General features: G+C 68.9%; 51 protein-coding genes and 3 pseudogenes (1 of these 54 cut by a window edge). 15 read left to right on the top strand and 39 right to left on the bottom strand.

The genetic code is table 11. The features are described from left to right. The 3 genes in view from AC1D2E_RS08470 to AC1D2E_RS08460 are tightly spaced (at most 10 nt apart) and all read right to left on the bottom strand, a layout consistent with a single transcriptional unit that may run on beyond the window. Positions 1–747 carry the 5' portion of a putative 2-aminoethylphosphonate ABC transporter permease subunit gene (locus tag AC1D2E_RS08470; protein WP_478196979.1) on the bottom strand. It extends 918 nt beyond the left edge of the window, so only the first 747 of its 1,665 coding nucleotides appear in the window; the start codon lies at positions 745–747; the stop codon falls past the left edge of the window. After that, entirely contained in the window at positions 744–1,811 is a 1,068-nt protein-coding gene (locus AC1D2E_RS08465) for a putative 2-aminoethylphosphonate ABC transporter ATP-binding protein (RefSeq protein ID WP_478196978.1), read from the bottom strand. The genes AC1D2E_RS08470 and AC1D2E_RS08465 overlap by 4 nt, the downstream gene beginning before the upstream one ends. 10 nt (positions 1,812–1,821) lie before the next feature. Then, positions 1,822–2,859: a putative 2-aminoethylphosphonate ABC transporter substrate-binding protein gene (locus AC1D2E_RS08460; protein WP_478196977.1), complete on the bottom strand. Its 1,038-nt coding sequence runs from the start codon at positions 2,857–2,859 to the stop codon at positions 1,822–1,824. A gap of 194 nt (positions 2,860–3,053) precedes the next feature. On the opposite strand from AC1D2E_RS08460, the gene AC1D2E_RS08455 reads away from it, so the two are divergent. Further along, the gene (locus AC1D2E_RS08455) at positions 3,054–4,820 is read left to right on the top strand and encodes an ABC transporter ATP-binding protein/permease (RefSeq protein ID WP_478196976.1); all 1,767 of its coding nucleotides are present in this window, start codon (positions 3,054–3,056) and stop codon (positions 4,818–4,820) included. Here AC1D2E_RS08455 and queC read toward each other — a convergent pair. The 3 genes from queC to AC1D2E_RS08440 all read right to left on the bottom strand — a co-directional run bounded on the left by queC (position 4,799) and on the right by AC1D2E_RS08440 (position 8,364). Beyond that, positions 4,799–5,500 (bottom strand): 7-cyano-7-deazaguanine synthase QueC, encoded by a 702-nt coding sequence (gene queC, locus AC1D2E_RS08450; protein ID WP_478196975.1) that lies wholly within the window; start codon positions 5,498–5,500, stop codon positions 4,799–4,801. The genes AC1D2E_RS08455 and queC overlap by 22 nt on opposite strands. Before the next feature lie 126 nt (positions 5,501–5,626). Continuing rightward, positions 5,627–6,088 carry a cyanophycin metabolism-associated DUF1854 family protein gene (locus AC1D2E_RS08445; protein WP_478196974.1) on the bottom strand — a complete coding sequence of 154 codons (462 nt, stop codon included), beginning with the start codon at positions 6,086–6,088 and terminating at the stop codon, positions 5,627–5,629. Further along, the gene (locus tag AC1D2E_RS08440) at positions 6,088–8,364 is read right to left on the bottom strand and encodes a cyanophycin metabolism-associated ABC transporter (protein WP_478196973.1); all 2,277 of its coding nucleotides are present in this window, start codon (positions 8,362–8,364) and stop codon (positions 6,088–6,090) included. Before AC1D2E_RS08440 ends, AC1D2E_RS08445 begins: the two co-directional genes overlap by 1 nt. A 127-nt stretch (positions 8,365–8,491) precedes the next feature. On the opposite strand from AC1D2E_RS08440, the gene AC1D2E_RS08435 reads away from it, so the two are divergent. From AC1D2E_RS08435 to AC1D2E_RS08415, 5 genes are all read left to right on the top strand, one after another. Continuing rightward, positions 8,492–10,732: a cyanophycin synthetase gene (locus AC1D2E_RS08435; RefSeq protein ID WP_478196972.1), complete on the top strand. Its 2,241-nt coding sequence runs from the start codon at positions 8,492–8,494 to the stop codon at positions 10,730–10,732. A 36-nt stretch (positions 10,733–10,768) separates the two neighbouring features. Beyond that, positions 10,769–13,336, top strand: coding sequence for a cyanophycin synthetase (gene cphA / locus AC1D2E_RS08430; RefSeq protein ID WP_478196971.1), 2,568 nt, complete (start codon positions 10,769–10,771; stop codon positions 13,334–13,336). 153 nt (positions 13,337–13,489) lie between these two features. After that, on the top strand, positions 13,490–13,849 hold the full coding sequence (locus tag AC1D2E_RS08425; RefSeq protein ID WP_478196970.1) for a hypothetical protein: 360 nt from the start codon (positions 13,490–13,492) through the stop codon (positions 13,847–13,849). 107 nt (positions 13,850–13,956) lie between these two features. Beyond that, positions 13,957–14,208: a hypothetical protein gene (locus tag AC1D2E_RS08420; RefSeq protein WP_478174476.1), complete on the top strand. Its 252-nt coding sequence runs from the start codon at positions 13,957–13,959 to the stop codon at positions 14,206–14,208. A gap of 38 nt (positions 14,209–14,246) precedes the next feature. Next, complete coding sequence (locus AC1D2E_RS08415) at positions 14,247–15,746, top strand: CYTH and CHAD domain-containing protein (RefSeq protein ID WP_478196969.1); 1,500 nt, start codon at positions 14,247–14,249, stop codon at positions 15,744–15,746. Between the two features lie 9 nt (positions 15,747–15,755). Here AC1D2E_RS08415 and AC1D2E_RS08410 read toward each other — a convergent pair whose 3' ends face one another. From AC1D2E_RS08410 to AC1D2E_RS08365, 10 genes are all read right to left on the bottom strand, one after another. Further along, positions 15,756–16,682, bottom strand: a complete 927-nt coding sequence (locus tag AC1D2E_RS08410; RefSeq protein WP_478196968.1) for a dihydrodipicolinate synthase family protein — start codon at positions 16,680–16,682, stop codon at positions 15,756–15,758. Between the two features lie 136 nt (positions 16,683–16,818). Next, positions 16,819–18,558, bottom strand: a complete 1,740-nt coding sequence (locus tag AC1D2E_RS08405) for an IlvD/Edd family dehydratase (protein ID WP_478196967.1) — start codon at positions 18,556–18,558, stop codon at positions 16,819–16,821. 9 nt (positions 18,559–18,567) lie between these two features. Beyond that, positions 18,568–19,605, bottom strand: a complete 1,038-nt coding sequence (gene yjfF / locus AC1D2E_RS08400) for a galactofuranose ABC transporter, permease protein YjfF (protein ID WP_478196966.1) — start codon at positions 19,603–19,605, stop codon at positions 18,568–18,570. 58 nt (positions 19,606–19,663) lie between these two features. Then, entirely contained in the window at positions 19,664–20,719 is a 1,056-nt protein-coding gene (locus tag AC1D2E_RS08395) for an ABC transporter permease (protein WP_478196965.1), read from the bottom strand. Next, a complete protein-coding gene (locus tag AC1D2E_RS08390; RefSeq protein WP_478196964.1) occupies positions 20,716–22,245 on the bottom strand; it encodes a sugar ABC transporter ATP-binding protein in 1,530 nt (509 codons plus the stop codon). Before AC1D2E_RS08390 ends, AC1D2E_RS08395 begins: the two co-directional genes overlap by 4 nt. Further along, a complete protein-coding gene (gene mmsB, locus AC1D2E_RS08385) occupies positions 22,242–23,453 on the bottom strand; it encodes a multiple monosaccharide ABC transporter permease (protein ID WP_478196963.1) in 1,212 nt (403 codons plus the stop codon). Before mmsB ends, AC1D2E_RS08390 begins: the two co-directional genes overlap by 4 nt. Beyond that, a complete protein-coding gene (gene mmsA, locus AC1D2E_RS08380) occupies positions 23,443–24,966 on the bottom strand; it encodes a multiple monosaccharide ABC transporter ATP-binding protein (protein WP_478196993.1) in 1,524 nt (507 codons plus the stop codon). Before mmsA ends, mmsB begins: the two co-directional genes overlap by 11 nt. A 49-nt stretch (positions 24,967–25,015) precedes the next feature. After that, entirely contained in the window at positions 25,016–26,089 is a 1,074-nt protein-coding gene (gene chvE / locus AC1D2E_RS08375) for a multiple monosaccharide ABC transporter substrate-binding protein (RefSeq protein WP_478196962.1), read from the bottom strand. Positions 26,090–26,240: 151 nt separating this feature from the next. Further along, positions 26,241–27,206 (bottom strand): ABC transporter substrate-binding protein, encoded by a 966-nt coding sequence (locus tag AC1D2E_RS08370; RefSeq protein WP_478196961.1) that lies wholly within the window; start codon positions 27,204–27,206, stop codon positions 26,241–26,243. Positions 27,207–27,311: 105 nt separating this feature from the next. Next, on the bottom strand, positions 27,312–28,763 hold the full coding sequence (locus AC1D2E_RS08365) for an aldehyde dehydrogenase family protein (RefSeq protein WP_478196960.1): 1,452 nt from the start codon (positions 28,761–28,763) through the stop codon (positions 27,312–27,314). 88 nt (positions 28,764–28,851) lie between these two features. Between AC1D2E_RS08365 and AC1D2E_RS08360 the strand changes: the two genes are divergently transcribed. The 5 genes from AC1D2E_RS08360 to AC1D2E_RS08340 all read left to right on the top strand — a co-directional run bounded on the left by AC1D2E_RS08360 (position 28,852) and on the right by AC1D2E_RS08340 (position 33,207). After that, positions 28,852–29,808, top strand: coding sequence for a LysR family transcriptional regulator (locus tag AC1D2E_RS08360; RefSeq protein WP_478196959.1), 957 nt, complete (start codon positions 28,852–28,854; stop codon positions 29,806–29,808). Positions 29,809–29,908: 100 nt separating this feature from the next. Next, positions 29,909–30,829 carry an SMP-30/gluconolactonase/LRE family protein gene (locus tag AC1D2E_RS08355; protein WP_478196958.1) on the top strand — a complete coding sequence of 307 codons (921 nt, stop codon included), beginning with the start codon at positions 29,909–29,911 and terminating at the stop codon, positions 30,827–30,829. Between the two features lie 144 nt (positions 30,830–30,973). Further along, positions 30,974–31,324, top strand: coding sequence for an alpha/beta hydrolase (locus AC1D2E_RS08350; RefSeq protein WP_478196957.1), 351 nt, complete (start codon positions 30,974–30,976; stop codon positions 31,322–31,324). Positions 31,325–31,570: 246 nt separating this feature from the next. Then, positions 31,571–32,236: a response regulator transcription factor gene (locus AC1D2E_RS08345; RefSeq protein ID WP_478196956.1), complete on the top strand. Its 666-nt coding sequence runs from the start codon at positions 31,571–31,573 to the stop codon at positions 32,234–32,236. 8 nt (positions 32,237–32,244) lie between these two features. After that, positions 32,245–33,207, top strand: a complete 963-nt coding sequence (locus AC1D2E_RS08340) for a formylglycine-generating enzyme family protein (RefSeq protein ID WP_478196955.1) — start codon at positions 32,245–32,247, stop codon at positions 33,205–33,207. Positions 33,208–33,261: 54 nt separating this feature from the next. Here AC1D2E_RS08340 and AC1D2E_RS08335 read toward each other — a convergent pair whose 3' ends face one another. The 4 genes from AC1D2E_RS08335 to AC1D2E_RS08320 are packed head-to-tail and all read right to left on the bottom strand — an operon-like array spanning position 33,262 to position 34,988. Further along, positions 33,262–33,705, bottom strand: a complete 444-nt coding sequence (locus AC1D2E_RS08335; protein ID WP_478196954.1) for an outer membrane lipoprotein — start codon at positions 33,703–33,705, stop codon at positions 33,262–33,264. A 20-nt stretch (positions 33,706–33,725) separates the two neighbouring features. Next, on the bottom strand, positions 33,726–34,271 hold the full coding sequence (locus tag AC1D2E_RS08330) for a hypothetical protein (protein ID WP_478196953.1): 546 nt from the start codon (positions 34,269–34,271) through the stop codon (positions 33,726–33,728). A 38-nt stretch (positions 34,272–34,309) separates the two neighbouring features. After that, positions 34,310–34,705 (bottom strand): hypothetical protein, encoded by a 396-nt coding sequence (locus AC1D2E_RS08325; RefSeq protein ID WP_478174493.1) that lies wholly within the window; start codon positions 34,703–34,705, stop codon positions 34,310–34,312. 10 nt (positions 34,706–34,715) lie between these two features. Further along, positions 34,716–34,988, bottom strand: coding sequence for a hypothetical protein (locus AC1D2E_RS08320; RefSeq protein WP_478196952.1), 273 nt, complete (start codon positions 34,986–34,988; stop codon positions 34,716–34,718). On the opposite strand from AC1D2E_RS08320, the gene AC1D2E_RS08315 reads away from it, so the two are divergent. Next, entirely contained in the window at positions 34,975–35,484 is a 510-nt protein-coding gene (locus AC1D2E_RS08315) for a hypothetical protein (RefSeq protein WP_478196951.1), read from the top strand. The genes AC1D2E_RS08320 and AC1D2E_RS08315 overlap by 14 nt on opposite strands. A gap of 64 nt (positions 35,485–35,548) precedes the next feature. Here AC1D2E_RS08315 and AC1D2E_RS08310 read toward each other — a convergent pair whose 3' ends face one another. The 4 genes from AC1D2E_RS08310 to AC1D2E_RS08295 all read right to left on the bottom strand — a co-directional run bounded on the left by AC1D2E_RS08310 (position 35,549) and on the right by AC1D2E_RS08295 (position 39,154). After that, positions 35,549–35,884, bottom strand: a complete 336-nt coding sequence (locus AC1D2E_RS08310) for a hypothetical protein (protein ID WP_478174496.1) — start codon at positions 35,882–35,884, stop codon at positions 35,549–35,551. 73 nt (positions 35,885–35,957) lie between these two features. After that, positions 35,958–36,833 (bottom strand): hypothetical protein, encoded by an 876-nt coding sequence (locus AC1D2E_RS08305; RefSeq protein WP_478196950.1) that lies wholly within the window; start codon positions 36,831–36,833, stop codon positions 35,958–35,960. A 202-nt stretch (positions 36,834–37,035) separates the two neighbouring features. Further along, on the bottom strand, positions 37,036–38,481 hold the full coding sequence (locus tag AC1D2E_RS08300) for an NAD-dependent succinate-semialdehyde dehydrogenase (protein WP_478174498.1): 1,446 nt from the start codon (positions 38,479–38,481) through the stop codon (positions 37,036–37,038). Between the two features lie 55 nt (positions 38,482–38,536). After that, on the bottom strand, positions 38,537–39,154 hold the full coding sequence (locus tag AC1D2E_RS08295; RefSeq protein WP_478196949.1) for a hypothetical protein: 618 nt from the start codon (positions 39,152–39,154) through the stop codon (positions 38,537–38,539). Positions 39,155–39,425: 271 nt separating this feature from the next. On the opposite strand from AC1D2E_RS08295, the gene AC1D2E_RS08290 reads away from it, so the two are divergent. After that, complete coding sequence (locus tag AC1D2E_RS08290; RefSeq protein WP_478196948.1) at positions 39,426–39,869, top strand: outer membrane lipoprotein; 444 nt, start codon at positions 39,426–39,428, stop codon at positions 39,867–39,869. A 286-nt stretch (positions 39,870–40,155) separates the two neighbouring features. Here the strand turns inward: AC1D2E_RS08290 and AC1D2E_RS08285 are convergent, their stop codons facing one another. From AC1D2E_RS08285 to AC1D2E_RS08220, 14 genes and pseudogenes are all read right to left on the bottom strand, one after another. Beyond that, complete coding sequence (locus AC1D2E_RS08285; protein ID WP_478196947.1) at positions 40,156–41,202, bottom strand: AI-2E family transporter; 1,047 nt, start codon at positions 41,200–41,202, stop codon at positions 40,156–40,158. 11 nt (positions 41,203–41,213) lie between these two features. Next, positions 41,214–42,665 carry an efflux transporter outer membrane subunit gene (locus AC1D2E_RS08280; protein ID WP_478196946.1) on the bottom strand — a complete coding sequence of 484 codons (1,452 nt, stop codon included), beginning with the start codon at positions 42,663–42,665 and terminating at the stop codon, positions 41,214–41,216. An 11-nt stretch (positions 42,666–42,676) separates the two neighbouring features. Beyond that, entirely contained in the window at positions 42,677–44,341 is a 1,665-nt protein-coding gene (locus tag AC1D2E_RS08275; protein ID WP_478196945.1) for a proton-conducting transporter transmembrane domain-containing protein, read from the bottom strand. Further along, positions 44,338–45,849 carry a complex I subunit 5 family protein gene (locus AC1D2E_RS08270; RefSeq protein ID WP_478196944.1) on the bottom strand — a complete coding sequence of 504 codons (1,512 nt, stop codon included), beginning with the start codon at positions 45,847–45,849 and terminating at the stop codon, positions 44,338–44,340. Before AC1D2E_RS08270 ends, AC1D2E_RS08275 begins: the two co-directional genes overlap by 4 nt. Positions 45,850–45,867: 18 nt before the next feature. Then, positions 45,868–46,212 (bottom strand): NADH-quinone oxidoreductase subunit K, encoded by a 345-nt coding sequence (locus tag AC1D2E_RS08265; RefSeq protein ID WP_478174505.1) that lies wholly within the window; start codon positions 46,210–46,212, stop codon positions 45,868–45,870. Continuing rightward, a complete protein-coding gene (locus AC1D2E_RS08260) occupies positions 46,209–47,153 on the bottom strand; it encodes a hydrogenase subunit MbhD domain-containing protein (RefSeq protein ID WP_478196943.1) in 945 nt (314 codons plus the stop codon). The genes AC1D2E_RS08265 and AC1D2E_RS08260 overlap by 4 nt, the downstream gene beginning before the upstream one ends. Positions 47,154–47,211: 58 nt before the next feature. Continuing rightward, positions 47,212–47,505, bottom strand: a complete 294-nt coding sequence (locus AC1D2E_RS08255) for a cation:proton antiporter (RefSeq protein ID WP_478196942.1) — start codon at positions 47,503–47,505, stop codon at positions 47,212–47,214. Continuing rightward, positions 47,502–47,789, bottom strand: a complete 288-nt coding sequence (locus tag AC1D2E_RS08250; protein ID WP_478196941.1) for an MrpF/PhaF family protein — start codon at positions 47,787–47,789, stop codon at positions 47,502–47,504. Before AC1D2E_RS08250 ends, AC1D2E_RS08255 begins: the two co-directional genes overlap by 4 nt. Beyond that, positions 47,782–48,294: a Na+/H+ antiporter subunit E gene (locus tag AC1D2E_RS08245; RefSeq protein WP_478196940.1), complete on the bottom strand. Its 513-nt coding sequence runs from the start codon at positions 48,292–48,294 to the stop codon at positions 47,782–47,784. The genes AC1D2E_RS08250 and AC1D2E_RS08245 overlap by 8 nt, the downstream gene beginning before the upstream one ends. A gap of 29 nt (positions 48,295–48,323) precedes the next feature. Beyond that, a complete protein-coding gene (locus AC1D2E_RS08240) occupies positions 48,324–51,389 on the bottom strand; it encodes an efflux RND transporter permease subunit (RefSeq protein WP_478196939.1) in 3,066 nt (1,021 codons plus the stop codon). Further along, on the bottom strand, positions 51,386–52,498 hold the full coding sequence (locus tag AC1D2E_RS08235; RefSeq protein ID WP_478196938.1) for an efflux RND transporter periplasmic adaptor subunit: 1,113 nt from the start codon (positions 52,496–52,498) through the stop codon (positions 51,386–51,388). The genes AC1D2E_RS08240 and AC1D2E_RS08235 overlap by 4 nt, the downstream gene beginning before the upstream one ends. 25 nt (positions 52,499–52,523) lie before the next feature. Further along, positions 52,524–52,697: pseudogene (locus AC1D2E_RS08230) on the bottom strand (arginine deiminase family protein); the annotation flags it as partial. Then, positions 52,667–53,090: pseudogene (locus AC1D2E_RS08225) on the bottom strand (amino acid permease); the annotation flags it as partial. The pseudogenes AC1D2E_RS08230 and AC1D2E_RS08225, both read right to left, overlap by 31 nt. A 121-nt stretch (positions 53,091–53,211) precedes the next feature. Beyond that, the gene (locus AC1D2E_RS08220) at positions 53,212–54,411 is read right to left on the bottom strand and encodes a surface lipoprotein assembly modifier (RefSeq protein ID WP_478196937.1); all 1,200 of its coding nucleotides are present in this window, start codon (positions 54,409–54,411) and stop codon (positions 53,212–53,214) included. Between the two features lie 288 nt (positions 54,412–54,699). Between AC1D2E_RS08220 and AC1D2E_RS08215 the strand changes: the two genes are divergently transcribed. Continuing rightward, positions 54,700–55,896, top strand: a complete 1,197-nt coding sequence (locus AC1D2E_RS08215; protein WP_478196992.1) for an amino acid aminotransferase — start codon at positions 54,700–54,702, stop codon at positions 55,894–55,896. After that, positions 55,893–56,267: a RidA family protein gene (locus AC1D2E_RS08210; protein WP_478196936.1), complete on the top strand. Its 375-nt coding sequence runs from the start codon at positions 55,893–55,895 to the stop codon at positions 56,265–56,267. The genes AC1D2E_RS08215 and AC1D2E_RS08210 overlap by 4 nt, the downstream gene beginning before the upstream one ends. Here AC1D2E_RS08210 and AC1D2E_RS08205 read toward each other — a convergent pair. After that, positions 56,249–56,443: pseudogene (locus AC1D2E_RS08205) on the bottom strand (hypothetical protein); the annotation flags it as partial. The gene AC1D2E_RS08210 and the pseudogene AC1D2E_RS08205 sit on opposite strands and share 19 nt — an antisense overlap.

Genomic DNA, 56,443 nt, shown 5'->3' with positions numbered 1-56,443 from the left:
CACGAAGCCGACCACGGCGCCGATCTGGAAGTTCTGCTGGCCGACCACCTGCTTGTAGATATCGGTGGCCAGGACGCCGGTCTGGCCGCCCACCACCTTGGGCACGCCGAAGTCGGTGACGACCAGCACGAAGACCACCATGCAGGCCACGATGAGTCCGTAGCGCGAGGCCGGCAGGGTCACGGTGCGGAAGATGCGCCAGCGCGAAGCACCGAGCGTCTGGGCCGCCTCGTACAACCGGCCGTCCGAAGTTGCCATCGCGGTGGTCAGGATCAGCAGCGCATGCGGCAAGGTCCAGAAGACCGAGCCCAGCACGATGCCCAGCGGCCCGTAGATCGAGACGCCCCCGAGCCAGTCCTTGAACACGCCCTGGTTGCCGAACAGGTAGATCAGGCTGATCGCCGGCAGCAGTGAAGGCGCCAGCAGCGGCAGCAGCGCAATGGCGCGCAGCAGGCCCTTGCCGCGCATGCACGAGAGCGTGAGCCCGTAGGCGTAGACATAGGCGACGGCGGTGCAGATCACGGCGCTCAGCGCGGCCAGCCAGACGCTGTTGAAGGCCGACTGCACCAGTGCCGGATTGTCGAGATAGCGCGCGAAGTTGGCCAGCCCGACGAAGGCGCCGGCGCGGTCGAAGAAGCTCTGTCCCACCAGCGCCGCCACCGGCAGCGCGACGATCACGAGCAGCGTCGCGAGCGCCAGCCAGACGCCGGCCCCGGTCAGCCAGCGTTCGCGGTCGAGGCCCTTCAACGCGCCAGCACCGACAGCGCGTGCTGCGGCAGCTCGATGTGCACCATGCTGCTGGGCGCCAGTGCTTCGGCGACCCGGTGCTCGGGCGGCAGTTCGGCCTCGATCTCGATGCCGAGCGGCTCGCAGGCCAGCCGTGCGGCCGTGCGGTGGCCGAGGAACTCGGTGTCGAGCAGGCGGGCGGCGAAGCTGTTGGCACCCACCGCGTCGCCGAAGCGCCGCACGACCACCTGCTCGGGCCGGATGCCGACCGTCGCTTGCGCGCCCACCTGCAGCGCACCGGGCGCGCAATGCAGCTCGCTGTCGCGCACCCGCACCCGGTCGCCCGCCAGCACGGTGGCCGGCAGCATGTTCATGCGGCCGACAAAGCCGGCGACGAAGCGGGTGCGCGGCCGGTGGTAGAGCTCGCCGGGCGTGCCGGCCTGCTCGATGCGGCCGTCGTGCATCAGCACCACGCGGTCGGCCATCGACAGCGCTTCCTCCTGGTCGTGCGTGACCATGATCGTCACGATGCCGAGCCGCTTCTGCAGCGCACGGATTTCGCTGCGCAGGCTGGCGCGCACCTGCGCGTCGAGCGCGGACAGGGGCTCGTCGAGCAGCAGGAGGCGCGGATTGGGCGCCAGCGCGCGGGCCAGTGCCACGCGCTGCTGCTGGCCGCCCGACAGCTGCACCGGGTACTTGTCGGCATGGGCGGCGAGGCCGACCAGGTCGAGCATCTCGCGCGAACGCCTGGCCATCTCGCGCGCCAGCGCACCCGTGGGATGCAAACCGTAGGCGATGTTCTGCGCCGCCGTGAGATTCGGGAACAAGGCATAGGACTGGAACACCACGCCGAAGCCGCGCGCAGCGGGCGGCAGGCCCGCGATGTCCTGGCCGTTCAGCAGCAGCCGGCCGCGGTCCGCACGCTCGATGCCGCAGACGATGCGCAGCAGCGTCGTCTTGCCGCAGCCCGAGGGTCCGAGCAGGCAGACGAACTCGCCGGCCTCGACGTCGAGGTCGATGCCGTCGAGCACGCGGCTGGCACCGAAGGACTTGCCGATGCCGCGCAGGGAGAGGTAGGCGGTCATGCGGGAGGCCTTACTGCGGCGGCGCCTTCTTTTCCGACTTCGATTCGTAGCGCTTCGACCATTCGGCCAGGATGCGGTCGCGGTTGGCGGCGGCCCAGTCGAAGTCGTTCTTGGCCAGCAGCTTCTCGACGTCGCCCGGCACGAATTCCAGCTTCTCCTGGATGCCCGGCAGCGCGAGCACCGCGAAGTTCTTCGCGTAGAGCTCGTTGGCCTGTTTCGTCACGGCCCAGTCGGCCAGCGCCTTCGCGGCGTCGGGCTTCCTGGTCGTCTTCATGATGCCGGTGGCCTCCATGTCCCAGCCCAGGCCTTCCGTGGGCAGCACGATGTCGATCGGCGCGCCGTCGCGCTTGGTCTTGTTGGCGCGGTATTCGAAGGACATGCCGAGCGCGAACTCGCCAGCGCCGGCCTGGCGGCAGGGCTTGCTGCCCGACTGGCTGTAGATGCCGATGTTCTGGTGCAGCGCGTCCATGTACTGCCACGCCTTGGGCTCGCCCATCATCTGGATCCAGCCCGAGACCATGAGGTAGCCGGTGCCCGAAGCGGCCGGGTTCGGCATCGTGATCTGGCCTTTGTAGACGGGGTTCGTCAGATCGGCCCAGCGCGTGGGCTTCGGCAGATTCTTCTTCTGCGCCTCGACGGTGTTGAAGCAGATGGCGGACGACCAGACGTCCATTCCGACCCACTTGGGCGGATTGGCGCTGTCGCGCATGGTCGGCTTGACGGCTTCGAGGCCCTTGGGCGCGTAGGGCTGGAGCATGCCCTCCTTGTCGAGCAGCATCAGCGAGGTGGCGGCCAGGCCCCAGACGACGTCGGCCTGCGGATTGGCCTTCTCGGCCAGCAGCTTGGCGGTGACGATGCCGGTCGAGTCGCGCACGAACTTGAGTTCGATCGAGGGGTTGTCCTTCTCGAAGGCGGCCTTGTAGGCCTGCACCTGGTCGGCCTCCAGCGCGGTGTAGACCAGCAGTTCGGTGCGGCCCTGCGCGATGGCGCCGGCGCCGAGGCCCAGCAGGACGGCAGGCAGAAGGGTTTGGAAGGTGCGACGCAACATGGGATTTCCTCGAGCGGGACGGACAGATGCAAGGCGGCGCGCGCCGATGCACGAAAGCCGTGAATCATCGGCAGCCGATGTGACAGGCGTTTGTCAGCCGGCCCCGGATTTCAGCGCCGCTTAAGAAAGCGCGCCCGAGTGGGTTTAGGATGAAAGCAACGCGCCGCCCCCAGGCGTGAACCCACTCCCACGCCATGACTGCAAGCACCGGTTCCAAGAGCATGCTGACCACCCTGCGCCGCATCGGCGCGCTGGCGGCGCCCTATTTCAATTCCGAGGAGAAATGGAAGGCCCGCGGCCTGCTGGCGGCGATCGTGGCGCTCAACCTCGGCGTGGTCTACATGCTGGTGCTCAACAACCAGTGGTACGCGCGCTTCTACGACGCGCTGCAGAACAAGGACCAGGCGGTCTTCTGGCGCGAGATCGTCTATTTCTGCTGGATCGCGGCCGGCTTCATCGCGATCGCGATCCTCAAGTTCTACCTGACCCAGCTGCTGCAGCTGCGCTGGCGCGCCTGGATGACCCGCAGCTACCTGCAGCGCTGGATGGCCGACCGCACCTTCTACCGCCTCGAGCTCGCGCGCTACGGCCAGCAGGACGGCCTGTCGCCGGACAACCCCGACCAGCGCATCCAGGAAGACATGCAGCTCTTCACCGACTACACGATGACGCTGTCGATGGGGCTGCTCAATGCGGTGGTCACGCTGGTGAGCTTCATCGGCATCCTGTGGGGCCTCAGCGGCGTGGCGGACTTCACGCTCCTCGGCCACAGCTTCTCGGTGCCCGGCTCGATGGTCTGGATCGCGCTGGTCTACTGCGCGGCCGGCACGGTCATCACCCACTACATCGGCCGCCCGCTGATCGGCCTGAACTTCCAGCAACAGCGCTACGAGGCCGACTTCCGCCATCACCTGGTGCGGGTGCGCGAGTACAGCGAAGCCATCGCGCTCGACCGCGGCGAGCAGGTCGAGCACGGCCAGCTGCAGCTGCGCTTCGGCGCCGTGCTCATGAACTACCTGCAGCTGATCAGGAAGCAGAAGAACCTGGTGGCCTTCACGGCCTCGTTCGGCCAGGCCTCGGTGATCTTCGCCTTCATCGTGCAGGCGCCGCGCTTCTTCAGCGGCGCGATCCAGCTCGGCCAGCTGATGCAGGTCAACTCGGCCTTCGGCCGGGTGCAGGACTCGCTGAGCTGGTTCGTCGACAACTACGACCGCGTGGCCGTCTGGCGCGCCACCGCCGACCGGCTGAGCTCCTTCGAGGCCGCGATGCGGGCCAATGCCGGCGCCACCAGCGCGCTCGAGCGCGCACCGGCGGACAACGCCAAGGGGCTGCGCGCCGATGGCTTCGGCGTCACCCTGCCCGATGGCGCGCGCCTCATCGACGGGGCCGCGCTCGCCGTCCATCCCGGCGACACCGTGATGCTGCAAGGCCCCTCGGGCAGCGGCAAGTCGACCCTCTTCAGGGCCTTCGCCGGCATCTGGCCGTTTGCGAAGGGCCGGGTCTCGATGCCCGACAACACCATGTTCATCCCGCAGCGGCCCTATGTGCCGGACGGCCGGCTGCGCGATGCGCTGGCCTATCCGCAACCGGCCGGGAAGTTCACCGACGCGCAGCTGGTGCAGGCTCTGAACGATGCACTGCTGCCCGACCTTGCGGCTCGGCTCGACGACCGCGATGCCTGGAGCCAGAAGCTCTCGGGCGGCGAACAGCAGCGCCTGGCGATCGCCCGCGTGCTGCTGCGCAAGCCGGCCTGGCTGTTCGCCGACGAGGCCACCAGCGCGCTCGATGCCGACAGCGAGAACACGCTCTACAAGCGGCTGGCCGCGATGGTCCATGCCGCGGGCGGGGCGATGGTGTCGATCGCGCACCGGCCCTCGGTCGGCGACCACCACCAGCGCCGCTGGACGCTGGTTCCGCAAGCCGAAGGCGCGGACGCGCGCTACAGGGTCGAGGCCACGTAGCGCTCCCAGCCCCGCGCCCGCAATTCGCAGGCCGGGCAGCTGCCGCAGCCGTAGCCCCAGGCGTGGCGCTGCGTGCGGTCGCCCAGGTAGCAGGTGTGGGTGTCCTCCACGATCAAGTCGACCAGGGCAGCGCCGCCGAGCCGGTGCGCAAGGGCCCAGGTCGCGGCCTTGTCGATCCACATCAGCGGCGTCTCGATCACGAAGCGCCGGTCCATGCCCAGCGTGAGCGCGACCTGCATGGCTTTCATGGTGTCGTCGCGGCAATCGGGATAGCCCGAGAAGTCGGTCTCGCAGACGCCGGTGACGATCACCTCCAGGCCGCGCCGGTAGGCGAGCGCGCCGGCCAGCGTCAGGAACATCAGGTTGCGGCCCGGCACGAAGGTGTTGGGCAAGCCGTTGGCCTGCATCTCGAAGGCGATGTCCTGCGTCAGCGAGGAGGCGCTGACCTGGCCCAGCACGTCGACCGACAGCAGGTGGTCGTCGCCCAGCCGCGGCGCCCATTGCGGGAAGCGCTCGCGCAGGCGCGCCAGCACCGCGAGCCGCGCGTCGAGCTCGACCCGGTGGCGCTGGCCGTAGTCGAAGCCGATGGTTTCGACGCGCTCGTACTTGGCGAGGGCATCGGCGAGGCAGGTGGTGGAGTCCTGGCCACCGGAGAAGAGGACGAGTGCGGTGCGGTGCATGAGCTGGATATCGGATTCAGTCGCCGAGTAGATGCTTGACCCGGGCAGATGTCACGCTCGGCGTCCCTGGCTTCGCCCCTGTGGAAATCGCCGGCACGGCGTGCCCCTTGACTGGGCCGTTGCGCTTCACAGGAAGCGCTCCAGCAGCTTGCGCGAGCCGCGGTCCAGCGCCTTCACGTCCGGAATGCGGAACTGCACCCCATGCGCGCTGGCGATCAGCAGCGCACCGCCGTCGAGCCGGCGGATGTCCTCCTCGGCCTTCAGCACGAAGTGGGTCTCGCCGCGGTCGGTGGCGATACTCCACGTGCTCGGCACGCCGAAGCTCGACACCTTGTGCAGCTTCAAGAGCGTCGGCGCGAAGTCGCGTGCCGCGAGTTCTTGCGCCAGCAGCGCACGCGCGGATTCCGGCAGGGCGTCGACACGGTCGACCCAAACCAGTTCGCGCCCGTCGCTGCCGACCAGCGACAGGCCGTCGTCGGGTGCGCTGAGCGGAAAGGCGCGCACCGGCAGCACGCCGACGTGGCGCGTGCCTTCGCCGTCGATCAGCACCAGCCGCCCGAAGGCATCGCGTTCGAGTCGAAATCCCATCATGCATTCCCCGCCGGATGTGCGGCATGGCTGCCCAGCACCAAGGCCACCGAGGCGCGTTCGGCCAGCGCGCCCGCACTCTCGTCGTCGGTCTGCCGCAACTGGGCCTGGTAGAGCCGCCAGTAGGCACCCTGCTTCTCCATCAGCGCGTCGTGCGGCCCGACCTCGACGATCTCGCCGCGATCCATCACGACCAGCCGGTCGGCCTTGCGCAGGGTCGACAGCCGGTGCGCGATGGCGATCGTGGTGCGTCCCTGCACCAGGTTGTCGAGCGCCTTCTGGATCTCCTTCTCGGTCTCGGTGTCGACCGCCGAGGTGGCCTCGTCGAGGATCAGGATGCGCGGATCGATCAGCAGCGCGCGCGCGATGCTGATGCGCTGCCGCTCGCCGCCCGACAGCCCCTGGCCGCGCTCGCCGACCAGCGAGTCGTAGCCGTGCGCGAGCCGCAGGATGAAGTCGTGCGCGTGCGCCGCGCGCGCCGCGGCGACGATCTCCTCGCGCGTGGCATCGGGCTTGCCGTAGGCGATGTTCTGCGCGATGGTGCCGAAGAACAGGAAGGGCTCCTGCAGCACCAGCCCGACGTGGCGCCGGTAGTCGGCCACCGCGAAGCGGCGGATGTCGCAGCCGTCGACCTTGATGGCGCCGTCGGTGACGTCGTAGAAGCGGCAGATCAGGTTCACCAGCGTGCTCTTGCCGGAGCCGCTGTGGCCCACGAGGCCGATCATCTCGCCCGGCTCGATCACCAGGTCGAGGTCGCGGATCACGGCCCGGCTGCCGTAGCGGAAGCCGACATCCGCCATCTCGATGCGCCCCTGCACGCGCTCCACCTTCACCGGGTTGGCCGGCTCGGGCACGTTGCTCACGTGGTCGAGGATGTCGAAGATCCGCTTGGCCCCGGCGGCCGCCTTCTGCGTCACCGAGACGATCCGGCTCATCGAGTCGAGCCGCGTGTAGAAGCGCCCGATGTAGGCGATGAAGGCGGTCAGCACGCCGACCGTGATGCGCCCGCGCGCCACCTGCCAGATGCCGAAGCCCCAGACCACCAGCAAGCCGATCTCGGTCAGCAGCGACACGCTGGGCGTGAACAGCGACCAGGTCTTGTTGAGCTTGTCGTTGACCTGCAGGTTGTAGGCGTTGGCGGCGTGGAAGCGCTTCGCCTCGCGCTGCTCCTGCGCGAAGGCCTTCACCACCCGGATCCCGGGAATGGTGTCGGCCAGCACGTTGGTGACCTCGCTCCAGACCCGGTCGATCTTCTCGAAGCCGGTGCGCAGCCGATCGCGCACCACGTGGATCATCCAGGCGATGAAGGGCAGCGGCACCAGCGTGACCACCGCCAGCAGCGGATTGATCGAGAACAGGATCACCGCGGTCATGGCGATCATCAGCACGTCGGTCAGGAAGTCGAGCGCATGCAGCGACAGGAAGACGTTGATGCGGTCGGTCTCGGAACCGATGCGCGCCATCAGGTCGCCGGTGCGCTTGCCGCCGAAGTAATCGAGCGGCAAGGTCAGCAAGTGCTCGTAAGTGGTGGTGCGCAGGTCGGCGCCGATGCGCTCCGAGACCAGCGCCAGCAGGTAGGTGCGGGCCCAGCCCAGCGCCCAGCCGACCAGCGCCGCGGCCAGCAGCGCGCCGAGGAACATGACGACCTTGGCGACCGCAATCTGCTGCCCGTTCTGGAACGGGATCAGGATGTCGTCCATCAGCGGGATGGTCAGGTAGGGCGGCACCAGGGTCGCGGCGGTCGATGCCAGCGTCAGTAGAAACCCGGCGATCAGCTGCTTGCGATAGGGCTTGGCGAAACGGCCCAGGCGCAGCAGCACCCAGGTCGACGGCGGAGTCTGCAGTTCGGGCTCGACGAAGGGGGCGTCATCGGGTTCGGCGCCGGAGGCTGTCGCCTGCGCGACAGCCTCGGCCTGCAGATCGAACAGCTTCTGCAGCCGCAAGGCCGCCGGCTGCTGGGCCAGCGTGAAACGCCAGCGCCCGAGCCGGCCCTCGGCGCCCAGCAGGTCGAGCGTGCCGATGCCGGCATGGTCGCTGAGCTGCATTTCCAGGCCCGGCGCCGGAATCCGCCATTCGGTCCATTGGCCGTCCGGTTCCCGCGCCAGCAGGCGCTGGTCGGTCAGGGCCAGCAGCCCGGACCTGAATCGAAAGTCCTCGTCAAGGTCAACCGGGAGGGTCGCCAGAACGTTTTCCGCGACTGAGAGCCGTCTTTTCAGAGCGTCTGAAGCGGCTTCCCCTTCGCCCCCCGGGGTTCCGACTGGATCGTGATGTTGCATTGTGTTTCTGTATCTCTGGCCCGCCGACGGACCCTTCATGGCGCTCCTCGCGCGCCGATTCTGACCGATGGCCATGGGCGCGCTTGAGGGCGCATCCGTGCTCGGCCAAAGCACATCGAACGTTTTCATGACCCGTTTCGACGACATCCAACTGCTGCGCATCAACTATTTGCGCGGACCGAACCTCTGGACCTACCGGCCCGTGCTGGAGGTCTGGCTCGACCTCGGCGCCCTGGAGGACCATCCGTCGAACATGATTCCGGGCTTCACGGACCGCCTGACCACCCTGCTGCCGGCGCTGATCGAGCACCACTGCGGCGTCGGCGAGCGCGGCGGCTTCATCCAGCGCCTGACCGAAGGCACCTGGGCCGGCCATGTGATGGAGCACGTGGTGATCGAGCTGCTCAACCTGGCCGGCATGCCGACCGGCTTCGGCCAGACCCGCAGCACTTCGCAGCATGGCGTCTACCGCATGGTCTTCCGCGCCCGTGACGAGCAGGTCGCCCGCGTCGCGCTGGCCGAGGGCCACCGCCTGCTGATGGCCGCGATCAACAACGACCCCTTCGGCACCGCCGACGTGCAGCGCGCGGTCGACGCGGTCAAGGCCAAGGTCGAGGACTGCTACCTCGGCCCGAGCACCGCCTGCATCGTGGGCGCCGCCACCGACCGCGGCATTCCGCACCTGCGGCTCAACAGCGGCAACCTGGTCCAGCTCGGCTACGGCGCCAACCAGCAGCGCATCTGGACCGCCGAGACCGACTACACCAGCGCCATCGGCGAATCGATCGCCAGCGACAAGGAACTCACCAAGTCGCTGCTCGCCAGCTGCGGCGTGCCGGTGCCCGAAGGCCAGGTGGTCGCCAATGCCGAGGAAGCCTGGGAAGCCGCCGAGGACATCGGCCTGCCGGTGGCGGTCAAGCCCTCGGACGCCAACCATGGGCGCGGCGTGTCGCTCGAACTCCACACCCGCGACGAAGTCATGGCCGCCTTCGCGGTCGCCGAGCCCGAAGGCAGCGACGTGATGGTCGAGCGCTTCATCCGCGGTCACGAGCACCGCCTGCTGGTGGTGGGCGGCCAGGTGGTGGCCGCTGCCCGCGGCGAGATCATCACGGTCACCGGCGACGGCGAGTCGACCGTGGCCCAGTTGATCGACAGCCAGCTCAACAGCGACCCCCGCCGCGGTGCCGAGGAAGAATATCCGCTCGACTTGATCGTGGTCGACTCCGATGCCAAGCTGCAGCTCGAGCTCAAGCGCCAGGACCTGGACGCCGCGGCCGTGCCCGCCGCCGGCCGCGTGGTGACGATCCAGCGCAACGGCAACATGGCGATCGACTGCACCGACCAGGTGCATCCGGAGGTCGCCCACGCGGCCGTGCTGGCCGCCCGCGTGGTCGGCCTGGACATCGCCGGCGTCGATCTGGTGGCCGAGGACATCTCGCGCCCGCTGTCGGCCCAGGGCGGCGCGATCGTCGAGGTCAACGCCGGCCCCGGCCTGCTGATGCACCTGAAACCGGCCGTTGGCTCGCCGCGGCCGGTGGGCCGCGCGATCTGCGACCACCTGTTCCCGGACGACGCGCCCGGCCGCATCCCCGTGGTCGGCGTCGCCGGCTCGCGGGACACCGCCGTGCTGTCGCGCCTGGTGGCCTGGCTGATCGGCCTCGGCGGCCGCCACACCGGGCTGGCCTGCCGCGACGGCCTGTTCCTCGAACGGCGGCGGGTCGATGCCCGCGACAGCGCCCACTGGGAAGCCGGCCACCGGCTGCTCGTGAACCGCGCGGTTCAGGCGGTGGTGATCGAGAACGGCGCCGAGACCATCCTGCGCGACGGCCTGGCCTACGACCGCTGCGAAGTCGGCATCGTGACCGACCTCGAAGGCGCCGAGGCACTGGGCGAATTCGACATCACCGAGAGCGACCAGATGGTCAAGGTGCTGCGCACCCAGGTCGACGTCGTGCTGTCCGAAGGCACCGCCGTGCTGAACGGCGGCGACCCGCGCGTGGCCGGCCTGGCGCCGCTGTGCGACGGCGACGTGATCCTCTACGCCGCCGACCCGCAGGCCGAGGCGCTGGCCAAGCACCGCGACGCCGGCGGCAAGACGGTGCTGGTGCGCCAGGACCGCGTGGTGCTGGCCACCGGCAGCAGCGAATCCTTCCTGCCCGGCCTCGGCCGGCTGACCATCTGGCGCGCCACCCATGCGGGGGTCGGCCTCGAGAGCCTGCTCGCCGCGGTCGCCACCGGCTGGGCGCTGGGCATTCCGCTGAACCTGATCGGGGCCGGCGTCGAAGCCTTCGAAGCCGACCTGCAGGCGGCGCTGGCCTCGCTGCAGCTGTCRCAGACCCTCGTTTCACCCGAACCACAATTTGCCTGACCGGCTGGACCGCGGGTCCACCGGCGCCTGAACACCATGGAAGTCACTCGAATCCGCGCCCTGCGCGGGCCCAACTTGTGGAACCGCCACACCTGCATCGAGGCGATCGTCTCGTGCACGCCCGACGAATCCGCGATCGAGCGCCTGCCGGGCTTCGAGAACCGCCTGCGCGCGCTGTTCCCGACCATCGGCGAGCTGCACCCGATCGTGCTGGGCCAGCCACTGGCACTGGCGCATGTGCTCGAGAACGCCGCCATCGCCCTGCAGGCACAGGCCGGCTGCCCGGTGAACTTCGGCCACACCTCGCGGACCCTCGAGGAAGGCGTCTTCCAGGTGGCCTTCCAGTACAGCGAGGAAGCTGTCGGACGGCGCGCGCTCGAGCTGGCCAAGGGGCTGATCGACGCCGCCCACGGCGGCACCGAATTCGACGCCCATGCGGCGATCACCGAACTGCGGGATCTCGACGAATCCGAGCGCCTGGGCCCGAGCACCGGCTCGATCGTCGACGCGGCGGTGGCGCGCGGCATCCCGTTCCGCCGCCTGACCCGCGGCAGCCTGGTGCAGTTCGGCTGGGGCTCCAAGCAGCGCCGCATCCAGGCCGCCGAAGTCGACAGCACCAGCGGCGTGGCCGAGGCCATCGCGCAGGACAAGGAACTCACCAAGCAGTTGCTCAACGCCGCCGGCGTGCCGGTGCCGCTGGGCCGCCCGGTGAGCGATGCCCAGGACGGTTGGGCCGCGGCCCAGGAGGTCGGCCTGCCGGTGGTGGTCAAGCCGCAGGACGGCAACCAGGGCAAGGGCGTCACGGTCAACATCACCAGCCGCGAGCAGCTGCTGGCCGCCTACGACTCGGCCGCGGCTTACGGCGAGGTGATGGTCGAGAAGTTCCTGCCCGGCTTCGACTTCCGCCTGCTGGTGGTCGGCGACCGGCTGGTGGCCGCCGCCCGCCGCGATCCGCCGCAGGTGATCGGCGATGGCGTGAAATCGATCCGCCAGCTGGTCGACGGGGTCAACCAGGACCCGCGCCGCGGCGAGGGCCACGCCACCTCGCTGACCAAGATCCGGCTCGACGACATCGCCATCGGCCGCCTCGAGTCGCAGGGCCTCGGGCCCGACAACGTGCCGACGCTCGGCCAGCGCGTGGTGCTGCGCAACAACGCCAACCTGTCGACCGGCGGCACCGCCACCGACGTCACCGACACGGTGCACCCCGAAGTCGCGGCGCGCGCGATCGATGCGGCCCAGATGGTCGGCCTGCACATCTGCGGCGTCGACATGGTCTGCGAGAACGTGCTGCGCCCGCTCGAGGAGCAGCACGGCGGCGTGGTCGAGGTCAATGCCGCGCCGGGCCTGCGGATGCACATCTCGCCCTCCTTCGGCCGCGGCCGCGCGGTCGGCGAGGCGGTGATGGACACCCTGTTCGCGCACGGCGACGACGGCCGGATTCCCGTGGTGGCGGTCACCGGCACCAACGGCAAGACCACCACCGCCCGGCTCATCAACCACCTGCTGGCCGGCAGCGGCCTGCGCACCGGGATGACCAACACCGATGGCGTCTACGTCGATGGCCGCCAGACCGACAGCGGCGACTGCAGCGGTCCGAAGAGCGCGCGCAACGTGCTGCTGCACCCCGACGTCGATGCGGCCGTGTTCGAAGTGGCGCGCGGCGGAATCTTGCGCGAAGGCCTCGGCTTCGACCGCTGCCAGGTGGCGGTGGTGACCAACATCGGCAGCGGCGACCACCTCGGCCTCAACTACATCACCACCGTCGAAGACCTCGCGGTGCTCAAGCGCGTGATCGTGCGCAACGTGGCGCCCGGCGGCTACGCAGTGCTGAACGCGGCCGACCCCAACGTCGCCGCGATGGCGGGCACCTGCCCCGGCAGCGTGATCTTCTTCTCCGCCGACCGCACCCACCCGGTGATGGCCACGCACCGCGCCCAGGGCAAGCGCACGGTCTATGTCGACCAGGACGCGCTGGTGGCGGCCGAAGGCTCCTGGCGCGAGCGCATCCCGCTGCGCGACGTGCAGATCACGCGCAACGGCAGCATCGGCTTCCAGGTCGACAACGTGATGGCCTCGGTGGCCGCGGCCTGGGCCGTGGGCCTCGACTGGGACAGCATCCGCAGCGGCCTCGCGAGCTTCAAGAACGACGCCGCCGGCGTGCCGGGCCGGTTCAACGTGATGGACTACCGCGGTGCCACCGTGATCGCCGACTACGGCCACAACACCGACGCCATGCGCGCGCTGGTCGCCGCGGTCGACACCATGCCGGCCAGGAAGCGCTCGGTCGTGATCAGCGGCGCCGGCGACCGCCGGGACTGCGACATCCGCGACCAGACCGCCATCCTCGGCGAGGCCTTCGACGACGTCATCCTCTACCAGGACGCGGCGCAGCGCGGCCGCGCCGACGGCGAAGTCATGGCCTTGCTGCGGCAGGGGCTCCAGGGCGCCGGCCGCACCAGCTTCATCGACGAGATCCGCGGCGAGTTCATCGCCATCGACAGCGCGCTGGCGCGGCTGCAGCCCGGCGACCTGTCGCTGATCCTGGTCGACCAGGTCGACGAAGCGCTGGCCCACCTGGCCAAGCGGATCGCCGCCGGCTGACCGGGGCGAGCGCGCGGCCTCGTCCGACAAGAATGCGAGCCTGCGACGGCTCGCGCGCGGCGCCGACCTCTCTCACACTGCTTGAAGCCCGACCGCCCGTTGACACGGTCGGACCGGCGCGATGGCGCGCCGCCAAGACTCAAGGAGTGACCGATGAAAGACGTTTTGCGTTCCTGTTCCGCCGCCCTGCTGGCCGCCGGCAGCCTGTTGGGCGCCTCGGCGGCTTTCGCGGCCGGCCTGTCCCCCGGCTCCCTGCCCTGCGATGGCGTGATGCAGGACCAGAATGCCTGCCTGCGCGAACGCGGCGCAGCGGCCGAGATGGCGCGCCGTGGCGCCTTCCCGGCGCCGGATGCCGCCACCCTGCAGCAGAATGCGCTGGCGCGCTGCGACCGCCAGCCGGCCAGCGACCGCGAAGCCTGCGAAGCCAGGGTCGTGGGGGGCGCTTCGACCACCGTCACCGGCAGCGTGCTGGGCGGCGGCGTGATTCGGCAGGCCGAGACACCGGTCCGCTGAACCGTGCGGGACGGCCGGGAAAGCCCCGGCCTGTCATCCGACTGTCACAAATGGCATGGAGGCGCTGGCTATAGTCAGGGGAATGTACTAACAAGGGAGCTTCCCCCATGAACGCCATCAAGGTCGCCCGCCGACTCATCGAGACGGACCCGACCCACGCGTCCGCCAAGATCCTGGCCCAGCTGGTCCTGGCACTCGAATCCGAGGCCAGTTTCGAGCTGGTCACGCTCTACGAACTCGACTACAAGAGCTTCCAGCTGGCGATGGACATCCTGAAGGAATGGCGGCTCGACCGCTACTACGCCAGCAAGTCGAAACTGTACGATCTGTCGCTGCAAGTCAGCGAACTGAAGGAGTGAAACCGGGGCCCGTCGCGTTCGGGTCATCGAGTGGCCCAGTGATCGAATTCGAGCTCAAGTTCCAGGTCGATTCCGCGCACCAGGCGGCGGTGGAAGCGGCGGTCGGGCGCGGGCGCTCGCACCGTGCGCGGCTGCGGGCGCGCTATTACGACACGGCGGACGGCGCCTTGGCTGCGCTGCACATCGTGCTGCGGGTCCGCAAGGAAAACGGCGCCTGGGTGCAGACCGCCAAGGCACCCGGGCGCAGCCTCGTCGAGCGCCTCGAGCACAACGTCGAGCTGCCGCCCGCGCAGGCCAGGGAGGTCCCGCTGCCCGACGTCGGGCGGCACGAAGGAACGCCGGTCGGCGAACGGATCGCCGAGGCCTTGCGCCGGGCCGGCCACGACCCGGCCGGGGCCGAGCTGGTGCCGCTCTACGGCACCGACGTCTGGCGCATCACGCGCGAGATGCGCAGCGGCGATGCGCTGGTCGAACTCGCCTTCGATGTCGGTACCGTGCGCGCCGGTGAGCGCACGCAGCCGCTGCGCGAACTCGAGATCGAGCTCAAGCACGGCAGTCCTTCGTCGCTGCTCGAGCTCGCCGGCCGCTGGCGCGCCCGCTACGGACTCTGGCTCGACACCGTGTCGAAATCGGAGCGCGGCGAGCGGCTGGCGCGCGGCGTGGTGCACGGCCCGCCGATCAAGGCTGCGGCGCCCCGGCTGAAGGCCGGTGCCAGTGGCGCCCAGGTCTTTCGCGCGGTGCTCGACAGCTGCCTGGCACAGATCCTTCCGAACGCCAGCGAGGTCGCGGCAGGCAGTCCCGATCCCGAGCACGTTCATCAGCTGCGTGTCGGCATCCGGCGCCTTCGCACTGCCCTGCGCGAATTGGCCGCCTTTGCGCCGGCGTTCGACCCGGCGTGGGAGCCGGCGCTGGCCGAGGCCTTCGTTGCGCTGGGCCAGCAGCGCGACCGCGACTACGTGCTGCGCAGCGTGCAGCCGCAACTCCTGGCCCACGGTGCGCCGCCTTTCGCCGTCGACCGGGCCGCAGACGACATCCAGTCCGCAGAGACCGTGGTGCGTGCAGCCGCCTTCCAGGCGGTGCTGATGCACCTGATCGCCGCGGCGCTGCCCGATGGCGGCACCGGGGCCGGGCCCGAGCAACCGTCCAGCGCGGCCCGCAAGGCGATGCGGGCCCGGCTCTCGACGCTGCATCGGCAAGTGCTGCGCGATGGCAAGCGATTCGAAAGCCTCGAGCCGACGCAGCAGCATCGCGTCCGCAAGCGCCTCAAGCGGCTGCGCTATCTGGGCGAGTTCGTGGCGCCGCTGTTCGGCCGGCGCGCGGCCGAGCGTTTCCTGGCGCACCTGGGGCCGGCGCAGGACGCGCTGGGCGCACACAACGACGCCGCGATGGCGATGGCCGCCTACCGCGCGCAGGCCGCGACCGACGGCGCCGCCTGGTTCGCCGTCGGCTGGCTGGCGGCGAACCAACCGGCCAGCGCCACGCAGTGCTGCAAGGCGCTCGCCAAGGTGGCCGAGCTGCGTCCGTTCTGGAAGGCCTGAACCGAAAGCTCAGCGCCCCCAGCGCAACACCAGCGGATCGAGGCCGCGCGCGATCTCGATCAGACCGGCGCGGGTCTCCGGGTGCATCGACGGCCAGGGATGGCGCGGCGCCTCGCAGTCGATCACGCCGCCCTCCTTCATGAGCGCCTTGCAGGCCAGCAGGCCGGCCTGCCGGTTCTCGTAGTTGATCAGCGGCAGCCACTGCCGGTAGCGCTCGAACGCCTGCTCGCGGCGGCCGGCGAGGTGGTCGATGATGATCGGCCGGATGCCGTCGGGGTAGCCGCCGCCGGTCATCGATCCGGTGGCGCCGGCATCCAGGTCGGGCAGCAGCGTGATCGCCTCCTCGCCGTCCCAGGGACCTTCGACGGCGTCGCCGCCGAGGCGGATCAGCTCGCGCAGCTTCGATGCCGCGCCCGCGGTCTCGATCTTGAAGTAGCACACCTGCTCGATCTCCCTCGCCATGCGCGCCAGGAAGGCCGGCGACAGCGGCGTGCCGGCGGCCGGGGCGTCCTGGATCATGACCGGGATGCGCACGGCGTCGGACAGCCGGGCATAGAACTCGAAGATCTGCGGCTCGGGCACGCGGAAGGTGGCGCCGTGGTAGGGCGGCATCACCATCAGCATCGCCGCGCCCATGTCCTGCGCCCGGCGGCTGCGCTCGGCGCACACCCGGGTGCTGAAGTGCGTGGTGGTGACGATGACCGGCACGCGGCCCGCGACGTGCTCGAGGATCGTGCGCGTGAGCAGTTCGCGCTCGTCGTCGGCCAGCAGGAACTGCTCGGAGAAGTTGGCCAGGATGCACAGGCCGTCGGAGCCGGCGTCGATCATGAAATCGACGCAGCGCTTCTGGCTCGCGAGGTCGAGTTCGCCGCTCTCGGTGAAGGTCRTGGGAACGACCGGGAAGATGCCCTGGTAGCGGGGTTTCGAATGCGTCATGGTGCGGGTCCTTCTAGTCAGTTGAGGACAGAGCAAAAACCGCTGCGCAGTTTCTTGGTCTGTCCCGCAAGGTCTCAGCAGGTCGAGGACAGAGCAAAAACCGCTGCGCAGTTTCTTGGTCTGTCCCGCAAGGTCTTCAATGGGAGTGCCGGGGCACGGCGGCGCCGCGGCAGCCGACCAGAAAGTCGAAGTCGCAGCCCTCGTCGGCCTGCAGCACATGATCGACATACAGCCGCTGGTAGCCGCCGCCGTTCGCCGGCACGGCGCGCCGTGCGATGGCTTGCAGGCGCTCGGCCAGTTCGTCGTCTCCGATGTCGAGATGCAGCCGGCCGGCTTCGCAGTCGAGCTCGATCCAGTCGCCGTCCTGCACCGCCGCGAGCGGGCCGCCATCGGCCGCTTCGGGCGCGACATGCAGCACCACCGTGCCGTAGGCGGTGCCGCTCATGCGGGCATCGGAGATCCGCACCATGTCCTTGACGCCCTGCCGCAGCAGCTTCGGCGGCAGGCCCATGTTGCCGACCTCGGCCATGCCCGGGTAGCCCTTCGGCCCGCAGTTCTTCATGACCATCACCGAGCCCGCATCGATCTCGAGCGACTCGTCGACGATGCGCTCCTTGTAGTGCTCGAGGTTCTCGAACACCACGGCGCGGCCGCGGTGCTTCAGCAGCTCGGGCGATGCGGCCGAGGGCTTGAGCACCGCGCCGCGCGGCGCCAGGTTGCCGCGCAGGATGCACATGCCGCCATCGGCCACCAGCGGCTGGTCGAGCCGACGGATCACCTCGTCGTCGAAGCTCGGCGCCTCGCGCACGTTGTCCCACAGCGAGCGGCCGTTGACGGTCAGCGCGCCCGGGTGCGGCAGCAATCCGTTCTCGCCCAGGCGGCGCAGCACGGCAGGCAGGCCGCCCGCGTAGTAGAACTCCTCCATCAGGAAGCGCCCCGACGGCATCAGGTCGACCAGGGTCGGAGTGCCGCGGCCGATGCGGGTCCAGTCCTCGAGCGCCAGCGGCACGCCGATGCGGCCCGCGATCGCCTTCAGGTGGATCACCGCGTTGGTCGAACCGCCGATCGCGGCGTTGACGCGGATCGCGTTCTCGAAGGCCTCGCGCGTCAGGACCTTCGACAGCGTCAGTCCCTCGCGCGCCATCTCGACCGCGCGCAGGCCCGACATCTGCGCCAGCACATAGCGGCGCGCATCGACCGCCGGGATCGCCGCGTTGTGCGGCAGCGAGGTGCCCAGCGCCTCGGCCATGCAGGCCATGGTCGAGGCCGTGCCCATGGTGTTGCAGGTTCCGGCCGAGCGCGACATGCCGGCCTCGGCCGACAGGAACTGATGCAGGTCGATCTGGCCCGCCTTCATCGATTCGTGCAGTTGCCAGACGGCGGTTCCGGAGCCGATGTCGCGGCCTTCGAGCTTGCCGTTGAGCATCGGACCGCCGCTCACCACGATGGCCGGGATGTCGCAGCTCGCGGCACCCATCAGCAGTGCCGGCGTGGTCTTGTCGCAGCCGGCGAGCAGCACCACGGCGTCGATCGGGTTGCCGCGGATCGCCTCCTCGACATCCATGCTCGCAAGGTTGCGCGTGAGCATCGCGGTCGGCCGAAGATTCGATTCGCCGTTCGAGAACACCGGGAACTCGACCGGGAAGCCGCCCGCCTCCGAGATGCCGCGCTTCACGTGCTCGGCGATCTTGCGGAAGTGGGCATTGCACGGCGTCAGCTCCGACCAGGTATTGCAGATGCCGACGATCGGCCGGCCATCGAACTCGTGGTCCGGGATGCCCTGGTTCTTCATCCAGCTGCGGTACATGAAGCCGTTCTTGTCGGCCGGGCCGAACCATTCGGTGGAACGCAACTTCTTCTTCGGGATGTCGGGCATGCGTTGGCCTCAGTGCAAAGCGGTGCCGCGCGCCGTGAACAGGCGCTGCAGCAGGCAGAAGACGAACAGCAGCACGCCGACCACGATGCGGGTCCACCATGAGCTCAGCGTGCCGTCGAAGGAAATCAGGGTCTGGATGATGCCCAGCATGAGCACGCCGAAGAGCGTGCCCACGACGTAGCCGACACCGCCCGTGAGCAGGGTGCCGCCGATCACCACCGCGGCGATGGCGTCGAGTTCCAGCCCGACGGCATGCAGGCCGTAGCCCGACAGCATGTAGAAGGTGAACACCACGCCGCCGAGCGCCGAGCAGAAGCCCGACAGCGTGTAGACCCCGACCACCGTGGAGCGCACCGGCAGGCCCATCAGCAGCGCCGAGGACTCGCTGCCGCCGATCGCATACACCGCGCGGCCGAAGGGCGTGAAGTGGGCGACGAACACCGCCAGTGCCACCATCGCCAGCGCGATCAAGGCCGACAGCGAGATCGACGCGTCGCCCCACACCGGCAAGCGCCACTGCGAGACCTTGGCGTAGAACTCGTTGGTGATGCTGATCGAGTCGATGCTGATCAGGTAGCAGAGGCCGCGCGCCAGGAACATGCCGGCCAGCGTGACGATGAAGGGCTGCAGCCGGAAGCGCTCGATCAGCACGCCCATGAAGGCACCGAAGAGGGTCCCCATCACCAGCACCAGCGGAATCACGATCGCCGGGCTCCAGCCGTGCTTCTCGACCAGCGAGGCCGAGACCATGGTGGTCAACGCGATCACCGAGCCGACCGACAGGTCGATGCCGCCCGACAGGATCACGAAGGTCATGCCGACCGCGACGATGCAGATGAATGCGTTGTCGATCAGCAGGTTCAGGAACACCTGCGGCGAGAAGAAGCCGTCGTAGAAGACCGAGCCCAGGGTCGCCATCGCCACGAACAGCGAGATGGTCGCGGCCAGCGGCAGGTACTTGGGGTTGAGGCGCGTGCGCCCCGGCCTCGCAGGCGGGGCGGATGCCGCGCGCTCGGGCTGCGACGACGGCGACACCACGGCGCTCATAAGGCAACCTCCGTGCTGCGCACTGCGGTGCGAGCGCCTTCGGGCGGCCGGGCGGCGCTCATGGCGTCATCCCTCCGTGCACCGGCCGCACCGCCAGCTTCCGCAGGCTGGCACGAAACTCGGGCGACTGCAGCAGCATCACCGCGAACACCACCACCGCCTTGACCACCAGGTTGATCTCGGGCGGCACGCCGAGCGAGTAGATCGCGTAGGTCAAGGTCTGGATGATCAGCGCGCCGATCACGCTGCCGACCAGGCTGAAGCGGCCGCCGGTCAGCGCCGTGCCGCCCAGCGTGACCGCCAGGATGGCATCGAGCTCGAGCAGCTGGCCGGCGTTGTTGCCATCCGCGCTCTTCACGTTGGAGCTGATGAGCAAGCCCGCAATGCCGGCGCACAGGCCGCAGAACATGTAGGCGCCGACGATGATGCGGCGCGCGCGCACGCCGGCGACCCGGGCCGCGCCCGGATTGATGCCGACCGCCTGGATGAACAGGCCGAGCGCGCTGCGCGTGATCGCGAGGTACAGCAGGGCGAAGACGAAGGCCGCGATGTAGACCGAGAACGGCAGCCCGAACAGATAGCCGCTGCCGATGAAGAAGAAGGGCGCATAGTAGATCGTGATGATCTGCCCGCCGGTGATGAGCTGCGCGATGCCGCGCCCGGCCACCATGAGGATCAGGGTCGCGATGATTGGTTGCATGCCGACCCGCGCGACCAGCAGGCCGTTCCAGAACCCGCAGGCCAGCGCGGCGCTGAGGGCGCCGACGATCGCCAGCCACATCGGGAAGCGGCTCGCCTGCGCCGCCCCGCTGCTGGTCAGCGAGCCGCCGATCATCCAGGCCGCGATCGCCGCCGCGATCGCCACCACCGCGCCGACCGAGATGTCGATGCCCCGGGTGGCGATCACCAGTGTCATGCCGAGCGACACCAGCACCAGCGGCGCCGCGCGGTTCAGGATGTCGATCAGGCTGCCGTAGAGGTGGCCGCCTCGCCATTCGAGGTGCAGGAAGCTCGGATTGAAGGCGGCGTTGATCGCCAGCAGCAAGACGAGCGTGACCAGCGGCCACGCAAGCCGATGGCGAAACAGACCGGCGATGAGGTCGCCACGCTTCATGTGTCCGCCGCGATCAGTTCATACACCGCGTCCTCGCTGCTGCCGCCGGGCAGTTCGCCGACCTTGCGGCGCTCGCGCAGCACTGCGATGCGGTGCGACACGCGCACCACCTCGTTCATTTCGGAGGAGATGAACAGCACCGCCATGCCGCCGCGCGCGAGCTTCAGGATCTCGTCCATGATCTCCTGCTTGGCCGCGACATCGATGCCGCGCGTCGGCTCGTCGAGGATCAGCAGCCGCGGATCGATCGCGAGCCAGCGTGCCAGCACCGCCTTCTGCTGGTTGCCGCCCGACAGCAGGCCGATCGGCGTCTCGATGCTGGCGGTCTTGATGCCGAGCGCCTTGACGAAGCGCTCGGCCAGCGCGGCCTGTTCGGCCCGCGACAGCGTGTTGCGCACACCGCGCCGCGCCTGCAGCGCCAGCGCGATGTTCTCGCGAACCGACAGCTCGGCCACGATGCCGTCGGTCTTGCGCTCCTCGGGACACAGCGCGAGGCCGTGCTTCACCGCATCGGCCGGACTCGCGAACTCGACGACCCTGCCATCGACGCGCAGGCTGCCCTGGTCGGGCTTCGCCAGCCCGAACAGCAGCCGCGCCAGTTCGGTGCGGCCCGCGCCGAGCAGGCCGGCCAGGCCGACCACCTCGCCGGCGCGTACCCGCAGGTCGACCGGCTGCAGTTGCCCGCGCTGCCCCAGTCCCTCGGCCTGCAGCAGCACCGGCGCCTCGGCCCCGATCGCCGGCAGTTCGGCATGGCCGCTGGCCTGGGCCGCGAACTCTCGCCCGACCATCGCCGAGATCAGGGCCTGCGGCCCGAGCTCGACGGTCGCCCATTCGCCGACCCAGCAGCCGTTGCGCAGCACCGTGATGCGGTCCGACACCGCATAGACCTGGTTCAGGAAGTGCGTCACGAACAGAATCGCGAGTCCTTCGCCGCGCAGCCGGCGCAGCACCGCGAACAGGCTCTTCACCTCCTCGTCGTCGAGGCTGGACGTCGGCTCATCGAGGATCAGCACCCGCGATGACAGGCCCAGCGCGCGCGCGATCGCCACCATCTGCTGCACCGCCACCGAGTAGCTCGACAGCAGCTGCGTGACATCGATGTCGACGTCGAGCCGCGCCAGCAGCGCCCGCGCTTCGCGATGCACCGCCGTCCAGTCGATGCGGAATCCTTGCGCCAGCCCGCGGCGCGGACAGCGCCCGGCGAAGATGTTCTCGGCCACCGACAGATTGGGGCAGAGGTTCACCTCCTGGTAGACCGTGCTGATGCCCAGGCGCTGCGCATCGAGCGGCGACGTCGGCCGTATCGGCTGGCCGGCCAGCCGCATCTCGCCGCCGTCGGCCGGGTAGACGCCCGTCAGCACCTTGATCAGCGTCGACTTGCCGGCGCCGTTCTGCCCCAGCAGCGCGTGGATCTCGCCGGCGCGCAGGCGCAGCGCCACGCCCGACAGCGCCGCCACGCCGCTGAACTGCTTGTCGATGCCCTTGAGTTGCAGCACCGGCGTATCGGAGAAGCCTTCGGTGCTCATTTGTTCTTGTTGTAGACATCGATGAACACCGCCGCCAGCAGCACCAGTCCCTTGATGACCTGCTGGTAGTCGATGCCGACGCCGAGGATCGACATGCCGTTGTTCATCACGCCCATGATGAAGGCGCCGATCACCGCGCCCATCACGCGGCCGACGCCGCCCGAGGCCGACGCGCCGCCGATGAAGCAGGCCGCGATCACGTCGAGCTCGAAGCCCAGGCCGGCCTTGGGCGTCGCGGTGTTGAGCCGGGCCGCGAACACCAGCCCGGCCAGCGCCGCGAGCACGCCCATGTTGACGAAGGTCAGGAAGGCCAGCCGCTGGGTCTTGATGCCCGACAGCCGCGCCGCCTTCTCGTTGCCGCCCAGCGCATAGATGCGCCGGCCGACCGTGGTTCGGTTGGTCACGAAGTCGTAGGCCACGATCAGCACCGACATCACGATCAGCACGTTGGGCAGCCCCTTGTAAGTCGCCAGCAGGTAGCTCAACAGCAGGATGACGGCCGCGAAGAACAGGTTCTTGGCGAGGAAGAAGACGTAGGGCTCGGTCTCCATGCCGTGCTTCGCGAGCTTGGCGCGGCCGCGCAGCTTGAAGAAGACCAGCGCCGCGGCGGCCAGCGCGCCGAGCACCAGCGAGGTGGTGCGCAGGCTTTCGCCGCCGAGCACGTCGGGCACGAAGCCCGAGCTGAGCTTCTGGAAGGCCTCGGGGAACGGCCCCACCGATTGCCCCGCGAGCAGCGCCAGCGTGAGGCCCTTGAAGACCAGCATGCCGGCCAGCGTGACGATGAAGGACGGAATCCGGAAGAAGGCCACGAACCAGCCCTGCGCGGCGCCGATGGCACCGCCTGCGATCAGGCAGACGATGAAGGTCGGCACGAAATGCCATTGGTACTCGACCATCAGCACCGCCGCCAGCGCGCCGATGAAGCCGCACACCGAGCCCACCGACAGGTCGATGTGGCCGGCCACGATCACCAGCAGCATGCCCAGCGCCATGATCACGATGTAGCTGTTCTGCAGCAGCAGGTTGGTGAGGTTCAGCGGCCGCATCAGCGTGCCGTCGGTCAGCAGCTGGAACAGCGCCATGATCGCGACCAGCGAGATCAGCATGCCGTATTCGCGCAGGTTGTTCTTGAGGAAGCCCGCGTGTTCGCCGGCGCCGGTCGGCGCGATGTGCGTGGCGGCCTTCACGGCCTCGAGTTCAGGCGGCATGGACGCTGCTCCCGGAGGCCACGATCACGCGCATGATCTTCTCCTGCGAGGCCTCGGCGGCAGGAAACTCGGCCACGAAGCGGCCTTCGTTCATCACGTAGATGCGGTCGCACATGCCGAGCAGCTCGGGCAGTTCGGAAGAGATCATGAGAATGCCTTTGCCCTCGCTCGCGAGCTGGTCGATGATGGTGTAGATCTCGTACTTGGCGCCGACGTCGATGCCGCGCGTCGGCTCGTCGAGGATCAGCAGTTCGGGCTTGGCGAACAGCCACTTGCTCAGCACCACCTTCTGCTGGTTGCCGCCCGACAGGTTGACCACCTGCTGGTCGACGCCGGCGCAGCGGATGTTGAGCGCGCGCCGGTAGTCGTTGGCGACCTTGAACTCGCGCCCGTCGTCGATCACGCCGCGCTCCGACACCGCCGCCAGGTTGGCCAGGCTGACGTTCTTGCGGATGTCCTCGTCGAGCACCAGGCCCAGGCTCTTGCGGTCCTCGGTGACGTAGGCGATGCCATGGTCGATGGCCTTGCGGATCGTCCCGACGTCGACCTCCTTGCCGTGCATGCGCACCGTGCCGCGGATGCGCTGGCCATAGGACCGCCCGAACACGCTCATCGCGAACTCGGTGCGGCCGGCGCCCATCAGGCCCGCGATGCCGACGATCTCGCCACGCCGCACATGCAGGCCGACGCCCTTGATCAGCTCGCGGTCGGCGTGCAGCGCATGGTGCACATGCCAGTCGCAGACCTCGAACACGGTCTCGCCGATGTTCGGCGAGCGCTGCGGATAGCGGTGCGCCATGTCGCGCCCGACCATGCCGCGGATGATGCGGTCCTCGCTGATYGGCTCGGCGCGGCAGTCCATGGTCTCGACCGTGGCGCCATCGCGCAGCACGGTGATCGAGTCGGCCACCTTGGCGATCTCGTTGAGCTTGTGCGAGATCAGGATCGACGAAATGCCCTGCGCCTTGAGCCCGAGCAGCAGGCTCAGCAGCGCGTCGCTGTCGCTCTCGTTGAGGCTCGCGGTCGGCTCATCGAGGATCAGCAGCTTGACCTCTTTCGCGAGTGCCTTGGCGATCTCGACCAGTTGCTGCTTGCCGACGCCGAGGTTGGTGATCAGCGTGGTCGGCGGCTCCTTGAGCCCGACCTTGGCCAGCAGCTCGCGGGTCTTGGCATAGGCGGCGAACCAGTCGATCACGCCGCCGTGCGCGATCTCGTTGCCGAGGAAGATGTTCTCGGCGATCGACAGCAGCGGAACCAGCGCGAGCTCCTGGTGGATGATGATGATGCCGAGCTTCTCGCTGTCGGCGATGTCCTTGAAGCGGCGCGGCTGGCCCTCGAACCGGATCTCGCCCTCGTACGAGTCGCACGAATAGACGCCGCTCAGCACCTTCATCAGCGTCGACTTGCCCGCGCCGTTCTCGCCGACCACGGCATGGATCTCGCCCGCGCGCACCGCCAGGTTGACGTTGTCGAGCGCGTTCACGCCCGGAAAGGTCTTGGTGATGCCGCGCATCTCCAGAATCACATCGTTCACCGTGTCTCCTTCGCTCTCGGCGCCGCCGCTATCGGATCTGGCTCTCCTTGTAGTAGCCGCTGTCGACCAGCGTCTGCTTCCAGTTCGAGGCATCCACGCTGACCGGCTTCAGCAGGTAGGAGGGTACGACCTTGACGCCGTTGTTGTAGGTCTTGGTGTCATTCACTTCGGGCGTCTTGCCKGCCAGCATCGCATCCACCATGCCCACCGTCACCTTGGCCAGCTCGCGCGTGTCCTTGAACACCGTGGCGGTCTGTTCCTTCTTGAGGATCGACTTCACCGAAGGCACTTCGGCATCCTGGCCGGTCACCACCGGCATCGGCTGCTGCGCCGATCCGTAGCCCACGCCCTTGAGCGAGGAGATGATGCCGATCGACAGCCCGTCGTACGGCGACAGCACCGCATCGACCCGGTCCTTGGTGTAGTAGGCCGACAGCAGGTTGTCCATCCGCGCCTGCGCCACCGCGCCGTCCCAGCGCAGGGTCGAGACCTTTTCCATGCCCATCTGCTTGCTGCGCACCATCAGCTTGCCGCTGTCGATGTAGGGCTTCAACACCGACATCGCGCCGTTGTAGAAGAAGAAGGCGTTGTTGTCGTCGGGCGAACCGCCGAACAGCTCGATGTTGTACGGGCCCTTGCCCTCCTTCAGCTTCAGCGCGTTCTCGATGTAGCTGGCCTGCAGCACGCCGACCTGGTAGTTGTCGAAGGTCGCGTAGTAGTCGACGTTCTTCGAGCCCTTGATGAGCCGGTCGTAGGCGATCACCTTGACGCCCTTGTCGGCGGCCTTCTGCAGCACGTCGGACAGCGTGCTGCCGTCGATCGCCGCGATGACCAGCACCTTGGCGCCCTTGGTCACCATGTTCTCGATCTGCGCCAGCTGGTTCGGGATGTCGTCGTCGGCGTACTGCAGGTCGGTCTTGTAGCCCTTCTCGTTGAAGTACTTGACCATGTTCGAGCCGTCGGCGATCCAGCGCGCCGACGACTTGGTCGGCATCGAGATCGCGACCAGGCCCTTGTCCTGGGCGTGGACGAGCGGCGCCAGGCCGATCAAGAGCGTCGCAGCTGCGCCACCGAGCAGGGTCTTCAAGAAAGTGCGTTTCATATCAAGTCTCCTATGTGTGATCAAGTGCCCGCCTGCGGCCGCGCAGCGCGCCGCCCTTCGTGGAACACCGCGGAACCGGCTCTGCCGGGCCGCTGGTGTTGCCCCCGGGAAGGGGGAGACGGCTACACGAAGTGAGCCAAGCCGGGGGTGGTCAATACTTCCTATTCGGGAACTCGGCCTTGGCGACCTCCATCGGGAAAATCCCTTCCTTGGTCAGGATCCGCTTCGGCAGCGGCTTGCCGGCCTTGATGTCGGCCACCGCGGCCATCAGTTGCGGACCGAGCAGAGGGCTGCACTCCACCGACACGTTGAGCTTGCCGGCCATCATGGCCTCGAAGGCGCCCTTCACGGYGTCGATCGAGATGATGATGATGTCCTGCGCCGGCTTCATGCCGGCCTCCTCGATCGCCTGGATCGCGCCGATCGCCATGTCGTCGTTGTGCGCGAAGAGCACGTTGATCTTCTTGCCCTCGGCCTTCAGGAAGGCCTCCATCACCTCCTTGCCCTTGGCCCGCGTGAAGTCGCCGGTCTGCGAACGGATGATCTTGAACTTCGGGTCGGCCTTGATGATTTCCTCGAAGCCCTTCTTGCGGTCGATCGCCGGCGCCGAGCCCACCGTGCCCTGCAGTTCGACGATGTTGATCGGACCGGGGTTGCCCTTCTCCTTCTCGACCAGCCAGCGGCCGGCCTTGCGGCCTTCCTCGACGAAGTCGGAGCCCATGAAGGTGACATAGAGCGAATCGTCCTTGGTGTTGACCGAACGGTCGGTCAGCACCACCGGGATCTTGGCCGCCTTGGCCTCGAGCAGCACCGTGTCCCAGCCCGATTCGACCACCGGCGAGAACGCGATCACGTCCACCTTCTGSGCGATGTACGAGCGGATCGCCTTGATCTGGTTCTCCTGCTTCTGCTGCGCATCCGAGAACTTGAGTTCGATGCCGGCCTCCTTCGCGGCCGACTTGATCGACTCGGTATTGGCCGTGCGCCATTCGCTTTCGGCGCCGACCTGGGCAAAGCCGAGCACCGGCTTCTTCTGCGCCAGGGCGGTGGCCGGCAGCAGCGAGGACAGCGTGGCGGATGCCAGCGCGATGTTGAGCGTGCGACGGTTCAGTTTCATGATGTCTCCTGGTTGGCGTGGTGAGAAAAGCTCTTATTAGTTCTCTTATCAGTTGAGGACAGAGCAAAAACTGCTGCGCAGTTTGTTGGTCTGTCCCGCAAGGTCTCAGGAAAGCACATAGCCGGTCTTGACACTGCTGTAGAACTCGGCGGCGTGCCGGCCCTGCTCGCGCGGCCCGTAGCTCGAGGCCTTGCGGCCGCCGAAGGGCACGTGGTAGTCCACGCCCGCGGTCGGCAGGTTGACCATGGTCATGCCGACCTTGGCATGGCGCTTGAAATGCATGGCGCGCGACAGCGACGTGGTGCAGATCCCGGCGCACAGCCCGAAGGGCGTGTCGTTGGCCAGCTCCAGCGCGTGCGCGTAGTCGTCGGCGCGCAGCACGCAGGCCACGGGGCCGAAGATCTCCCCGCGCGCGACGCGGTGCCCGGGCTGCGCGAGGAACAACGCCGGGCTCATGTAGTGGCCGGGGCTCGCGCGCGTCAGTCGCTCGCCGCCCCAGACATGCTCGGCGCCCTCTTCTTTCGCGCCGGCGACCGCCGCGAGGTTGCGTTCGAGCTGCGCGGCATCGACCACCGGGCCGATGTCGGTCCCCCGCTCCAGCGCGTGGCCGACCTGGAGCCCGGCGAGGCGATGGCGCAGGCGGGCGACGAAGGCATCGTGCACCGTCGCTTCGACGATCAGGCGGCTCGACGCCGTGCAGCGCTGGCCGGTGGAGAAGTAGGCGCCCTGCACGGCGCAGTCGACCGCGCGGTCGAGATCGGCGTCCGCCAGCACCACCAGCGGGTTCTTGCCGCCCATCTCCAACTGCACCTTGGCAAGGCGCCGGGCCGCCGCCCGCAGCACCTGTGCGCCGACGGCGGCCGAACCGGTGAAGCTGATCGCATCGACCAGCGGGCTGTCGACAATGGTCTGCCCCACCTCCCGGCCGCTGCCCATCACGAGGTTGAAGGTGCCCGCCGGCAGTGCCGAGCGACTGATGATCTCGGCCAGGGCCCATCCGCATGCCGGCACCAGTTCGGCCGGCTTGAAGACCACGCTGTTGCCGTGCGCGAGCGCCGGCGCGATCTTCCACGCCGGAATCGCGAGCGGGAAATTCCACGGTGCGATGAGCCCGACGACGCCGACCGGCTCGCGCGTGATGTCGATCTGCACATCGGGCCGCACCGATGCCAGCATTTCGCCGCTGCCGCGCAGGGCCTCGCCGGCGAAGAACTTGAAGATGTGGCCGGCGCGCGCGGCCTCGCCGACGGCCTCCGGCAGCGTCTTGCCTTCCTCGCGCGCGAGCAGCATGCCCAGCGCCTCGCGGCGCGCGAGGATCTCGCTGCCGATCTGGTCGAGCACGTCGGCGCGGCGCTGCGGCGTCGTCAGGCTCCAGTGGGGAAAGGCATCGGCCGCGGCGCGGATCGCGAGTTCGGTCTGGCTCCGGTCGGCGCGCGCATATTCAGCGACCACCTCGCCGGTGTCGGACGGGTTCCGGCTGATCCCCGTGGTGACGCCGGTCTCCCATCGGCCGTTGATGAACTGCCGTGCATTCTGCTGGAGGTCGCTGTGCTTCAAGGTGGGACGAGTGTAGGAATCGCACCAATATCTTTCCAATCAATATTTGGATGAAATGGATAGCAGAAGAAGCATTCAGGTAAACCCCATGACCCACTACACGCACTGGTTCATCCGTGCACGCCTGAAGACCCGCCAGTTGCTGCTGCTCGTGGCGCTGGCCGAGGAAGGCAATATCCATCGCGCCGCGCAGGTGCTGAACATGACGCAGCCGGCCGCCTCGAAGCTGCTGAAGGACCTGGAGGACGTGCTGGAAGTCTCTCTTTTCGACCGCCTGCCGCGCGGCATGCGGCCGACCTGGTACGGGGAAACGATGATCCGCCACGCGCGCGTCGCGCTCGCAAGCCTGAACCAGGCGCACGACGAGCTCATGGCGCTGAAGACCGGCAGTGCGGGGCAGGTCAACATCGGCGCCATCACCGCGCCGGGACTGGTGCTGTTGCCGCCGGCGGTGGCGGCGGTGAAGCGCGAGCATCCCAATCTGCGCGTCTCGCTCGATATCGAGACCAGCCCGGTGCTGCTGGAGCGGCTCGAACAGGGCAAGCTGGACCTGCTGGTCGCGCGGCTCTTCGCGGAGCACGACAAGAGCAACCTGCGCTACCAGGCGCTCACCGAGGAACCCGTCTGCGCGCTGGTGCGGCCGGGTCATCCGCTGCTGGGCATGACGGGGCTGGGCCTGCGCGATCTGGTATCGGCCGGCTGGATCGTGCCGCCGGCGGGCAGTGTGCTGCGCCACCGCTTCGAGCTGATGTTCCAGGAGGAGGGGCTCGCGCCGCCGATCAACGTGATCGAGACGGCCGCCCTCCTCTTCATCACCCGCATGCTGCAGCAGAGCGACATGGTGGCCGTGCTCGCCACCGATGTGGCCCGCTACTACGCGGCGCACGGCATCGTGGCGCTGCTGCCGGTGGAGATGCCTTGCCACATGGATGCGTTCGGGATCATCACGCGAACCGACCGGCTGCTGTCGCCCGCGGCCAAGGTGATGATGAAGGCGCTGAAGGCCGAGAGCTTCGCGGCCTATGGGCGGAGACTGGAAGACTGATGGGCCGCCTTTGGTGGTGAAGACGGGGGGGGGGCGGCGGCGAGCGGACGCCCCATCGCGGCAAGCCCGGGATACGATCGGCGAAACAACGGAGACCCCCTTGAGCAAGCTCTCGCGATCCGCCCCGGCCCTTCTCGAAGAAGCCCCGCGCTGCATCTGGCCAGCCGCTGCAACGCTGGGCGAAGGCACCCTGTGGTCGCAGCGCGAGCAGGCGTTGTACTGGGTCGACATCCTCGAACGGCGCCTGCATCGCTTCCACCCTGCCAGCGATGCCCGTGCAAGCTGGAACTTCGACGAGGAGATCTCCGCCGTCGCCGAACGTGCATCGGCGCCGGGCCTGATCGTGACGCTGCGCCGCGGCTTCGCCTTGTTCGACCCTGCTGCAAGCGAAACGCGGCCCCGCTACCTTCACCAGCCCGAACCGGAACTCACCGGCAACCGCTTCAACGACGGCAAATGCGATGCGCAAGGCCGCTTCTGGGGCGGCACCATGGATGTCGACTGCAAGGCGCCGACCGGCTCGCTCTACCGCTTCGACCCCGACGGAAACTGCAGCCGCCACGACCAGGGCTTTGCCGTCACCAACGGCCCCACCTGGTCGGCGGACGGACGGACCCTGTACTTCAACGACACCGTCACCGCCCGCATCCACGCCTACGATTTCGACCCCGTCGCCGGCAGCCTTTCCAACAAGCGCCAATGGCACCGCTTCGCGCGCGGCGACGGCTATCCCGACGGCATGACCACCGACGCCGCCGGTCGCCTCTGGATCGCGCACTGGGGGGGCGCCTGCGTGACCTGCCACGACCCTGACACCGCCGAAGAACTCTGCCGCATCCCACTGCCGACCAGCCACATCACCGACTGCGCATTCGGCGGCCCGGACCTGCGCACGCTCTACATCACCAGCGCCACCAGCGGCCTCACGCCGGCGCAGCGCGCAGCCGAACCAGACGCCGGGGGATTGTTCGCGGTCCCCCTGAATGCGACGGGCTTGCCGGCTCGGTATTTCGCGGGCTGAAGGCCGGAAATCTTCATTGTTTCGCCACGAGCAACACCGCGATTCTTTTTATGCGGGTTTTTACCTACGTGCCGCGGCTAGACTTGGCGGCACGGATCGCCAAGCACGGTCCGGTCGGTACATCCAAACAAAAGGAATCCAACAATGAAGACCTCGCAAATCATCGCCGCTGCCGCCCTCTCGCTGCTCGCCGCTGCCGGCGCCCACGCCGAAATCTATGACGGCGTGCATGCCCTCACCTCCGCGAATGCCCGCGCCGAAGTGAGCGCCCAGGCTGCAGTCGCCGCGCGCAGCGCCAACCCCTACGCAGAAGGCTACGGCAATGGCGTGACCACCATCGCCAGCACCCGCGACCGCGCGTCGGTGCAGGCGGAAGCCGTCGCCGCCGCCCATGCGCCGAACCAGAACGTGCGCCGTGAATCCTTCGCCGGCAGCGTGATTCCGTCCCAATTCGGCGGCGCCCGCACCGGCACGACGCGCCAAGCCGCTCTCTGATCCTGAGATCGCTCGAATCAAACGGCCCCGCCAAAAGCGGGGCCGTTTTCTTTTGCGCTTGCTTTTCACGGCGCCCGAATTCTTTAAAACAAGGCGGCTATACAGGTAGTCACCACGGCAACACTTACACCAAAGGGCAGCTTGTCATGCCCTGAAGCCGCGTGTTCAATGCACCCTCGTTGCCGGCGAATAAATAGCGACACCGGTCTTGTGCGGTGTTCAGCGCCAGGCATCAGKAGGTATGGCATGGGAAAACTGATGCAATGCGCCGCAGACGGAGATGCCCCGATCGTTCGCCTGATCGACGACGACGTTGCCTTCCGGCGTGCAATGCAGAGACTTCTTCGGGCCGCCGGACTCCAGGTGGTCGAGTACGGTTCGGTGGGGGAAATGCTGCTCGAGGGCATCGGCAGCGCCCCGGGCTGCCTGGTGCTGGACATCCACATGCCCGGGCCCAGTGGGCTCGACCTGCAGGAAATGGTCGCCAGCCGGCCCGAGACGCTGCCCGTGATCTTCGTCACCGCCGAGGCCACCGTGCACGAGACGCTGCGAGCGATGAAAGCCGGCGCCACCGATTTCCTGTTCAAGCCGGTGGACGGCGAGATGCTGCTGTCGGTGATCAGGAAGGCGATCGCGGACGATGCCGTGCGGCGCCAGGCACGGCGGCGCCTGTGCACCCTGCAGAACCGCTATTCGCGGCTCAGCCCGCGCGAACGCCAGGTGACGGAAATGGTGGTCAACGGCGCCCTCAACAAGCAGATCAGCGCCGAACTCGGCGCCGCCGAGCGCACGGTCAAGGCGCATCGCGCGCACGTCATGGCGAAGATGGAAGTGAGCTCGCTCGCCGATCTGGTCCGTGCCATGGGCCAACTCGGCGTGCCGCCTGGCGGCGTCAGCCCTGCCGGCGCCTGATGCCGACCATGCACGATCCCGCCGCAGCGCACCCCGGGACGGCCCCTCACCCCTCGATGGTGCGGATCCCCGACGGCAATTTCCTCATGGGCTCGGACCGGCACTATGCCGAAGAAGCACCGGTGCACAGGGTCGCGGTGAAGGGCTTCTGGATCGACACCCACACCGTCACCAACGCCGAGTTCAAGCGCTTCGTCGAAGCCACGGGCCACGTCACGCTGGCCGAACGCCCGGCGAAGGCGGAAGACTACCCGGGCTCCGATCCCGCAATGCTCGTCCCCTCCTCGGTCGTGTTCCAGAAGACCGCCGGTCCGGTCGACCTGGGCAATCCCCACAACTGGTGGACCTACCAGCGGGGCGCCGACTGGCGCCATCCGCGCGGACCGGCCAGCTCGCTGCAGGGGCTGTGGAAGCACCCGGTGGTGCATATCGCATTCGAGGACGCCGAAGCCTACGCGGCCTGGGCCGGCAAGTCGCTGCCGACCGAGGCCGAATGGGAATTCGCCGCCCGTGGCGGCCTCGAGGGCGCCGAGTACTGCTGGGGCGACGAATTCAAGGTCCGCGGCAGGTCGATGGCCAACACCTGGCAAGGCCAGTTTCCGTGGCAGAACCTGCTCGAAGACGGCTACGAATGGACCGCCCCGGTCGGCTCTTTCGCGCCCAACGGCTATGGTCTCTACGACATGGCGGGCAACGTCTGGGAATGGACCACCGACTGGTACCAGGAACACGGCCGCATCACGCACGCCTGCTGCACGCTCGACAACCCGCGCGGCGGAGCGCTCGAGGGCAGCTACGACCCGCGGACGCCCGAGGTGCGCATCCCCCGGCGAGTCATGAAGGGCGGCTCGCACCTGTGCGCGCCGAACTACTGCCACCGCTACCGGCCGGCGGCGCGGATGGCGCAGCCGATCGACACCTCGACCTGCCACCTGGGCTTTCGCTGTGTCGTGCGCGGCGAGGCCTCCTGAGCGAAAAGGCCCGGTGACCGGTGCCGCGGCCCCTCGGGCCGCAGGCCTGATCGGCTACTGCTGGGGCAGGACGCGCGCGCCTTCGCCGCTGCCTTCGATGTAGACGCGCTGCCCCACGCGCAGGCCCGGCGACACCGGTTGCGTCACCGACACCAGCACGCCGCTGTTGGTGCGCACCACGATCTGCTGGCCGGCGATCGGCTGCGCGTACCGGTTGGCCAGTTCCGACCCGGCGATGGTGCCGCCGATGGCGCCCGCCACCATGGCCACATCGCGGCCGGTGCCGCCACCGATCAGGCTGCCGATGCCGAGGCCCGCGAGGCCGCCGACGACCGCACCGACCCCGGTATGCTGCGAACTCTGGATCTGCGTCGGCGTGATCTGTTCGATGACACCCTGGCGGATCGTCATCGAACCGGATTGCGAGCCGGGCGCGGCACAGGCGGCCAACACCAGGACCATGGCGAAAGCGGCAACGCGGGACAGGAAAGCCTTCATGGTCAACCTCGCTCCTTGATTCAAAACGTGGAGGGGGGATTCTTGAACCGAAAGCCGGTCGTGAGCAAGCACAGGCCGACCGCCAACGCAAAGAGCGCGACCAGCAGGCGCCGTCCGTCGGCGCTGCCGTAGCCGATCAGCAGGCCGACACCCAGCAGCAGCGTGCAGGCGCTCACGACCACTGCGGGCGCCACGCCGCCGCGCTGCGCAGGCGCCGTGCGGCGGGCCGCCAGCACGTAGATCAACCCGACCGCGCCCAACGCAATGCAGGCGGTGATGACGCCGCCGAAGAAGGCAACCGAACCCAGGATGCGGGCCTCGATGTCAGGGTAGGCGAAAGCCACGGCGCCGATCGCCAGGCGGATCAGTGCATCGACCAGCACCAGGCCGAACAGCCATTTGAAGCGCGGCAGCTTCGACAGCGCAAGGGCCACCGCCAGCGCGAGCAGCCCGTCGCCCAGCGCATAGAAGCCGTTGCGGCCGAATGCCGGCACCAGCAGCATGGCGAGCGCGTAGAGCACGCCGAATGCACCTCGAAGCAAGAGCAGGACACGCAATGCGGGCATGAGAACGACTCCTTGGTCCGATGCGATTCGGCTGTCGATCAGCCGCCGGTCCACGGCGCGACCAGTTCCCAGGGCGGCGTCTTGGACTTGGTGTTCTTGCAGAAGATGTAGCTGCCCCCGCCGAGCAGCGTCTTGTGGCGATTCTCGATCTGCGCCAGCCGGCAGGACGCGCGGCCCTTCGGGTCCTTGGCCGGGGTGACGCTGCCGCTGCTGGAGGTGGCCGGGTTCTCCCAGCTGACCTTGACGCCGTCCGCGCCTGAATCCAACGCGCCGTAGACGGCCTTGTTCATCAGGTCCATGTCGGCCTTGTTGAACTTGGTGATGGGCGTTTCGCGCAGCCCGTTGTAAAAGCTCAGCGGGGTGGCCGCCGCCGTTGCCGCGGCCGTCATCGCCACCGCGATGGCCAGCCCCTTCAGTTTGTCGATCGCACGCATACCTGGATCCTCATTTGGGTAATACGAAATTGACCTGGAACCGGACGAACCAGTCGGACGCATTGTCAGGCCGGATCACGTTGCAGCCAGCGCCGACGACGAAATTCATTGGAACGAAGCCCTCGGGACGGACCAGCAGCGAATAGGAGACCCCGAGCGGCACCGTCCAGCGCTGGCTTGCGCGCTTCTGCTCCCAGTCGGCGGTGATGATGCCCACATCGCCGAGCGACTGCTTCGAATCCAGCCGGTAGCTGACGATCGGCTGCAGCGTGAACGCGCTCACGTCCGGCTGGTTGTCGTCGCCCGCGAAGAACCATCGGCAATGGCACGCCGGCCGAGACGGTCGTACCATGAAGCGTGCGACAGTGCATTTCCAGGAAGCAGGGGGACACATGAAAAAAGCGCCATTCGAAATCGCAGCAGTGCTCGCCGCTGCCGTCATCGGCATCCCCGTGACGGCCGGCGCCCAGCAGGCGGGGCACGCCGTGCCGATGGCCGACGAGCAGCAGGAGGCCGACTATCGCGTGATCGCAGCGCGTTGCGGGACGCCGGCCTTCGAGAAAGCCTTCTACAAGCAGTCGAGGGCGGCGGTCGCGGCCGGCCTGGTCGTCAAGAACCGTGACCCGGTGCAGGTCGAGAAAACCATCACCTCGCTCCGGCGCAGCCCCGTCGTGCTGGTCGCCACCCAGGCGGATTGCGCGGCTGAACTCAAGCGGCTGGCCGAGGTGCAGAAGCACCGCGGCGAGTCGCTCCGGAGCGCAGCGGGCAGGAAGAAATAAGCGGCGCTGCCGCCCGAGGGCGCGCAGAGGGCGTGCGGGCGCCTCGCGCCCCGGGCGTGGGTCGCTAGAGCGCGCCGTACGCGCTCTCGCCGGGCTGGCCGCGGTCATGTCGCCGGGTTGCGGTGCGCAGGCTCAGGACCCACAGCCTCGCGTGCCGCTGTTCACGGCTCTCGATGAGCTCGGTGAAGCGCCGGATGCCCGGCCGCTCGATGGCCGCGATGGTCATCCAGTCGGTGCCGCCAAAGGGTTCCGCGTCGCTGCTGCGGTCGACCAGAGCCGGACGCAGCGCCATCACCCATTCGGTCGGAACGCGCGGATCGCGATCGAGCATCCGCAGCGCGATCTTCGCCGCCTTGGGGCTCAGCGCCTGGATCTTGTGGAGGTGGAAATCCAATTCCATGCGGCGGATCCTTTCAGATACACAAGGATACATGTGCATCTGCCGCGAGCGCAAGGGCGCCGCCCCCGGGGCCCTACTGGGTCTTCAAGCGCTTGTATTCGTTGCGCTTCATCTCGAGGTAGTCGCTGCGGTCCACCTCGTGCAACTGGCGCGCGTAGCGCTCGGTGCTGTCGAACCACTGTGCCAGGCGCTGCGGCAACTGGGCCTCGGCCGGCGAGTCCAGGTAGGCATCGATCGCGAGGTAGTAGCGCATGGTGTTGCGCTCCACCACGCCGAGCACGCCGCCCACCAGGATCGGCTGGCCCGAGGCGTCCTTGTCCTTGGCGCTGAAGCCCACCTTGTCGCTGCCCAGGGTGGCGAGGTAGCCCTGCATCGCGATCCGCGCCGCCGTGCCATAGGCGTAGGCGTAGGCCAGGTGAATGAAGGTCTTGCCATTGGGCAGCGGCGTGGCCTCGAACTCGATGCGGTAGTCGCGGGTCGACAGCGGCCCCTTGTCGGCGCTCAGCCGCGCGCTCATGTAGTCCGCGGCCGAGACCGGCGGCAGCCAGACGAAATCGATGCGCTGCGCGTCCCCGAGCGGCTGGTCGAACTTGCGGCCCACCGACACGGCCAGCATCGTCGCCTGCCCGCCCTCGCGCACCGCGCAGTACTTGGTATTGAGGTGCAGCATCAGCACCTCGCACCAGACGGCCGGTTTGGAGAGCGCGCCGCTCACCTGCTCGAACGGGTGGTCGACGAGCGCGAAGATGTTGCCGCTCAACTGGCCCGAGGCCTCGCCCGACTCGAGCACCAGCGGCCGGCCGAAGGCGTTCTTGTCGAACTGCGACTTGACCGCCTCGTGCTTGGCCAGCAGCGCCGCGGCGCTGCCGAGCTGGGGCTGCGACCAGGCCAGCGCCGGCAGCAGCAGGCAGACACACAAGAGAATCCGGCGGAGCAAGGCGTTTTGCATGATGCCCGCCATTGTGGTCCGCTCCGCTATTGAAGCAAGAGCCGCTCATCCCCCGGCCGGAGCAGCGGGCCCCTTGGTCCACCGGCCGGCGCAGCCAGGCCCGTTGGTGAAACACCGCGGAACTGGCTTCGCCAGGCCGCTGGTGTTGCCCCCGGCGAGGGGGTGGGCGGCTACACGAAGTGAGCCAACCTGGGGGCGAGCCCTATACAGCCATGATCGACACCGACTTGGTGTTCAGGTAGTTCTCCATCGCCTCCGGACCGCCCTCCGAGCCGTAGCCGGAATCCTTGATGCCGCCGAAGGGCATCTCGGGCGAGGGCGCGGCCGGCTGGTTGATCCACAGCATGCCGACTTCCACGCGCTGCGACAGCAGGTGCGCGTTCTTGATCGACTGCGTGAAGGCATAGCCGGCCAGGCCGAAAGGCAGGCGGTTCGCCTCGGCGATCGCGTCGTCGAGCGAGTCGAAGCCGCGGATCGCCGCGATCGGGCCGAAGGGCTCGTTGTTGAAGACATCGGCCTCGAGCGAGACATCGGTCAGCACCGTGGGCGCAAAGAAATTGCCGCTGCTGCCGACCCGCTCGCCGCCGGTCGCGACCTTGGCGCCCGTGGCGCGGGCGTCTTCGAGCACCTTGGCCATGGCGCCGAGGCGGCGCGCGTTGGCCAGCGGGCCGAGCGTCGTGCCTTCCGCCAGGCCGTCGCCGAGCTTCAGGCTCTCGGCATGCTTCACCATCGCCTGGACGAAGGCGTCACGGATGCTGTTGTGCACCAGGAAGCGGGTCGGCGAGATGCAGACCTGCCCGGCATTGCGGAACTTGGCGCCGCCCGAGGCCTTCACGGCCAGTTCGACGTCGGCGTCCGCGGCGACGATCACCGGCGCATGGCCGCCGAGCTCCATGGTGGCGCGCTTCATGTGCTGGCCGGCCAGCGCCGCGAGCTGCTTGCCCACCGGGGTCGAGCCGGTGAAGGTGACCTTGCGGATGATCGGGTGCGGGATCAGGTAGTTCGAGATCTGGGCCGGATCGCCGAACACCAGGCCGACCGTGCCCTTGGGCACGCCGGCGTCGACGAAGGCCTGCAGCAGCGCGGCCGGCGAAGCCGGGGTTTCCTCCGGCGCCTTGCACAGGAAGGAGCAGCCGCTGGCCAGCGCCGCGCCGAGCTTGCGCACGATCTGGTTGATCGGGAAGTTCCAGGGCGTGAAGGCGGCGACCGGGCCGACCGGCTCCTTCAGCACCAGTTGCTGCGCCGCCAGGTTGCGCGAGGGCACGATGCGGCCATAGACGCGGCGGCCTTCGTCGGCGAACCATTCGATGATGTCGGCGCCGGCGAGCACTTCGCCGCGGGCTTCGGCGAAGGGCTTGCCCTGCTCCTGTGTGAGGATGCGGGCGATCTCGGGTGCACGCTCGCGCAGCAGCGCGGCGGCCTTTCGCATGGTGGTGGCGCGCTCGTTGGCCGGAATCCGGCGCCAGGCCTCGAAGCCGCGCTGGGCCGCGTCCAGCGCGCGATCGAGGTCGGCGGCGCCGGCAAAGGCGACCTTGCCGATCGGCTTGCCGGTGGCCGGGTTGATCACGTCCTGGGTCTTGCCGCTCGCGGCGTCACACCATTCGCCATCGATCAGCAGGCGGGTGTCGGGGTAGCTGGGGGTGGTCATGCAGAGTCCTTGAATTGCGGGGCCGCCCGGAAGCAGGGGCGGCCGCCGATCCTACCTAACTCGGCGGTGGGCGCGAGGGCGGTGGGCTATTGGCGCGCACCCAATAGAACTGCCTGGCCGCGGCGGCCGGCTCGACCCGCAGCCGCCGCACCGGCCTCACGCCGATCTGGCCTTCGGCCGAGCAATGGAGCGGCTCGCCCTCGGCCCGGCTGCGATGGGCATCGAGCATCGATCGGAGGGAGACCGAGGCGCTGTTGCGCCCGGCGTCGACCGAGCGCACGAAAAAGCGCTCGCGGGTCGCCACCAGCTGGCTGTGGGCGTTGTGCTGGCCGCCGGTGCCGGCGAGCCTGAGGCCCCTCCAGGCCGCGTCGACGTCGAAGGCCAGCATCACGGCATCGGGCGTGTCGATGCCCTTCAGCGATCCGCTCTGGGCCGCGGCGAGCCAGCCCAGCAGCTGCGGTGTCAGCTCGAAGGAGACCGTATCGGGAGGAGCGCCGGGAATTCCCGGCACCTCGACGAAGACGATCCGGCAACTGCGGCTCGCACTTTCGATCCGGCGCGCCTGCTCGCGGCGCCGCGTCGCCCGCACATGGGCGACCGCCGCGAAGCCCGCCACCGGCGCGGCGAAAGCGAGCATCTTGAAGGCATCGTAGCCATAGACGGCCAAGCTCATATCCGCCCCTTGGGGCGCGTGCCGCAGCGGCCCTGCACCAACCTCAGATTCACACTGGCTCCTCGTCGCGACCGCCGCCTCGCCCCCGAACGGCGAGCGGCATGCGCTGAACGCATATCGGCGATCCGGCAGGAAACTTGAGTCAGCGTTGCGCCGCCGTGACGCACGGCGTGCATTTCACTGCCGCATCCGCTCGCGGCCGGCCGCTTCAGGCTATTCTGGAAAGCGTGTCATCCGGCACTTACTTCAAACCCCTTTAGGAAGGATCTCCATGACAGCAAGGCTTTTCTATCGCGTCGCAGCATTCGCGCTGGCGCTGGTGCTCACTGCGTGTGCGGCTCCAGGCTCGCAGCCCGGATCGATGACGATCCGCCAAGGCAAGATCGAGCAGATCACGCCGACCACGATCGCCAGTTCGCACCACACCGGCGTCGGCGCGGTGCTCGGCGGCCTGGCCGGGGTCGGCATCGGCAGCCTGATCGGCGGCGGCACCGGGCGCGACGTCGCGATGGTGGTGGGTGCCATCGGCGGCACCGTGGCCGGCAGCGAGGTCGCCCGGCGCTACGACACGCCGGTGGCCGGCCAGCAAGTCTTCGTGCGCACCGACAGCGGCGTGCTGGTCGAGGTGACCCAGCCCGTCACACCGGGCCTGCGCGTGGGCCAGCGCGTGTTCATCCAGGGCAACGGCGTCGACGCCCGCGTCACCCCGCAATAATTTCTCGCCCCCAGGTCGGGCTCACTCCGTGTAGCCCGCCCACCCCCTGCCCGGGGGCRCAGTCAGCGGCCCGGCGAAGCCGGTTCCGCGACTGCCCACGAACAGGCGRGCGCTGCGCGCCGCCRMAGAACAAGMACGGCGCCTCTCWTCTATCGGCCGGCGCAGCCAGGCCCGTYGGTGAAACACCGCGGARYCGGCTTTGCCGGGCCGCTGGTGTTGCCCCCGGCAGGGGGTGGGCGCCCSGACACGMAGTGCGGGGCAACCTGGGGGCGAGCTAAGACCCGAGCTAAGGTTTTCCGTTCTGCGAGAGCAGCACGGCAATCGGGCGGGTGCCTGGAAACTCCGAGAAGATGATGGTCATCATGGCGGTGATCGGCACCGCCAGGAAGGCACCGGGCACGCCCCAGAGGGCGACCCAGACCGCCAGGCTCACGAGGATCGCGAACGGGCTCAGGTTGAGCGAGTTGCCCATCACGTAGGGGTCCAGGAAGTTGCCGATCACGAACTGGACCGCGGCCAGCAGCATCATGATCTGGATCGCCTCGCCGGCACCGCCGAACTGGGCCACCGCCATCAGGCCGGGCAGCACGACGCTCAGGAACGAGCCGATGTAGGGCACATAGTTCAGCAAGGCGATCAACACCGCCCAGAAGCCGGCGAACTCGAGGCCGGCGAAACGCATGATCACGTAGCTCAGCGCGCCCAGCAGCACGCCGAGGAAGGTCTTGAGCGCCAGGTAGGCGCCGACCCGGGCGTTGATGTCGGCGATCACCTGCTTGATGCGCTGCGCATGCGCCGGGCTGCGCGCGATGGCGGAGATCTTGCGGTCGAGATGGCTGCGCTCGACCAGCAGGAAACAGGCGTAGAGCGCCACCACGATCACGGTGGCGAACAGCGAGGACAGCGACGCCAGCACCGAGCCGACCACGCGCTGCAGGCTCACCTGCGCCAGCAGGTCGCGGCGCAGCGTGGTCCAGGTCGGTTCGGACTCGACCCGCATCAGCACCGCCACCCGCTGCACCGCCGCCAGCAGCGACTCCTGGTAGCGCGGCGCCATCGCGATCACGCTGTCCTTGTTGGCCAGGATCGTGTAGACCACCATGCCAAGGCCCACCGCGATGATCAGCACCGACAGCATCGAGATGACCACCTGCGGCAAGGCCGACCCCAGCAACGGCACCTTGCCGATCAGGCGCGCCAGCCCGAGGATCACGTAGACCACGAAGACGCTGAACATGATCGGCACGAAGACGTTGCGCCCGATGTAGAACACCCAACCCAGCATCAGCGCGGTCGCGGTGCCGTAGACGAAGGTCTGGAAGCGCTCGTTCATGCCGGATGCGCTCAGCGGCTGCGCCTGTCCGCCATGCCGACCGGACGCTGGGTCATCGAATCGGCCGTGTCCACCCAGCCGCCGCCCATCGCCTGGTAGACGTTGACCGCCTGCGTATAGCGGCCGGCCTGCAGGTTCACGAAGGCCAGCTCGGCCGCGAACAGTTCGTTGTCGGCCACCAGCACCTCGAGGTAGCCGATCAGGCCGTTCTCGAACTTGAGCCTGGACAGTCGCGCGAACTCGCGCAGCGCGATCACCCGGCCGCGCTGGAACTCGACCCCCTCGATGCTCTTCTGGGTACCGATCAACGCGTTGTTGGCATCGCGGAAGGCGGCCAGCACGGTCTGCTGGTAGACCAGCTCGGCCTGCGCCTTCTGGGCCTCGGCCGAGCGAACCTGCCCCTCGATGGCGCCAAAGGTGAAGATCGGCCCCGTGAGGCCCGCGACCACCGACCAGGCGGTGGCCGGCCCAGTGAGGAAGTTGCTGAACGAGGTGCTGGTGGAACCCAGCGCGCCGGTCAGCGACAGGCTCGGGTAGTAGAGCGAACGCGCCACGCCGATGCTGGCATTGGCGGCCACCAGGTTCTGCTCGGCCGCGAGGATGTCGGGCCGCCGCTGCAGCAGGTCGGAAGGCAGGCCGGCCGGGATCAGCGGCGCGACCAGTTCGTCGATGGTGCGCCCGCGCGGGATCGGCGCCGGATCGCGGCCGAGCAGGATCGAGATCTGGTTCTCGAGCGTCGCGATCTGCTGCTCGAAGGTCGGAATCGCGGTCAGCGCCTGCTGGTACTGCGAGCGCACCTGCATCACCTCGGTCTGCGACACCAGCCCGCGCTTGAAGCGCAGGTCGAAGATGCGCGCGGTCTCGCCGAAGTTGGCGGCGGTCGACCTGGCGATCTCGAGCTGGCGGTCGAGCGCGCGCAGCGCGATGTAGCTGGTCGCCACGCCGGTGACGAGCGTCAGCACGACGCCGCGCTGGGCCTGCTCGCTGGCGTAGACCTGGGCCTGCGCGGCCTCGCTCAGGCGCCGCACGCGGCCGAACAGGTCGACCTGCCAGTTCGCGCTCAGGTTCGCCTGGTAGAGCGAGAAGTAGTTGCTCGCGGGCTCCGGGATCGGCGGCTGGCCTTCGCGGCTGGCGCGCGTGCGGGCGGCCCCGGCGCCGTAGCCCAGCTGCGGATAGGCCTGCGAATCGGTGGTCGTCAGGGCGCCGAGGAACTGGTCGATGCGGGCCGCGGCGACGCGCACATCGAGGTTGTCGCGCAGCGCGGTCTCGATCAGCTGGTTCAGGACCGGATCGCCGAATTGCTCCCACCATCGGGTGTTGGCCACTTCGGCGGCCATCGGGTAGTCGATCCGCCAGGCCGCCGGCGACTGCACCGCGGGCCGCACGAAGTCGGGCCCGACCGTGCAGCCCGCCAGGGCCGCCAGGACCGCAGCGGACACTGCCGCAAGCGTTGACTTCCTCATCTCGTTCTCCTTCAGCCCGGTGCCATCAGCGCGTAGCCGAACAGCAGGGACACTACCAGCAATGCGATGCTCGCGACGGCCCAGCGCCGCGCGAAAGTGTCGATCGTTTCGAATCCTCGCGCCGCCGCAGCAACCACCCCGTCGAGCCGGCCCAGGGCCACGCCGATATCGCCCGCCGGGATGCGCGGCAGCGCTCGCCCGAGGCTGTCCAGCCCGAGCGCGATGGCGGCGCCGATCAGGACCGGCCAGAGCGCCGCCCACAGCGCCGCCGGCGACAGGGCCTGGGGCAGCGCGCCGAGCGGCAGCGCCAGGCAAAGCGCCCAGGGCAGCGCCACCGAGGCCAGCGCCATCGCCAGCCAGGACAGCACCAGCGCGAACGGCGCGCGCGCGCCCGGATCGACCGCCGTGTCGGCGGCCAGGCGCCGCAGGAAATGGACCATCAGCAGCGTGGTGGCGATCGAGGACACCACGGCCACGGTGGCGGCCAGGCCGCTGCCCATGAGGTCCTTGGCCGCGTACTTGGCCAGCGCACCGCCGGTCAGCGGCAGGCCGCCGAGCCCCAGCGCGATGACCGCGGCCGGCAGCAGCATCGGCCACAGGTGCCGGCGGCCGGTGCACATCACCACACCGACGGCGAGGAACAGGGCGCCCTTCACGAGCAGGTGGTGGGCGGCGTAGAAGGCCGCGGCCAGCGCGGTGCCGGGGTCGCCGGCGGCCAGGCCCATGCCGATCACCGCCGCCAGGAAGCCCATCTGGCTGACGCTCGAGTAGGCCAGGATCAGCTTGGGCTGCGTCTGCGTGATGCCGATCGCGACGCCGTAGAGGGCGCCGAAGAGCCCGAGCGCCGCCAGCGGCAGGCCGAAGGCCGGCAGCGCGGCATCGAACGGCAGGAAGCGGACCAGCGCGATGATGCTGGCCTTGACCACCGCGCCGCTCATCACCGCCGCGGCCGGGATCGGTGCCGCGCCGTAGGCGATCGGCATCCAGAAATGCAGCGGCAGCAGGCCGGCCTTCATGCCGAGGCCGACCAGCAGCAGCAGCAGCGTGAGATCGCGCCACGGCGAGCCGGGCAGCGCCGCCACGGCGTCGCCGATCAGCAGGCTGCCGTCCGGCGTGGCCTGGGCCAGCAGCAGCAGGCCGGCGAGCAGGAAGGCCTCGGCCAGCAGCGCCAGCCCGAGATAGAGCGCGCTGGCGCGAAAGGCGTCCGGCCCCTCGCCCTGCAGCACCAGGCCGCTGGCGCCCACGCTCAGCACCGCCAGCAGGAAGTAGAAGCCGATCAGGTCCGCCGCCAGGAAGACGCCGACGCTGCCGGTGAGCGTCAGCAGCCAGCAGACGATGAAGCCATCGCGGTCGGGCCGCTCGCGCAGCCAGCGCGCGGCGTAGGCGCCGGCGAAGATCCACAGCACCGATGCGACGCCGAGCAGCATCGCACCCGGCGCATCGAGCGCGAAGGTCAATGCGAAGAAGGCATTGCCCAGCACCAGATCCGGCTCGGCGCCGGCCAGCAAGGCCGCCGCCAGGGCCGGCAGGGGGGCCAGCACGAACAGCGCAGGCAGCCGCCGGCGCAAGGCCGGCAACGCGCACGCGAGCAACAGCAGCAAGGGCACGCCGAGCGCCAGCGGCAACAGCACCGGGACCTCGAACACGACGGCGGCGAGCGTGACGGACCCGATCATCTGGCCCCCATCGAGAGCAGGCCGGTGCGGCCGATCTGGGCGACGTCGACCGGCAGCAGCGCCGCCACGCCGAGCAGGAACGAGCACAGCGCGAGCGCCAGCACGGCCCCCTGCTGGTAGCCCGGAACGCGCGCCTTCGGCACCCAGCCGAGGGCGGCCGGCGCCATCGCGCGCACCATCACCATGAACACGTAGGCGCTGGTCAGCAGGCCGCCGGCCAGCATCACCACCACCCACCACCACTGGGCGGTGGCGATCGCCGCCGACAACAGCATCCACTTGGCGAGGAAGCCGCCCGACGGCGGCAGCCCGATCAGCGAGGCGCCGGCCAGCGCGAACGCGGTCATCGTCATCGGCAGGGCCCGGCCGGCGCCGCGCAGGTCGGCCACGCGGTCATGGCCGAGCGTGCTGTAGACCAGCCCGGCCGCCATGAACATCGCGGCCTTGGCGGTCGCATGCGAGATCGCCTGCAGCAGGCCGCCGGTGACCGCGACCGAGCTGTCCATCCGCGCGGCGTCGAGCCCGGCCACCAACGGGAACATCAGGAACAGGTAGCCGATCTGCGCCACGGTCGAATAGGCGATCAGCAGCTTGAGGCGCGCCTGGCGCAAGGCGACGACGTTGCCGACCAGGATCGCCGAGGCGCCGAGCGCCGCCAGCAGCTGCGCCGAAGGCAGCGTGACCACGCCGGCGAAGACGTCGACCCACAGCCGCACAACGAGGAACCAGGCGCCCTTGATCACCAGCGCCGACAACAACGCGCTGGCGGCTGCGGGCGCGCCGGCGTGGGCCGGCGGCAGCCACAGGTGGAGCGGAAAGAGCGCGGTCTTGGCCAGCAGCCCGGCGGTCATCAACGCCGCGGCCCCCCAGGCCACCGGCTCGGCGCCGACGCGCTGCGCCAGCAGCGCGATGTCGAGCGTGCCGTAGGCGCCGTACAGCAGGAAGACGCCGAGCAGGTAGAACATCGAGCCGGCCAGCGCATACAGCAGGTAGCGCAGCGCCGCCTGCAGGGTCTCGCCGCGGCCGTCGAGGCTGACCAGCGGCACGCCCGCGAAAGTCAGCAGTTCGAGTGCGACGTACAAGGTGAACACGTCGCCGCTCACGAACACCAGGTTGAGCGAGCCCCAGACCGCGAGCAGCAGCAGCCAGAAGGTCAGGGCCCCGCGTTTCTCGCGGACCCCGGCGGGCGTGCCGAAATCGCCGTTGGCGTAGACACCGATGCCGACGACCACCACCATCACGACCACCATCATGCAGACCGACAGGCCGTCGGCCCGCAAGGTGACGCCGAGCGGCGGCGCCCAGCCGCCGAGCAGGTAGACCAGCGCGTCGCCGGACACCCACAGCCGGTGCGCGATCGCGGCCACCCCGACCCCGCCGAGCGCGAGGGTGGCCCAGGCCACCTGCTGCGCGCGCCGGCCGCCGAGCACGAAGCCGAGCATCAGGCCGACGAAGGGCAGCAGCACGGCCAGCACCAGCAGCAGGCCGCCGGGTGTCGTCGGATCCACGGGCACCGAAGGCGGCACTTAGACCTCGCCCTCGGCAGCATTCGGCTTCGGCGCGGCGCCCTGGGCCGACAGCGAGGCCGAGCCGGTCTCTTCGAACAGCCTCAGCACCAGCGCGACCGCCAGCGCGGAGGCCGCGAACGCCACCACGAGGGCGGTGATCAGCAGCGCCTGCGGCACCGGGTCGCCGCCCAATCCCGCACCCGCGCCGCGGCGCGCGATCACCGCGCAGACCAGGAAGATGCCGTTGCCCATCACGTTGAAGGCCATGATCTTGCGCAGCGGGTGCGGACTCACGATCAGGCCGTAGAGCCCCAGGCCGACCAGCACCGCGGCACACAGTCCGAGCAACGTGGGCGTGTTCATTGGCCACCGTCCTTTCGGCGTGGCGGCCCGGTCAGCAGCAAGGCCAGCGTGACCGCCAACGACGGCAGCAGCGCCGCCTCGACGACCACGATCAAGGGCTTGGCAAGCGCTTCGGGGTAGCCCAGGAAGGCGCCCGCGATGCCCGCGCCGATGAGGCCGATCGCGATGAACACGGCCGGGCCGCCGGCCAGCGCGATCCGGACCCAGCTGCGGTCGACGGCGGGCGCGTCGGAGAGGCCGGCCATCATGACCAGCAGCCACATCGCCGCCAGCACGGTGGCGCCCTGGAACTTGCCGCCTGGATCGTCGGCGCCGACCCAGAGGATGTAGACGCCGACGACGATCCCGATCGGCGGCAGCACCCGCGCGAGATAGCCCAGGATGCTGTTGGGATCTTCCGTCGGCGCCGGCCCCGGCCGCCCGCCCCAGAAGCGGTCGGGCGCCAGCGACCAGACGCCGATCAGGCCCAGCAGCAGCACGATGGCCTCGAGCAGCGTGTCCATGGCACGGAAGGACATCAGCACCGCGGTGATCGGATTGCCGACGCCGATGGCGGCGATGTTCTGCGCCACGGCCGGCGCCAGGGTCGGGGCCGGATCGGGCAGCAGAAGCACGCAGGCCCCGATGGCCGCGGCCACGGCCGCCGACACGATCGCGGCCAGCACCCGGGTCAGCGCGCCCGGCCGCTCGGCCCAGGCCGGCGCCTCGGTCGACCGCAGYCGCGCGGCGGCCGCGATCAGCAGCACGCCGGTCAGGCCGGCGCCGATCGCCGCCTCGGTCATCGCGACGTCGACCGCCCGCAGCTGCAGCCAGGCCAGCGTGAGCAGCAGGCCGTACGGAACGAAGCCGGCGACCGCGGCGAAGGTGTCGCGCGCCACCAGGGTCCAGACGGCAAGCGCCATGAGCAAGCCCACCAGGGCCAGGGTCAGCGCCGCGGTCACAAGTCAAGCTCCGTGCTTCGCACTGCGGTGCGAGCGCCTTCGGGCGGCCGGGCGGCGCTCATGGCTTCGGCCCGCCGCGCCGCACCGCGCGCGCAATCAGCTGCGACACCGTCGCCGAGGCCAGCAGCACCATCAGCCAGACCAGGATCAGCTTGAGGCCGGCCATCACGCCGTCCATCTGCGGCAGCAGGCCCATCACCACCAGGCCAAGCCCGAGGTTGTCGGCCTTGGTCAGCGCGTGCAGCCGCGTGAAGGTGTCGGGGAAGCGCAGAAGCCCCACGGTGCCGGCCAGGAAGAAGAACGCGCCAGCGACCACGGCGACGATCGTGAAGAGGTCCGCGATACCCTTCATGCGCGGTCCTCCGGCTCGGCGGGGTCGGGCCCCGAGCGCACGCCGGCCTTGACGAAGGCCAGCGCGGCGAAAGCCGCCAGCACCGCCAGGATCAGCGCCAGGTCGACCACCGCCGCCGCGCCGATCGCGGCCCCCAGCAGCAGCAGGGCCGCGATGCCGGCGGTGCCGAACAGCTGCACCGACATCATGCGATCGACGTCGTCGGGGCCGCGCAGGATGCAGATCAGGCCGACCGCCACCGTCAACAGCACGAAGGCCGATGCGCCGAGCAGGAACTCAGTCATGGTGGCGCTCTCCCGCGACCAGGGCCCCGCGCAGGCGGCGCTCCTCGGCGGCCATCTGTTCGGCGACCGGCTCGCCGACGTCCAGGCAGTGATAGACGATCTCGTCTTCCGAATCGGCGACCGGCACCGAGCCCGGCAGCAGGCTGGTGATCGAGGTGAACTCGTTGCGTGCGAGGCCAGGGGGGAAACCGACCCGGTAGACGACGAAGCCGGGCCGCAGCGGCATCCGCGGCGACAGCGCCCGGCGTGCGACGTCGACACCGGCCAGCACCGATTGCCAGAGGAAATGCGGCAGGAATCCGAGCAGCGCGCCCAGGCGCAAGTGCCCCGCCTCGGGCGGCAGCAGGCGCAGGCTGGCGAAGGTGCCGGCCGCCACCGCGACCAGACCGACCACAAGATCGGCCGGCTTGAGGCTGGGCATCAGCAGCAGCCAGAGCACGAGCAGCAGCAGCCCGCGGACCATCGCCGTGGAACGCCGCGAAGGTGCCGACGGGGCGGACTTCATGCGCGTTGTCCCTTCAGCCATCCGGCCGCTCACGCCGGCTCGACCGCGCCCGCCGGCGGCGTCGGCTTCTCCTTGCCGAACACCAGCACGTACAGGGTCGGCAGGAAGACCAGCGTCAGCACGGTGGCCACCAGCAGCCCGCCCATGATCGCGAAGGCCATCGAGCCCCAGAACACCGTGGGCGCGATCGGGATCAGGCCGAGCACGGTCGAGATCGAGGTCAGCATCATCGGCCGCATCCGCGAGGTGGCCGAGGCCACCACGGCATCGAGCACATTCATGCCTTCGGCGCGGAAGGTCTCGATCTGCACGATCAGGATCACGCCGTTCTTGGCGATCATGCCGATCAGCGCCAGGATGCCGAGGATGGCGACGAAGCCCAGCGGCCGGTTGAACACCAGCAGCGTGATCACCACGCCGATCAATCCCAGGGGCATCACGCAGACCACCATCGCGAGCCGGCGGAAGCTCACCAGCAGCACCATCATGCTCAGCAGCATCAGCACGATCATGAGCGGCACTACGGCGAACACCGAGGCGCTCGACGCGGCGCTTTCCTCGAACAGGCCGCCGGTCTCGACCTTGTAGCCCTTCGGCAGCTTGGCGTTGAACGCCTTGATCTGCGGCGCCAGCGCCTCGACGATGGTGTCGGGCAGCGCGCCGTGCACCACGTCGGCGCGCACCGTGAGCGTCGGCACCCGGTTGCGGCGCCACACCAGCGGCGACTCCTGCTCTTCCGAGAAGGTGGCGAACTGGTTCAGCGGCACCATCCGGCCGCTGGCCGTGGGCACCTGCAAGGTGCTCAGCGTCTGCAGCGACAAGCGCTGCTCGGCGCTCGAGCGGGCCACCACGTTGACCAGGTAGATGTCGTCGCGCACCTGCGTGACCGGCGTTCCGGTGATGGTGGCGTTCATGATGCCGGCCAGCGCGCCGGTGCTGATGCCGAGCTGGCGCGCCTCGTCCTGGTTGACGCGGATCTGGATCTGCCGCGCCGGCTCCATCCAGTCGAAATTGACGTGCCGGGCCTGCGGATGCGAGCCCAGGATGCCGGCGAGATCGAGCGAGATCTTGCGCACCTCGTCCTTGTCGGGACCCATCACGCGGTACTGCAGCGGCCAGCCCACCGGCGGCCCGAGTTCGAGCGGCGACACCCGCGCGACCATGTCGGGGAACTGCTCGGCCAGCACCTTCTCGAGCTTGTTCTGCAGGCGGTCGCGCGACTCGAGGTCCTTGGCGACCACGATCAGCTGCGAGAAGAAGGGGTTGGCCAGCTGGACGTTGAGCGTCAGGATGAAGCGCACCGCGCCGCGCCCGACATAGGAGCTGAAGTGGTCGACATCGGGATCGGCCTTGAGGATGTCCTCCAGCCGCTTGACTTCGTCCTCGGTGGCGTGGATCGATGCGTTCTGCCGCAAGGTCAGGTCGATCGTCAGCTCGGGCCGGTCGGAGGCCGGGAAGAACTGCTGCGGCACGAAGCGCACCAGGAACATCGACACCACGAAGGCCGCCAGCGTGAGCGCGATCGTCAGCCAGGGGGCCCGGATCGCGCCTTTGAGAAAGCTGCCGTAGGCATTGAGGAACTTGCTCGGCTTGTTGTCGGCGCCCGGCTTGGGCGCCTTCAGCAGCGCCTTGCCGACCAGCGGCGCGAAGATCACGGCGCCGAGCCAGGACACGATCAGCGCGATCGCCACCACGGCGAAGATCGAGAAGGTGTACTCGCCCGCCGAACTGCGCGCGAAGCCGATCGGCACGAAGCTCGAGATCGACACCAGCGTGCCGATCAGCATCGGCGCCGCCAGCGTGCGGTAGGCGAAGGTCGCCGCCTGGTCCTTGGTGTCGCCGGCCGCGAGCCGGTTGATCATCGCGTCGACCGTGGTCATCGCATCGTCGACCAGCAGGGTCAGCGCGATGATCAGCGCCCCGAGCGAGACCCGGTGCAGGTCGATGTGGACCAGATCCATGACCGCGAACACGATCGCCAGCGTCAGCGGAATCGACAGCGCCACCACCGCGCCGGGCCGCACGCCCAGGCTCACGAAGCTGCACACCAGGATGATCGCGATGGCCTGCCAGAGCGAGGCCATGAAGTCGCTGATCGCGACGTCGACCGTGACCGCCTGGTCGGCCACCAGCGTCGGCTCGATGCCGTGCGGCAGGTTGGCCGTGATGTCGGCCATCTCGGCCTTGATGTTCGTCCCGAGCGCGAGGATGTCGCCTGACTCGCGCATCGCGATCGCCAGGCCGATCGCGGGCTTGCCGTTGACCCGGAACATCGGCTGCGGCGGATCGGCGAAGCCGCGGCGCACGGTCGCGATGTCGCCCAGGCGGATGTTGCGGCCGCCGAGCACCAGGTTGACCGCCTCGATGTCGCGCTCGGTGTCGAAGGACCCGGTGACGCGCATGAAGACGCGCTCCTGCTCGGTCTGCAGCACGCCGGCCGGCCGGATCACGTTCTGCGCCTGCAGCGCCGCGACGATCGCGCCGTAGTCCAGGCGCAGGCCGGCCAGCCGCTCGGTCGAGAACTCGATGAAGATCTGCTCGTCCTGCGCGCCCAGCACCTCGATCTTCGAGACGTCGGGCACCTGCAGCAGGCGCGAACGCGCGTCTTCGACCTTGTCGCGCAGTTCGCGGAAGGTGTAGCCGTCGGCGGTGAAGGCATAGATGATGCCGAAGGTGTCGCCGAAGTCGTCGTTGAAGAAGGGCCCGACGACGCCGCTCGGCAGCGTCTGGCGCATGTCGCCGATGTTCTTGCGCACCTGGTACCAGATGTCCGCCACCGCGCCCGGCGGCGTCGACTGCTTGAGGTCGACGAAGATCGTGGTCTGGCCGGCCGTGGTGTAGCTGCGCACGCGGTCGAGGTGCTGCGTTTCCTGGAGCGTGCGCTCGAGCCGCTCGGTGACCTGCGACAGCGTCTCGTCGACCGTCGCACCGGGCCAGCCGGCGGCGACGATCATGGTGCGGAAGGTGAAGGCCGGGTCTTCGGCCCGACCCAGCTTCAGGAACGACAAGGTGCCCGCGACGACCGCGATGATCATCAGGAACACCACCAGCGAGCGCTTCGAGAGCGCCCACTCCGACAGGTTCGGGCCGATCACTTCGCGGCCTCGAGCCAGCGGACCTTCTGTCCCGGCCGCAGCGCCTGGACACCGGCGGTGACGATCACGTCGCCGGGCGCCAGTCCCTGCGAGACCTGGACGCGGGCCGCGTCATAGGCGCGCACCTGGACATTGCGGGCCGCGACGGTGCCGGCCTTGGTGTCGACGATCCACACCGAGGTCTGGCCGTTGGCGCGGACCAGCGCGCTGGCCGGGATGTCGAGCGCGGGCTCGGTGTCGAGTTTCATGCGCCCGGTGACCGTGCTGCCCAGGCGCATCGCCGCGGGCGGATTGATCAGTCGGACCCGGACCGCGAAGGTGCCGGTGACCGGATCGGCGCGCGGCGAGACCTCGCGCACCTTGCCGGCGGCCGTGACCTTGGGGTCGCCGCCCAGCGAGACCAGGATGTCGGGATTGCTCGGCGCGATGTCCTTGATCTGCGCCGGGACGTCGAAGACGGCGTCGATCGCGCCCTCGCGCGCCACCTGCACGATCATGCGGCCGGCCGGCACCACCTCGCCGGGCTCGGCGCCGCGCGCGGTCACCACGCCGGCCACGTCGGACAGCAGCCGGGTGTAGCTCACGCGATTCTGCGCGATGTTGACCAGCGACGACGCCGACTCGACCTGCGACTGCGTCACCTTGAGCATGGCTTCGGCCTGCTCGAACGAAGCGCGCGAAACCGCGTTCTCGGCCAGCAGGTCGCGCATCCGGTTGAAGGTGTTGCGGGCCTCGAGGCCCTGGGCCTGCGCCGCCGCCAGCTGGGCCCGCGCCGATTGCAGGCTGCTGTCCTCGTTCATCTGGTCGAGCCGCGCCAGCAGCTGCCCGGGCTTGACCCGGTCGCCGATGTCCACGTTGCGCTCGATCAGCCGGCCGTCGATGCGGAAGGACTGGTTGACCTCGCTCTGCGCCTGCACGCGCCCGGTGAGGGAGACGGTGTCGCCGACCGAGCGGCGCTCGATCGTCATCACGCGGACCGGACGCACCTCGGGCGCCGGGGCTTCCTCGGCGCGCTTGCAGGCCGACAGCGACACCAGCGCCGCGATCGCCAGCAGCGTCGTCGTCCTGGGCCAATTACCAACTCGTTGGGCAGCGGATATCGCGGACACGTGCTGTTTTCCTTTCCGTACCGCGTCAGAAGTCGACCGGATCGCGAATGATGGGGCAGGTCATGCAATGGCCGCCTCCCCGTCCGCGGCCCAGCTCGGCCCCGACGATCGTCACCACCTCGATGCCCTGCTTGCGCAGCAGCGTGTTGGTGTAGGTGTTGCGGTCGTATGCATAAACCACGCCCGGCGATGCGCAGACCAGACGACGATCGCCACCACCGTGTTGCCGTCGCCGAAGACCGGGAAGAAGGCGCCCAGCGTGGACTTGATCAGCACCCAGTACGACACGTTGCCGATGCAGCTGCCGATCCAGTAGCCGAAGGCCGACAGGAAGCCGGGATAGTCGCCGAAGCCCGCCTTCGCATAGGCAAACACACCGGCGTCGAGGTCGGGCTTGCGCTCGGCCAGCGACTGGAACACCCGGGCCAGCATGTACATGCCGGTGCCGGCGATGAGCCACGCGATCACGGCGCCGAGCGGACCGGTCGCATTTGCGAAGGTCCGCGGAAGGGAGAAGATCCCCGCACCGACCATCCCGCCCACCCATCGCGGTGAGCTGCATGCGCGACATCTTCTGCTCGGTCGAAGCCATTCCTACTCCTTTGTTCTTCTTTTCGATGCCCTGTATGTGCACTTTCACTTACAGCGCGGAGCGAGGATCAATGTGCTCATAGGGTTTGTCAAGGCGCACGTACCCAAGTCGGGCGACGCATTCAGAAGCTTTTTCGAACGTTGAGCCAGGCCTCGGTCGCGCTGTAGTTGAAGCCGACCGAATTGCTCTGGTCGCGAATCCAGAGCAGTTCGGGCCTGAGCGTCCAGGTCGGCACAAATTCCCAGACCAGATAGGCGCCGACTTCATAGAGGTTGTCCCTGCGCCGCAGGATCACGCTGTTGTCGATCGTGTCCGGATGGAAATGCACCCGGTCGACGTTGTAGGCATCGCGCTCCCACCAGGCGAAGGTACCCCAGCTCAATTTGTTGTTGACCGTGAAGTCCAGCGCCACGGTGGCGCCGTAGAAACTGGAGTTGCCGTCGGGCCGGCTGGTCGCGACGTGCTGGCCGCCGTGCGCGGTGACCGTCAGGCTGCCGCTTCCGTCCAGCAGCGAATGAACCCAGCCGGCCGAGACGTCGGCACTGGTGCGGCTGCGCTCGCGCAACCGGCCTTCGGGGTAGCGGCGGCGCCGGTACTCGGCACCCAGCGTGAGCTGGTTGTCGGGATCGACCCGATAGCGGTAGTCGGTGAACAAGCCGGCATCGTTGCGATAGTCGCCGTCGCCGCGGTAGCTGGTGCGCCCCCGCAGGCCGACGGCGAGGTTGTTCTCGCCGAACGCGCGGCTGCCGGCAACGCGCCAGCGCAGGTCGGAGTCGTTGCGGCTTTCCGAGTTGTCGTAGGAGCGGAAGCGATAGTCCAGGCTGGCATCGAGCGCGTAGTCGTTCGGCAACGCGTAGTTCACGCCGCCGCCCGCCCGGGCGTTGAAGAAGGTGTCGCTGCGATCGCCGCCGCCGAGCGCGTCGGTGCCGCGCGTCGGGTTCACGTGGTATTGGCCAATGCCGGTCTCGGCATAGCCGAAGCCCACCACGGCACGCTTCTCGTCCAGCGCCTGGCTCGCCGCCCTGTTGTAGACCTCGACCTGGCTCAGCAGATCCTGCGGCAGGCTGTCGAAGCGCAGCACGGTCTCGAACTCGATCTTGGCCTCGGCATACTGCCCGAGCACGAAATAGGCGCGGCCGAGTTCCAGGTGCGCAGCGACGCCTTCGGGCGGCTTGCTTTCGGCCGCCTGAACCAGCTCGCGCGCACGCGCGATGTCCGGTTCGGCCGCGAACGCGACCGAGGCGACGAGCAACGCCATCGAACCCACGAACGCACGGACCGCAGCACGCTGCGCTTCCTCCCACTTTCCTTGTCGGTTCACTCAAGCTCCTCCTGAGGCCAATGTTTTTTTCGGGCATTGAACACGGACGGTTCCGCACCGGCAATTCGAACGAACAGAACAAATGCGTCTTGACAATGTTGAAGATTGCCAGGCCTGCTCGGCCTCGCGTCCGCCAGGCGGATGCGCAAAGAAAATTCTTAATTCGAAGATAAATAGACAAATCTATGCACCGATCAAAAAATACTTGGCATGCCCATCCGCCGATCGAAGAATCCGGGCTTCACAACGCCCATCAGAGACTTCTTCATGACCGCCTCGTCCCCCTCGCTGTTCAGCCATGTCCCGCCCTACGCGGGCGACCCCATCCTGTCTCTGATGGAAGCCTTCCAGGCCGACCCCCGCCCGAACAAGGTCAGCCTCGGCATCGGCGTCTACTTCGACGATGAAGGCCGCCTGCCGGTGCTGCCCTCGGTACGCCGCGCCGAGACCGCCCTGCTGCAGGAGATCGGGCCGCGCCCCTACCTGCCGATCGAGGGCCTCGCGGATTTCCGCAGCGCCGTCCAGCGACTGCTGTTCGGCGCCTCGCACGAAGCCGTCACCAGCGGCCGCATCGCCACGCTGCAGACGCTCGGCGGCTCCGGCGCCCTGAAGGTCGGCGCCGACTTCCTGCGCCGCTACTTTCCCGAAGCCGCCATCTGGGTCAGCGATCCGACCTGGGAAAACCACCGCGCCATCTTCGAAGGCGCCGGGCTCGAGGTGCGCACCTATCCCTACTACGACCCGGCCACCGGCGGCCTTTCGTTCGACCGCATGCTGGCCAGCCTCGACGCCCTGCCGCGCCGCAGCATCGTGCTGCTGCATGCCAGCTGCCACAACCCGACCGGCGTCGACCTGTCGAAAGAACAGTGGCAGGCGCTGATCCCGGTGCTGCGCGCGCGCGAGCTGATCCCGTTCATCGACATCGCCTACCAGGGCTTCGGCGACGGCCTCGACGAGGATGCCTTCGCCCTGCGCGCGCTGGCCGACGCCGGCATCGCCTTCTTCGCCGCCAACTCGTTCTCGAAGAACTTCTCGATGTACGGCGAACGCTGCGGCGGCCTCAGCGTGGTGTGCGAGAACCGCGCCGCGGCCGAGACCGTGCTGGGCCAGCTGAAGGCGACCGTGCGCCGCAACTACTCGACCCCGCCCACGCACGGCGCCCGCGTGATCACCCGCGTGCTGCAGGACCCGGCGCTGTTCGCGCTCTGGACCGACGAGACGGCCGCCATGCGCCGCCGCATCCGCGCCATGCGCGAACGCCTGCTGGCGGTGCTCGACGAGAAGTTCCAGGGTCGGCGCGACTTCGGCTACCTGGTCACGCAGCGCGGCATGTTCAGCTACACCGGACTCAGCGAGGCGCAGGTGGCGCGGCTGCGCGACGTGCATGCGGTCTACCTGGTGCGTTCGGGCCGCATGTGCCTGTCGGGGCTGACCAGCGCCAACGTGGACCACGTGGCGCAGGCGATGGCGGCGGTGCTCTCGTGAAGGAGATCGTCGACACCGGCCTGCCGGCGCTGGCGCAGCCCTTCTCCTGGGCGGTGAAGGCCTCGGGCCTGCTGTTCACCGCCCACGGGCCGGTGCGCCCCGACGGCAGCATCGACACCGGCGCCATCGAGGACCAGGCCCGCCTGACCTTCGCCAACCTGCGGCGCGCCGTGGAGGCCGCCGGCGGCCGCCTCGATGACGTCACCCAGGTGCTGATCTACATGACCGACGTCCAGGACATGCCGCGGATCGACGCCGTGTACCGCGAGTTCTTCGCCGCCCCCTACCCGAACCGATCGAGCATGGGCGTCTCGGGCCTGGTGGTGCCGGGCATGAGGATCGAGATCGTGGCCTACGCGGCGATCGCGTAGATGTAGCCCCCACGCTCCCCCACTGCGTGGGGTCGCTGCCCCCGAGGGGGCCGCAGGCCGCCTTGGGGCGGCCCGGCGCCGGCCTGGATCGCCCCCACGCTCCCCCACTGCGTGTGGGTCGCTGCCCCCCGAGGGGGCCGCAGGCCGCCTTGGGGCGGCCCGGCGCCGGCCTGGAT

Source organism: Variovorax sp. P1_H2, from assembly GCF_056405295.1.
The sequence above is the reverse complement of the archived record's forward strand: the minus strand, read 5'-3'. Positions and strand labels throughout refer to the sequence as shown.

Coding starts and splice junctions, on each gene's coding strand:
- AC1D2E_RS08300 (WP_478174498.1), bottom strand. CDS start 38,481: ATGACCACCCCCAGCTACCCCGACACCCGCCTGCTGATCGATGGCGAA.
- AC1D2E_RS08285 (WP_478196947.1), bottom strand. CDS start 41,202: ATGAACGAGCGCTTCCAGACCTTCGTCTACGGCACCGCGACCGCGCTG.
- AC1D2E_RS08310 (WP_478174496.1), bottom strand. CDS start 35,884: ATGGAATTGGATTTCCACCTCCACAAGATCCAGGCGCTGAGCCCCAAG.
- AC1D2E_RS08445 (WP_478196974.1), bottom strand. CDS start 6,088: ATGGGATTTCGACTCGAACGCGATGCCTTCGGGCGGCTGGTGCTGATC.
- AC1D2E_RS08325 (WP_478174493.1), bottom strand. CDS start 34,705: ATGCGTGCGATCGACAAACTGAAGGGGCTGGCCATCGCGGTGGCGATG.
- AC1D2E_RS08420 (WP_478174476.1), top strand. CDS start 13,957: ATGAACGCCATCAAGGTCGCCCGCCGACTCATCGAGACGGACCCGACC.
- AC1D2E_RS08265 (WP_478174505.1), bottom strand. CDS start 46,212: ATGAACACGCCCACGTTGCTCGGACTGTGTGCCGCGGTGCTGGTCGGC.
- AC1D2E_RS08280 (WP_478196946.1), bottom strand. CDS start 42,665: ATGAGGAAGTCAACGCTTGCGGCAGTGTCCGCTGCGGTCCTGGCGGCC.
- AC1D2E_RS08255 (WP_478196942.1), bottom strand. CDS start 47,505: ATGAAGGGTATCGCGGACCTCTTCACGATCGTCGCCGTGGTCGCTGGC.
- AC1D2E_RS08425 (WP_478196970.1), top strand. CDS start 13,490: ATGAAAGACGTTTTGCGTTCCTGTTCCGCCGCCCTGCTGGCCGCCGGC.
- queC (WP_478196975.1), bottom strand. CDS start 5,500: ATGCACCGCACCGCACTCGTCCTCTTCTCCGGTGGCCAGGACTCCACC.
- yjfF (WP_478196966.1), bottom strand. CDS start 19,605: ATGAGCGCCGTGGTGTCGCCGTCGTCGCAGCCCGAGCGCGCGGCATCC.
- AC1D2E_RS08350 (WP_478196957.1), top strand. CDS start 30,974: ATGAAGACCTCGCAAATCATCGCCGCTGCCGCCCTCTCGCTGCTCGCC.
- cphA (WP_478196971.1), top strand. CDS start 10,769: ATGGAAGTCACTCGAATCCGCGCCCTGCGCGGGCCCAACTTGTGGAAC.
- AC1D2E_RS08465 (WP_478196978.1), bottom strand. CDS start 1,811: ATGACCGCCTACCTCTCCCTGCGCGGCATCGGCAAGTCCTTCGGTGCC.
- AC1D2E_RS08305 (WP_478196950.1), bottom strand. CDS start 36,833: ATGCAAAACGCCTTGCTCCGCCGGATTCTCTTGTGTGTCTGCCTGCTG.
- AC1D2E_RS08295 (WP_478196949.1), bottom strand. CDS start 39,154: ATGAGCTTGGCCGTCTATGGCTACGATGCCTTCAAGATGCTCGCTTTC.
- AC1D2E_RS08440 (WP_478196973.1), bottom strand. CDS start 8,364: ATGCAACATCACGATCCAGTCGGAACCCCGGGGGGCGAAGGGGAAGCC.
- AC1D2E_RS08455 (WP_478196976.1), top strand. CDS start 3,054: ATGACTGCAAGCACCGGTTCCAAGAGCATGCTGACCACCCTGCGCCGC.
- AC1D2E_RS08290 (WP_478196948.1), top strand. CDS start 39,426: ATGACAGCAAGGCTTTTCTATCGCGTCGCAGCATTCGCGCTGGCGCTG.
- AC1D2E_RS08340 (WP_478196955.1), top strand. CDS start 32,245: ATGCACGATCCCGCCGCAGCGCACCCCGGGACGGCCCCTCACCCCTCG.
- AC1D2E_RS08250 (WP_478196941.1), bottom strand. CDS start 47,789: ATGACTGAGTTCCTGCTCGGCGCATCGGCCTTCGTGCTGTTGACGGTG.
- AC1D2E_RS08345 (WP_478196956.1), top strand. CDS start 31,571: ATGGGAAAACTGATGCAATGCGCCGCAGACGGAGATGCCCCGATCGTT.
- AC1D2E_RS08245 (WP_478196940.1), bottom strand. CDS start 48,294: ATGAAGTCCGCCCCGTCGGCACCTTCGCGGCGTTCCACGGCGATGGTC.
- AC1D2E_RS08460 (WP_478196977.1), bottom strand. CDS start 2,859: ATGTTGCGTCGCACCTTCCAAACCCTTCTGCCTGCCGTCCTGCTGGGC.
- AC1D2E_RS08390 (WP_478196964.1), bottom strand. CDS start 22,245: ATGAGCACCGAAGGCTTCTCCGATACGCCGGTGCTGCAACTCAAGGGC.
- AC1D2E_RS08335 (WP_478196954.1), bottom strand. CDS start 33,705: ATGAAGGCTTTCCTGTCCCGCGTTGCCGCTTTCGCCATGGTCCTGGTG.
- AC1D2E_RS08275 (WP_478196945.1), bottom strand. CDS start 44,341: ATGATCGGGTCCGTCACGCTCGCCGCCGTCGTGTTCGAGGTCCCGGTG.
- mmsB (WP_478196963.1), bottom strand. CDS start 23,453: ATGCCGCCTGAACTCGAGGCCGTGAAGGCCGCCACGCACATCGCGCCG.
- AC1D2E_RS08330 (WP_478196953.1), bottom strand. CDS start 34,271: ATGCCCGCATTGCGTGTCCTGCTCTTGCTTCGAGGTGCATTCGGCGTG.
- AC1D2E_RS08360 (WP_478196959.1), top strand. CDS start 28,852: ATGACCCACTACACGCACTGGTTCATCCGTGCACGCCTGAAGACCCGC.
- AC1D2E_RS08405 (WP_478196967.1), bottom strand. CDS start 18,558: ATGCCCGACATCCCGAAGAAGAAGTTGCGTTCCACCGAATGGTTCGGC.
- AC1D2E_RS08395 (WP_478196965.1), bottom strand. CDS start 20,719: ATGAAGCGTGGCGACCTCATCGCCGGTCTGTTTCGCCATCGGCTTGCG.